Origin of the sequence: Chryseobacterium oncorhynchi (assembly GCF_002899895.1) — a bacterium.
Lineage (GTDB): Bacteria > Bacteroidota > Bacteroidia > Flavobacteriales > Weeksellaceae > Chryseobacterium > Chryseobacterium oncorhynchi.
The window spans coordinates 1-57671 of the sequence record NZ_PPEI02000007.1 but is presented as its reverse complement, the minus strand read 5'-3'; the positions used below and the strand labels follow the sequence as shown (position 1 = coordinate 57671).

Below are 57671 nucleotides of genomic sequence, written 5' to 3'. Positions count from 1 at the left end.
AATCTAATTTTTTGTACTTTATATCCTTACTCACATTTGTAGGCTATATATATTCATTAAATCACACGGTTTTAATTAGAGTACCCAATATTCTTTTTTTTGGTAACATAATTGCAATAGGAAATACGAAATATATGAAGAATAATTTTCGTTGGATTATTCTGTTAATTTTAAGTATTTATTGGATGAAAAATTTTATTATATATAAAGGCTAAATGATTAAACTTATAAAAACGTCAACTGTTCCAGAGTCTCTTAATATATTATTGAAGGGACAACTTAAATATTTAAGCGAATATTTTAATATTGTAGCTGTGTCTGGAAAAAATATTCATTTAGAAGAAGTTGAAGATAGGGAGGGAGTCGCTATTTTTCCAATTGAAATGCAGAGAAAGATCTCTCCTTTACAGGATCTTATTTCATTAATGAAATTATATAAATATTTAAAAAAAGAAAAACCTACTCTCATTCATTCTATAACTCCTAAAGCAGGATTATTATCTATGTTGGCCGGAAAAATGGCAGGAGTACCTATACGTATACATACCTTTACAGGACTTATTTTCCCTACAAGAACAGGTTTTATGCAAAAACTATTGATAAAAATGGATCAATTGTTGTGTTGGGCCGCCACTAATATTTATCCGGAAGGAAAGGGTGTTGCATCTGATTTGAAAAAATATAATATTACAGATAAACCTTTAAATGTAATAGCTAATGGCAATGTTAACGGTATAGATTTAGACCATTTCAATCCAGATCATATAGATAATAGTTCTTTAACAAAAATTAAAGAAGAATTAGGTATTAAACAAAGTGATTTTGTATTTATTTTTGTAGGAAGAATTGTAGGAGATAAAGGAATTAATGAACTTATTAAAGCTTTTGTAGCCTTAAATGGTGAAAATGTAAAACTTTTATTGGTCGGAACATTTGAAGAAGAGCTGGATCCTTTGCAGAAAGATACCTACGATGAAATACAAAAAAATCAAAATATTATTACTGTAGGTTTTAAGAAAGATGTTAGACCTTATTTTTTAATTTCTGATGCTTTGGTTTTTCCAAGTTATAGAGAAGGATTTCCAAATGTTGTAATGCAAGCGGGTGCTATGGAACTTCCAAGTGTTGTTTCAAATATTAATGGATGTAATGAAATTATCATCCAAAATGAAAATGGGCTCATTGTTCCATCCAAAAATGTTGAAAAACTTGAGGAAGCAATGAAGCTGATGATTAGTAATAAAGAAAATTATTTGAAAATGAAATCAAATGCAAGAAAGATGATTGAAAACCGATATGATCAAAATATCGTTTGGAAAGCTCTTTTAGATGAATATCAAAAGTTATTGACAGACAAAAAAATAAATATAAATGTATAAATTGTTTTTCAAAAGAGTTATTGACTTTACTCTATCGTTAATTTTCCTAATTGTTTTTAGTCCAGTCTTTCTTTTTGTAATGATAGGTCTGTTTTTTGTCAATAATGGAAAACCTTTTTTCTTTCAAAAGAGAGCAGGGAAAAATGACGAGATTTTTGAAATTATCAAGTTTAAGACAATGAATGAAAAGAAAGATAAGAATGGTGATCTTTTATCTGATACAGAAAGATTAACATCATTTGGAGCTTTTGTAAGAAAAACTTCATTGGATGAATTACCCCAGTTTTTTAATATTTTCAAAGGAGAGATGAGTCTTATAGGACCAAGACCTCTGTTGCCTGAATACTTAGAGTTTTATTCTGACTATCACAAAAGAAGACATCTAGTACGCCCAGGAATTACTGGATTAGCACAAGTTAAAGGACGAAATCAAATGAAATTTTCTGAAAGATTTAATAATGATGTATATTATGTTGAGAATATTTCTTTGGGACTTGATATCAAAATAATATTTTTGACTGTGAAATCAGTCTTGTTTAAATCATCTACAATCGTAAATGGACAAACTGTGGATGAAGTTGATGATTTAGGAATAAGTAGAAATTTAAGTAAAAATCATTTTAAAAAATAAAAATATGAACATTAGAGGGAAAAAAGTTGTTTTAAGAGCAATAGAAAAAGAAGATTTAGAACTGCTTCATAAATGGTCTAATGATCCTGAGATTAATTATATGCTAGGCGGATGGCACTTCCCATCAAGTAAGAAAGATCAAGAAAAATGGTTTGAGACATTATCGTTGAGTTCTAATAATCAAAGATTTGCAATTGATACTGACGATTTAGGATTAATTGGAATGGCTAATCTTGTAGATGTGAATTGGAAAGATAGAAATGGCTTTCATGGAATGCTTCTAGGAGATAAGGATATGAGAGGCAAAGGATATGGTGTAGATACAATAATGGCGGTGAATCGGTTTGCTTTTGAAGAGTTGGGGTTGATGAGAATGAATGGATCAATGATTTCTTACAATGAAGCTTCAATTGGTGTTTATACAAAAAAATGTGGATGGACAGTGGAAGGCATTAAGAAAAACCATTATTTTAGAAAAAATGAATGGTGGAATGAAGTTGTGGTGGGTATCACACGCGATGATTATTTTAATCTTATCAAAGAAAATAATTACTGGGAAAAATAGCAATGAATAAAGAATTTGGCTCAGACTTTCATTATATTTATTCAGAAAAAAAACAGAGTAAATTTCTTGCTCAAAGCAATTTAACTTTATTTTTTTCGGGAAGAGTAGCTATATATAATCTTTTAAAATTTGGAATATCAAAATATAACTGGGAAAAAGTTGGTTTTCCCAGTTATTACTGCCATGAAGTTATAGAGTTTTGTAAGGATTTAGATATTGAAGTTGCTCTATACGAATATAATCCATTAGAGAGTAATTCTATTATTTGGGAGGATAAAGCAGGAACTGTTATTGTTAATGTTAATTTTTTTGGAATTAAGAAAATTGATCTTAATTTTTTAAAGAAAACCGTAGTTATAGAAGATGTAACACATGATTTGCTTAGTGTAGGTCAATCATCTGCAGATTATTATTTTGCTTCATTACGAAAGCAGTTACCTATTGGGGCCGGAGGTTTCTGTATTTTAAAGAAAAATGAGTTTTTTTCCAATGATTTGCAGGTTACTCTAGCTGCAAAAGAGACATATCAAAAAAAAACAACAGCTATGTTCCTGAAAGCTGAATATCTTGCAGGAAAATTAGATAATAATACTTTGTATAGGAAATATTATCTAGATGCTGAAGAAATGTTTGAAAATCCTTTAACAAATTCTTTTTTACCAGAACAGGCAATAGCTCAATTACAGACCCTTCCTATAGAAGATCTAATTGTTATTACACAAAAGAATATATCTTATGGGATAGAAATGATCAAATCTTCTGATAGGTTTAAAATTGTAAATAATCACAATGGTTTTTGCCTTATTCTTTATTGTATAAACTCTGATATTAGAAATGGATTAAGGGAATGTCTAATTCAAAACAAAATTTTTCCTGCTATCTTATGGCCTGGTCAGATTTTTGAAAAAGATATAAATCTGGAAAATAGAATATTGTGCATCCATATGGACTTCAGATATTCTCCGGAAGAAATTAAGCATATATCTAATATAATAAATAGTTTTTTTGAAAATGTATAGATTTGAGATTATTGATAAATCACAATTTGAATGGAATGAGATCGTTAAATCTTCAACAGTTTACGATTTCCATCACACAGCATTTTATCATTCAATAGATAATGACTTTAATAGTAAGCTATTTGTTGCGTATAATAATGATGAGTTTATAGCCTTGCCATTAGTGATAAGACCTATAGAACAAACAGATTTTTTTGACTGTACATCTGTGTATGGCTATGCTGGGCCTATTACCAATCGAGAAAATTTCAATTTAGATCATGGATTTAAGGTTTTTTTTAAAGAATCCTTTAATAAATATTGTTTAGAAAATTCCATTATTTCTGTATTTTCTAGATTACATCCTTTAATTGATAATGCCAATTTTTTTGATAATTTTGGGAAAATAGTAAATGTTAATAAAACAGTAGCTATTGATTTAACTCTTTCACCAGAAGAACAAAGAGTCCAATACAGAAAATCAAATAAATCTGAAATTAATCAGCTAAAAAGAAAGGGCTTTTTAGTTACAGAGGCATTTAATCAAAGTGATATAGATTCTTTTGTTTCTATTTACTATGAAACAATGGAACGAGTAAATGCAGCTCCTAGTTATTTTTTTTCTAAAGAATATTTTAATTCTTTTTTAAATAATGATAATTTTGAAAGTAAGTTATTGTTAGCAAAATATGAAGATAAAGTTACTGCTGGTGCTATTTTTACTATGACAAAAAAAATAATGCAATATCATCTGGCTGGAACTTCGGAACAATATATAAGAGAGACACCTATGAAACTAATATTAGATCAGGCAAGACTCTTAGGAAATGAGTTTAACATGGAGTTTCTACATTTAGGTGGTGGAGTAGGTGGAAGTGATGATGACTCTCTTTTTAGATTTAAATCAGGTTTTTCAAATAAAAAATGTGAATTTAAGATTTGGCAGTATATAATTGATACAGCAAAATATAATAAATTATCAGAAAAGGTAACAGATAAAAATAGTGCCTTTTTCCCACTATATCGTAGTAAATAAAATAAAAAATATTGCATGAATAATAAAATTTGGCTTTCCTCACCACATATGGGCGGCAATGAATTAAAATATATCAACGAAGCATTCGCAGAAAACTGGGTAGCACCGCTAGGTCCGAATGTAAACGGGTTTGAAGAAGACCTTGAGAAATTTTTAGAGAGAAACGCAAAGGTAGCTGTTCTTTCTGCGGGTACAGCAGCGCTTCATCTTGCCCTTATAGAATGCGGTGTACAGCATGGGGATGAAGTAATCTGTCAATCAATGACATTTTCTGCATCTGCTAATCCTATTGCATATTGTGGGGCTGATCCTGTATTTATAGATAGCGAACCCGAAACATGGAATATGTGTCCAAAAGCTTTAAAAGAGGCTATTGAAGACAGAATACAAAAAGGGAAAAAGCCTAAGGCAATCATTGTTGTTCATTTATATGGTATGCCTGCAAAAATGGACGAAATTGTATCCATTGCAGAAGAATATCAAATTCCAATCATTGAAGATGCTGCTGAAGCTTTAGGTTCTACTTATAAAGGGCAGGCTTGTGGAACATTTGGCCGTTTTGGAGTATTGAGCTTCAATGGAAATAAAATTATTACAACATCAGGTGGTGGGGCCTTGGTTTGCCACACACAAGAAGATAAAGATAAAACAGTTTTCCTTTCAACACAAGCAAGAGATAATGCACCTCATTACCAGCACTCTCATATTGGATTTAACTATAGAATGAGTAATATTGTAGCTGGTATCGGAAGAGGACAAATGGAAGTTCTTAATAACAGAGTAGAAGCACGAAGAGCGATGCATGATTTTTATGTAGAAGCTTTCAAAAATATAAATGGTGTAACCATATTTTCTGAACCTGATGGTGATTTTTATTCAAACCACTGGCTTTCAGCAATCATTGTAGATCCTGAAATTACAGGGAAAGACAGAGAAGGATTACGCATGGCATTTTTAGAAGATAATATTGAGTCCAGACCACTTTGGAAACCAATGCACTTACAACCTGTTTTTGCGAATGCTCCATATTATGGTGAAAATATCTCTGAAAAGTTATTTGATAATGGATTATGCCTGCCTTCAGGTTCTAATTTGTCAAATGAAGACAGAGAAAGAATATTGAAAGTAATCAATTCCTATTTCGGATCTTAAAATACTTTTCAAATAAATGAATCAGTATAAATATTGGAAAATTCTTTTTGATTTTATCTTTGCGATAATTCTGACTGTTTTTCTGCTGCCACTACTGATTGTTTTATTTATCATTGCTAGCTTAGACACTTCTTCTAATGGTATTTTTTTTCAAAAAAGAATTGGAAAGTATGGAAAGACTTTTACCATTTTTAAGTTTAAAACAATTCATCAAAAAACAAAGAATTGTTCCAAAATTGGGCAAGTTCTCAGAAAATTCAAACTAGATGAACTTCCTCAGTTGTTCAATATTTTAAAAGGTGATATGAGCTTTGTTGGACCGAGACCTGATATTGAAGGATATTATGATAAACTTAAAGGTAATGATAGGAGAGTACTGGAATTAAAACCGGGATTAACCTGTGAAGCAAGTATAGTATACAGAGATGAGGAAAATCTTTTAAAAAAACAAGAAGATCCTTTGAAGTACAATGATGAAGTATTATTTCCGCATAAAGTAAAAATGAATCTGGAATATCTGGAACATTTATCTTTTAAAAATGATATTAAAATTCTTTTGAACACCCTATTAATTATAGTAAAATAAAATTTATACAGAATTCCCCTGCCATTATGAAAATAAAAGAAACCCCACTTAAAGATTGTTACATTATAGAACCTACCGTATTTGAAGATGATAGAGGTTACTTCTTTGAAAAATACAATGAAAAAAGGTTTGAGGAACTTACCGGTATGAATGGACATTTCGTTCAGGACAATATTTCAAAGTCTTCTTATGGTGTCTTAAGAGGATTACATCTTCAGAAAGGAGAACATGCACAGGCCAAATTGGTATCATGCCTTGAAGGGAGTGTATGGGATGTTGCAGTAGACCTTAGAGAAGATTCTCCAACTTTTGGTAAATGGTTTGGTATTGAGCTTACAGCTGAAAATAAGTTACAGCTTTATGTTCCTAGAGGTTTTGGACACGGATTTTCTGTATTAAGTACCAATGCTGTTTTTTCTTATAAATGCGATAATTTTTATAATAAAGAATCAGAAGGCAGTGTGAAGTTTAATGATCCTGATATAGGTATAGACTGGAAGATCGATGAAAAAGATGCCGTTTTATCTGAGAAAGATGAAAATGCACCAAGTTTTAAAGAAAAAAACTTTTAAAGTATAGTATTGAAAACCACTTTTTTAAAGTGGTTTTTATTTTTATAATCGTTACTATTCAATATTTTGTATCTTTGCAGACTCAAAATCAAAAAGATGCGTACAAAATCTGTAGGGAAGAAGAAAATCAATGTAGTTACTCTTGGATGTTCCAAGAATGTATATGATTCTGAAGTATTAATGAGCCAGCTGAAAGCCAATGGTAAGGAAGTGGTTCATGAAGACCGCGGAGATATTGTGGTTATCAATACTTGTGGATTCATAGATAATGCAAAGGAAGAATCCATTAATACTATCCTTGATTATGTTGAAGCCAAAAACAGAGGTGAAGTAGAAAAGGTATTCGTTACTGGTTGTCTTTCCGAAAGATATAAACCAGATTTGGTGAGAGAAATTCCTGATGTAGACCAGTATTTTGGAACAAGGGATCTTCCTATTTTATTAAAACATCTTGGTGCAGATTACAAGCATGAATTGGTTGGAGAAAGATTAACAACTACTCCAAAGCATTATGCATACCTGAAAATTTCTGAAGGTTGTGACAGACCGTGTTCTTTCTGTGCAATTCCATTGATGAGAGGAGGTCATATTTCTACACCTATCGAAAAGCTGATGTCTGAGGCTCAGAAATTAGCAAAAAAAGGAACAAAAGAATTAATTCTTATTGCCCAAGATCTTACTTATTACGGTTTGGATCTTTATAAAAAACGAGCTTTAGGAGATCTATTAAAAGAGTTGGTAAAAGTAGAGGGAGTGGAGTGGATCCGTCTTCATTATGCTTTTCCAAGCGGATTTCCGGAAGATGTTTTAGATATTATCCGTGAAGAACCTAAAGTTTGTAACTATATAGATATTCCACTTCAGCATATCAATTCTGACTTGTTGAAATCCATGAAGAGAGGTACAACCCACGAAAAGACAGATGCACTTTTGGCTAAATTCAGAGAGAAAGTTCCTGATATGGCTATTAGAACAACTCTTATTGTAGGATATCCGGGGGAAACGGAAGAAAGATTTCAGGAACTTAAGGATTGGGTTAAAGAACAAAAATTTGACAGATTAGGATGCTTCACGTATTCCCATGAGGAAAATACTACTGCACACGTATTAGAGGATGATATTCCGCAGGAAGTAAAGGAAGCAAGAGTAGAAGAAATCATGGAGTTGCAGTCTCAAATTTCTTGGGAAAAGAATCAGGAAAAAGTAGGTAAGACATTCAAATGTGTTTTTGATCGTAAGGAAGGAAACTATTTTATCGGAAGAACAGAGTACGATTCTCCGGATGTAGATAATACTGTTTTAGTGTCAGCAGAAGATACTTATATCTCTATTGGAGAGTTTGCAGATGTGAAGATTACTTCAGCAGAAGAATTTGACTTATATGGTGAATTAGCCTAAAATATAAATGGCTATTAATCAGGAATAAAGTCATGTTTTTTTAAGCTTAAAAATTTGAAATATTACTAGAATTTAACATAAATGATTTAAGTGATGAAATATTTATGTTATTGATTTTTAGTTAGTTATAATTATTGTATATTAAGATTTTTTAATTTCTCTTTATAAAGTATATAAATTAAAAAATTATGTCTTAAATTTGCACTAAGCAATGTTTTTAAATCATATACTTTCAACAAGTTATTTGTTTAAATGTAGCTGAAAAATTCAAAAAAATCTGATTTTTTTTATTTATATTGGCTTATAATAATAACAAGTTGAGATGTATCTTCCTCTTTGGAAATATTGATGAAAAATAATGTAATTAAAATCTTTAAAAACTTATGAAAAAATTTTTATTAACAGCAATTATGCTTGTTGGCCTTTCGGCCCTTTCTAAGGCTCAACAGGGGCGAGTGGGGATTAACACAACCACACCTGCCGCAACTTTAGATGTAGTAGCTAATATTACAGATAATACAAGACCTGATGCCTTATTAGTCCCTCGTATGACAAGAGCGCAATTGATAACTAAAGACAATGCTTATACAGCAGCTCAAAATGGAGCACTTGCTTTCGTTACAACAATAGACGGTACTGTTACGACCAAAACAACAAATGTTACAGCTGCTGGCTTTTATTACTATGATGGCCAAACTACTAACACTTGGATTGCAGTTGGTGGTGCTGTAGCTGTTCCATTTAGATTAAACTTAGCACAAGGTGCTACTACAGGTTATAACTGGACAAATTCTAATTTTGATTATTGGGAATTTACTACAGGAACTGATTTGACTTTACCTACCCCCGCTTCTTATAACGGAAGAAGAATTCACATTAGAAACCAAACCGGAGGTAACCTTACTTTTGCTGGTACTGATGGAGTAGGTACTCCTAAAGGAATGTCAACTCTTACCCCTATTTCAGCTATTGAAATTTATAGTAATGGTACAAATTGGTATATAATTTCTGGTAGAAACTAATAAAACATAATACAATGAAAAATAAATTTTTAAATATTTTTGGTGGACTTTTACTATTAGCTGGTGCTTCTGCCAATGCCCAGATTTTAACTAACTCAAATGTAGTTACTTCCTTGACGGGGACTAACTATTTTCTAGATGCAAGTAACTTTGAAGGTCTGGCTAATAAGAGTAATGGTAGAGGAATGGGGTTCCCTAGAACAAATCTAACAACGTTCCAGTTCAATACTTCACCAATGGACAATGATGTTACCTTGTCTAATTTCGATGGTATGGTTGTATATAATTCTGCAACAGGTAATACTCTTACTGGTCAAGGTATCGTTACAGCTGTTATTCCAGGATTTTACTATTTCTCAAATCCAGGTAATCCAGGTAACATTACTAATGGTAGATGGGTACCAGTAGGAGGAGCATCTCCTAAAGTAACTATCGGAACTTCTGAGACAACTACAAATACAATTATAAACGTTAGCCCTGGTGTTGATAAGCAAGTTTATGCTATCAAAGGATCTTTTACTACAAATGGAACATCTACCACAGTTAATATTCCTTCTCCTTCAGGTATGACTTCTTTATATGGTATTACAATCTATAAGACTACAGGTACGGGTAATAAAGTAGTTTATTCAAGAGACCTTTATTCTTATAACTTGGGAGCTACAGCTAATGCTGTTACAGGTTCTCCAAGCATATCTGTTGTTTATCCTGCTGATACATATGATTATGTATTAGAATACATTAGATAAGATTTATATTTTAATTATATAATGAAAACCAATGAGCATATCATTGGTTTTTTTGTTTTTAATATGTTGAAAAAGATTAAGAATATTGTTTAAAGCATTTAAGTACTCTTAAATCCATTATTTCTATAGAACTCTTAAGTTAATAATACACCTTATTTAAGTCTGTTTTTAAAGCTATATGATGGAACATATTAATTCTTTTTATTGTTTGTCATCTCTTGTTTCTGAAATATAGCTAGAGTAAATATGAATATATTTTCAATAAAAAACTTTTTAAGCTGATCTTAAAAACTTATTTTTGAGGAATATATTCAGAGAAGATGATCTTTTTTTAAGCCTGATGATATAAATTAACTTTAAAAATTGAGTTGAAATTTCAGGAAATCTAATTTTTGATGTTAACACTGCTGTTAAAAAAAAAAGAAAGATGATGCTTTATGCCTCCAAAGTATTACTATCAGAGACTTTCAGGATATTGAAGATCTTAAATGTTTTTTGTTTCAAAGCTGATTTTATTTCTATTCTTATAATTTTGTGAATTTTATAAAATCTTGATTATTAGTTATTTATAATATTTATTTTTTTAAATTATGCATGAATTAGTTAAATATATTAACATTTACCTCTTTTTTTTAACACTTTTTAACAGTGTGCTTTAAAATCCCTATTCATAGGTGGTTACAAGTTCAATTAACATATGTTTTGGTTTTCGTTAACAGTTTTTAACAATTGGAATAGGGAGTTAATGAGATTCCTGATACTTTTGCCCTGTCAAAACCAATAAAATTTCAAAATGATGAAAAGATTCATTCTCGTAATCATAATGATGATTTCAACCTTAGGTATTTATTCTTTTACGAATAACGCCTTAGATGCGAAAAAAACAAGTTATGCATCGTACTACCACGATAAATTTAACGGTAGAAAAACTGCTAGCGGAGAAATCTTTGATAACTCAAAGTTTACTGCAGCAAACAGAACGCTTCCTTTTGGAACAAACGTTAAGGTTACTAACCTTAAGAATGGTAAAGAAGTAATAGTGAGGATCAATGACAGAGGACCTTTCCATTCATCAAGATCTTTAGACATGTCTAAAGCTGCGTTCGATGAGATCGGAGATATCAACCATGGTACAATTCCGGTCGAATATGAAATTGTCGATTAATCTTATGATTTAAATTATGAAAAGCCAGCTGATTCAGCTGGCTTTTGCGTTTATAGGTGTTTATTATTATAGATCTAATTCTAATAGAGCAGGGCAATGGTCTGAATGTACTGCTTCCTTTAAAATAACAGCTCTGCTAAGCTTGTCTTTTAAACTATAAGAAGTGAAGTTATAATCTAATCGCCAGCCTTTGTTTCTAGCCCTTGAATTTTGTCTGTAACTCCACCATGTATAGTTGTCAGGATCATTATTAAAAAACCTGAAACTATCTATTAGTTCACATTCATTCATAAAATTGGTCATCCACTCTCTTTCCATAGGAAGAAAACCTGAAACATTCTTTAGGCCCTCAGGATTGTGAATATCGATAGCCTCATGGCAAATATTAAAGTCACCAGATATAATAAGGTTTGGAATTTCTTTTTTTAAATTTTTGATATACGCTAGAAAGTCATGGCAAAACTGCATTTTAAATTCAAGCCTTTCAATATTGGAAGCAGAGGGAACATACACTGAAATAACAGAGTATCCGTCAAAATCAGCACGGATGATTCTTCCTTCATTATCATAGCTTTCAATACCGCAACCATACTCTATATGATTAGGTTTTGTTTTTGAGGCGATTCCGACGCCGCTATAGCCTTTTCTTACTGCTGAATGCCAATAACTGTGGTATCCTGATTTTTCAAGGCTTTCGATGTCTATTTGGTCATTTCCGGCCTTGCTTTCCTGAATGCAGATAATATCCGGGTCTGCAATTTTTAGCCAGCCCAAAAAATCCTTGGTAAAGGCTGCCCTGATTCCATTGACATTATAGGTGATTAATTTCATAAAGAATAGTAAATTTTTTCAAATGTAAGGAAATAAAAAAGTCGATTTTGAATTTCAAAACCGACTTTTATCTTTTTTAGTAAGATATTTTATTTTTTAAAAACTGTTTTACCGTCTTTTGTCAGTTCAATTTCTTCACCTTTTCCTCTAAGTTCATAATGGTCATTCTTATACCAGATTCCAGATGCGGGCTTTTGTCCTTGTAATTCAATCGTTTCTTTGTTAAAGACTACTGTAGCAGTATTTTTAGTGTTGTTGAAAGTCATTTCCAATGTTTTTCCACTATTGTCCTTTGATGTACTTTTTACAATTTCATCCTTATTACCGGAAACAGCTGCGGAATCAGATGGTTTTGACGCAATGCTGTCTGTGGTTGCAGATGAAGAATCTGTTGCACTCTTTTCTTTATTACATGAAGTTAAAAATAATGCGGCTAGTGTTGCTGTAATAAAAATGGTTCTTTTCATAGGTTTATATTTATTTATGGATGTTTCTTACCATGCAAAATAAATGCCTTAAATAAAGAAGCGGAAAAAATCAATTGATTTTTTCCGCTTTAAACCTAAAATTAAATAAACTACTTGGGTTCTAAAACACAGATAGGAATAATACATTCTTCCAGTGAAATTCCACCATGTTGGTAGGTTTCTTTATAGTAATTTACAAAATGATTGTAATTCTTTGGATAAGCCAGGAATATATTGTTTTTAGCAAAGATATACTTCGAGCTTAGGTTTCCTTTTGGAAGGAAAAGTTTTTCAGGATTGGTAATAGCCCATACATCGCTATCATCGTATGTTAAACTTTTACCGGTTTTATATCGGATATTAGTAGAGGTTTCTCTATCTCCAACAACTTTACTTGGTTTTTTAACGTAAACTGTTCCGTGGTCTGTTGTAATGACTAATTTATAGCCATTTTCTGCCGCTGCTTTAACAATTTTCAGTAATGAAGAATTTTCAAACCAGTTGAATGTCAGTGATCGGAATGTTTTATCATCACGGATCAGCTGATCTACAATATGGTTATCGGTTTTAGCATGGGAAAGGATATCAATAAAGTTATATACGATCACCAAGAGATCATTGTTTTTATGTTGATTAAAATCATCATAGATTTTTCTTTCAAAATCAGCGTTCAGTACTTTAAGATACTTCATGGATTTGTTCCCAATACCAATTCTTTTCATTTGATCTTCCAAGAAATCACGTTCAAATTCATTCTTGTTTCCTTCTTCATTGTCATTAAACCATTTTTCAGGGAAACGTTTTTCAATCTCTGATGGCATTAATCCTGCAAAGAAAGAATTTCTTGCATATTGTGTTGCAGTAGGGAGAATACTATAGTAATAATCCTCCGAAATTTTATTATAATATTTCGTGAACAAAGGCTCAATAACTTTCCATTGATCGAAACGAAGATTGTCTACCATTAATAAGAGTACTTTATCTTTTTCAACTTCAGGCTTTACTTTTTCTTTGAAAAGGGTATGACTCATCATTGGCTTGTCAGAATCAGTTAGCCAGTGTTCATAATTTTTTTCAATAAACTTTGCAAACTGGATGTTGGCCTCCTCTTTTTGAGATTGTAGAAGATCGGCAAACTCATTATCTGCTACCTTGTCAAATTTAATTTCCCAGCTAAGGATCTTCTTGTAATATTCAGCCCACTCCTGGTACGTTCTCAAGTAAGAAAGTTCCATGGAAAGATTTCTGAATTCCTGTTGGTATTGTAAAATGGTTTTTTGTTCTACCAAGTTGTCCTCCTGAAGATTTTTCTTTAAGGAAAGTAATATCTGATTAGGATTGACAGGCTTTAATATATAATCGGCAATTTGAGAGCCAATGGCTTCTTCCATGATGTGTTCCTCCTCACTTTTGGTCACCATTACAATTTTTAAGGAATTATCTTTTTCCTTGATCATAGGGATGGCTTCCAACCCGGAAATGCCAGGCATATTTTCATCAATGAGCGTTAAAGCAAATTTTTCTGAATCCATAAGTTCCAAAGCCTCATTCACGTTGTTAACAGGGGTTACCAGGTAACCTTTTTTCTCTAAAAATACGATATGAGGTTTAAGTAAATCTATTTCATCATCGATCCATAATATCTTTTCTGACATAATTTATTTTTTACATGATTATTGTATCAAAATGTTGACCAATTCCTTTTAAAATCTCACAAAATCGAAAGTTTAAAAGTTAAATATTAGTTAAATGAAAATCTCTGAGGGCATTTTCTGTATATCCTCTGTTATTCATTGTTTTTTATATACATCAAAGCTCTTTCCAACACTTCATCCTTTCCATTTTTGATTCCGTCCACTGTAGGCTTTATGAGGATATCGGGAATGATCCCAATTCTTTGGGTTTCTCTACCATCCGGATAATAAGCACCAAGACCGGTGAAGCATGTGTCCAGATCCGCAAGCTTAAATCTGATGATATCTCCGTTGGCCCCCGAAGTATTACTTCCTATTATCTTTGCTTTTGGATGTTGTTTGAACATCATAGTGGTGGTTTCAGCCTGGCTTTGAGTATTCTCATCTACCAAAACTATTACATTTCCTTTATAGTGTTCAGGATTTTTTTTTCCGATGCTGTTTTTTCTGCTGTAAAATTTACCTGGATAATTGGTTTCAGGGAAATTGAATTGATAATAAATAGTTGCTTGTGGAAGCAAAATCTCACTTAAAGGCAGAATTGTCAGTTTAGGATAATTTCGAAGATCAAAAATAATGGACTTTGTAGATCGTAGATTTCTGTACATCTCATCCAGATCTTCCTTGGTGATCACTCCCATATTAACATACCCAATTTTCTTTTCCTGATCCAGAAATTTCCACTTTTGAAGAGTTGGATTTTTCTTACTGATAATATCTTTAAGGAAATATGTTTTGGCCACAACTTCCATATTCTGTCCATCTCTTTCCAACTTAACGGAAATAGAATCCATATTATTGAAAAGAAGTTTACTTTTCACCTTATTTACTTTCCCCCAGGAATTAGATGCAGAAATATATTTCCCATAGCTGTTGACCATTTCTGGAATAGTTTTGCCGTTAACGTCATAAATAATATCTCCTACATAGAAAGGGGTTTTCTCATGAAATCGATTGGTATTTATTTTTGTTATGATTAATTTTCCCTCTGCATAAGAATATTCCACAGGAAGTTTTCTGTTACCATATTGATTAAGGCTTACCAGTGTTGAAAAAAGAAAGGCGTGTGAATCATCTATTTTTGCTACCAATTCTGCTAAAGTCAAGTGATAATCTTTATCATTCTGAACAGTAAGAAATTTTGGAATCATTTCTCTCAGAACATCATTCCAGTTTTGATCAGTTTCATATTTATAAGGAAAGAAATATTCTACATAATTCCAGTATCTGAATAGTTCCAGCAAACTGATTGATCCGGAAGTAAATTTTGATCCATAGGAATCTTCATTTCTGAAGTATATTTTTCTTCCACCTTTTCCTATATAATGATTACTTCCAATATTGCGGTTAGTTTCAATATAATGAAGCTTTTGAGCAGTGCTTTCAGTAAATATATCGGTATTGTCTATCCAGCTTAGATCAAAGTTTTTCAAAAAATAAGTTTTGTTATCCTTTTGTAAGCATTCCTTACATTCTTCTACTTTTCCCAAACTGTCAATCCAGGCAGCGTATAAATTGTTTAACCCGGTTTTATCATGAATGCTTTCAATCTCATTGATTTTTTTGAGAAGTTGCTTATCCCAGTTTATATCACCTTTTGCTACATGTGGATGGTAATATTTCAAAAATCCCCAAACTTTGCAGAGGGATTCCAGTTTTTGATTTTCAGATAAAATCTGTGCAGAACAATGTAGACTTAAAAATAATAAAATGAAAAAAAGATATTTTCTCATCAAAAGGTATTGGGTTTTCTCAAAGATAAATTTAAAAAATAACAGATGCAATGGTTATTACAGAATATTTGATAAGATAAATATGTTGGGGTAGAAAGAGGTGATTTTTGTATTCAATAAACAGTTTCGATTTTGAGTAATTGCTATTTCATAGTAACATTAAGCCTGACTCTTTACTCTTCTAACTTTTTACTCCCTGCTATTAATACTAATTTAATCATCCCTAAAATTTAAAATCCCTAACTTTGTTTACTAATATTGACGATTCAATGCAGAATAAGCTAAAAATTATCAACGATCCTGTTCACGGGTTTATCAAAATTCCACACGAAATTTTATTCGATATTATTGAACATCCTTACTTCCAGAGACTGAGAAGAATAGGACAAACCGGACTTTTGAATCTTATTTTTCCCGGAGCGACGCATACGAGGTTTCATCATGCCTTAGGAGCTATGCATTTGATGTTTACAGCACTAGAAACATTAAGGCAGAAAGGTGTCAAAATCTCTGAGGAAGAAGAAAAAGGAGCAATGTTGGCAATTTTAATGCACGATATCGGACATGGTCCGTTTTCCCACGCACTGGAAAGTATGCTAATGGATGACTGGCATCACGAAAACCTTTCGCTGTTGCTCATGAATAAATTAAACGAAGAGTTTGATGGGCAACTTTCGATGGCTATTGAAATGTTTCAGGGAAAATACCACAGAAAATTCTTCAATCAGCTTATCTCATCTCAATTGGATGTAGACAGGCTGGATTATCTGAATAGAGATAGCTTTTTTACAGGAGTTTCGGAGGGAAATATTAATACCCAAAGAATTATTTCCATGATGAATGTCTGTGAAGAAGGAGAGCTGGTTATCGATGCAAAGGGAATATATTCTATTGAAAACTTTTTAACGGCCAGAATGTTCATGTACTGGCAGGTATATTATCATAAGACATCAGCTCTTGCAGAGTTTCTATTGGTTAAAATTCTTGAAAGAGCAAAATATCTGATCTCTCAGGGAGTAGAACTGCCTGCAACGGATAATCTGAAGTATTTCTTATACCGTAGTAAAAGCTCTGCAACCAATGAAGATGTAGAAAGATTTACCCAACTAGACGATAATGATATCATTCAGGCAATGAAAGAATGGCAGAACTCTGATGATTTTGTACTGTCTTATTGGTGTAAAAGTGTCATTCAGAGAAATCTTCCCAAAACAATTATTTCATCACATCCATTCAACGATGAAATTATTAATGAAAAAGTAAAAAATACCAATGAATTTTTTGGTATCAATAACGGAAAAGAATTGGTTCAGGAGATAAAAAGAAAGCTTTTACCTTATGATACAGAAAAGCAACCGATCTATTTATTGCAAAAAAATGGCAGAAGAATGAAACTTCATGAGTCTGAAGATCAGCTTTTATCAGGATTAATGGTAAACAAAACAACACGCTATATCCTTATGTTTCCGAGAGATATCTCTAACTAGATTCTTAAATAATATTAAAATTTACGATCTGAAACCAAAAAATGTTTGCAAATTATAGAATTTCTTATCTTTGCAGAATATGGAATTTACAGCTTCGCAAATTGCAAGTTTTATTGACGGAAAAATAATAGGTGACGAGACTGCACTTATTACAGGGGTTTCTCCAATTGAAAATGGAGAATCAGGACATCTTTCTTTTATAGCACAAGATAGATTTTCTCATTTTTTGGATACCTCAAAGTGCTCTGTTATCATCGTTTCGGAAAAACTTCTGAATGAAAATAGTTATGCCCCTACCTTAATCGTTGTAAAAGATGCCTACTTATCTTTTCAGGTCCTGATGAATTTGTATCAGGAAATGAGAGGAAGAAAAGAGGGTATTGAAGATGGCTCATCCATCCATGATACAGCCGTAATAGGTGATAGAGCTTATATAGGAGCATTTACATATGTTTCTGAAAAAGCCAAGATCGGGGAGGGTTCACAGATCTATCCACATGTATATATAGGAAAAGGAGTGAAAATTGGTAAAAACTGTAAAATTGACAGTGGAGCCAGAATTTACGACTACTGTATTATTGGAGATAATTGTGTGATTCACTCCAATACGGTAGTAGGAGGTGATGGTTTTGGGTTTCAACCGACAGCTGAAGGGTTTAAAAAAATTCCACAGCTTGGAAATGTCATTATTGAAGATGATGTAGAAATCGGTTCAAACTGTAGCATCGATAGAGCAACAATAGGCTCTACTATCATTGGGAAAGGAACAAAAATTGATAATCTGATTCAGATTGCTCACAACGTGAAAATTGGTCAGAATAATGTAATTGCAGCGCAAGCAGGAATAGCAGGTTCTACTACCATTGGGGATTGGAATCAAATTGGAGGTCAGGTAGGAGTTGTTGGACATATCAAAATCGGAAACCAAGTGAAAATTCAAGCTCAGAGTGGCGTGAACTCCAGTGTTAATGATAGAGAAACGTTGTATGGTTCACCAGCAATCAGCTATAATGACTATTTGAGAAGCTATGTTCACTTCAGGAATTTACCCGGAATAGTCAACAGAATAAATAATCTTGAGAATAACTCAAAAGATAATACTAATGAGTGATATGCAAAAAACGCTTCAGGAAGAGGTAACTCTTTCTGGAATAGGCCTTCATACTGGTAAAGAAGTAAAACTTACCATCAAACCCGCAAAGGAAAATACGGGATTTGTATTTGTAAGAACCGATTTGGAGGGACATCCTCAGGTTGAAGCTGATGTTAATTATGTAGTAGCAACAGAGAGAGGTACAACATTAGAAAAGCTTGGCGTAAAAATTACTACCTGTGAGCACCTTTTGGCAGCATTGGTTGGTTGTGATATAGACAACGCAGTGTTGGAAATGGATGCTTCAGAGCCACCTATCCTTGATGGATCTTCAAAATATTTTGTAGAGGCTATCGAAAGTGTAGGGGTTGTGGATCAAAATATTGCCAGAGAATATCTGGTCGTAAAAGAAGTTCTTACGTACAGCGATCCGGCTACAGGTTCAGAGATCACAATCATTCCTTCAGATACTTATGAAGTAACAACAATGGTAGATTTTGGAACTAAAGTTTTAGGAACTCAAAATGCTACTCTTAAAAATATCTCCGAGTTTAAAGACGAAATCTCTTCAGCAAGAACATTCAGTTTCTTACATGAATTGGAAATGCTTTTAGACCACGGATTGATCAAAGGGGGAGATATCTCCAATGCGATCGTGTATGTAGATAAGGATCTTACTCCGGAAACTACAGAAAAATTAAAGAAAGCCTTTGGTAAGGATAATGTTTCCATCAGACCAAACGGTATTCTAGATAATCTTAACCTAAACTATCCTAACGAAGCAGCAAGACACAAATTACTGGATGTAATTGGTGATTTAGCTTTGGCAGGTGTGAAAATAAAAGGTAAGGTTATTGCCAACAAACCAGGACACTTTGTGAATACTCAATTTGCGAAGAAATTAAACCGTCAGTGGAAATTGCAGAAAAAGAAAAACGTTCCGGACTTTGATTTAACTAAAGAGCCGGTATTTGATATCAACGGAATTATGAAGCTTATGCCTCACAGACCTCCGTTCTTATTAATCGATAAGATTCTTGAACTTTCAGACTCTCATGTAGTAGGACTGAAAAATGTAACAATGAATGAACCTTTCTTTGTGGGACATTTCCCTAAGGAACCTGTAATGCCTGGAGTTCTTCAGGTTGAAGCTTTGGCTCAAACAGGGGGTATCTTAGTCTTGGCAAGTGTTCCCGACCCAGAAAACTATTCTACTTACTTTATTAAAATTGATAAAGTGAAGTTCAAGAGAAAAGTAATTCCGGGAGATACGCTTATATTCAAAATTGAATTGATTGAGCCTATCAGAAGAGGTATCGTTCACATGCAGGGGTACGGATATGTAGGAGACACAGTGGCAGTAGAAGCAGAGCTTATGGCTCAAGTTGCAAAAAATAAAGTTGATTAAATGATTCATCAATTAGCAGCCGTAGATAAACGCGCAAAAATCAGCAAAAATGTAATTGTAGAACCTTTTACTACAATTGCTGGGGACGTAGAAATTGGAGAAGGAACATGGATTGGTCCAAATGTTACCATCATGGATGGGGCAAGAATAGGGAAGAATTGTAGAATTTTTCCCGGGACTGTAATCTCTGCAATCCCTCAGGATCTGAAATTTGATGGTGAAGACACCCAGGTAATTATCGGTGATGATACAACGATCAGAGAATGTGTTACGGTAAACAGAGGTACAAAAGCCTTAGGTCATACTAAAATAGGGGCTAACTGCCTTATTATGGCTACTTCACACATTGCACATGACTGCGTCATCGGAGATCACGTTATCATTGTAAACGGTTGTGGTATTGCAGGACATGTGGAGATTGGAGATTACACTGTAATGGGAGGTTTATCGGCTGTTCACCAATTTGGTAAAATTGGGAAACATGTAATGATTTCCGGAGGTACTCTGGTAAGAAAAGATATTCCACCTTACGTGAAAGTAGCTAGAGAACCAATGTCTTATGCAGGTATCAATTCCGTAGGTTTAAGAAGAAGAGGATTTACTAATGAGAAGATTTTCGAAATTCAAAAAATCTACAGAACAATTTTCCAAATGAAAATGAACGTTTCCCAAGCGTTAGCATACATTGAAAAAGAAATGCTACCTACTGCTGAAAGAGATGAAATCCTACAGTTTATCCAAAACTCTCCAAGAGGTATTGTGAAAGGCTATGGAACCACCAAAGAAAGCAACTAATAAGTAGTTGAAATGGCAAAAAGGTAAAGAATGCTGAGAAAGCACATTTGCTTATAAGAGCCAATAAAAACTAAACAAAAGAATAATTATATATTAATGGCAACAAGTAACGATATCAGAAAAGGTCTTTGCATCGAATATAGCAATGATATTTTTAAAGTAATTGAGTTTCTTCACGTAAAACCAGGAAAAGGTCCTGCATTCGTAAGAACAAAACTAAAATCTGTGACAAATGGAAAGGTATTAGATAATACATTCTCTGCTGGTCACAAAATTGATGAAGTAAAAGTAATCACAAGAAAGTTCCAGTATCTTTACGATGATGAGAACGGTTTCCACTTCATGAATAACGATGATTTTTCTCAGTTATATTTAAATAAAGAAATGATTGAAAACTCAAACTTGATGAAAGCAGGTGAAGAAGTGACAATCATTTTGAAAGAGGCTGATGAAACTCCACTTTCTGCTGAACTTCCTCAATCTGTATACTTAGATGTTATTGAGGCTGATCCGGGAGTAAAAGGAAACACTGCTACAAACGCGCTGAAAAACGCAATCGTTGAAACAGGTGCAAGAGTAATGGTTCCTTTGTTCATTGAACCAGGAGACAGAATTAAAGTAAGCACTGAAGACGGTAGCTACTTAGAAAGAGTAAAATAATAAATAAAATTTACATAAATTCGGTTTGCACTAGCACTCCGAATTTTGTTTTATAAGAAAATCTATTGTTATGAGATTTCATTCTCCACAAAAGCTTAAAACAATTGCAGATTTAATAGGCTCCAAATTTGTTGGTCCAGAAGATTTTGAGGTACTAGGTTCCAACGAAATCCATATGGTGAAGCCGGGAGAGATTGTATTTGTCAATCATCCCAAATATTATGACAAGGCATTAAATTCTGCTGCCACCATTATCTTAATTGATAAAGAAGTAGAGTGCCCGGAAGGAAAAGCACTTTTAGTTTCTGATGATCCGTTCAGGGATTTTAATAAGATCAATACTCATTTTACAAGAATTTATAACTTCACAGAAGAACTTCATGATGTAGAAATTGGTGAGGGTACAAAAATTCACTCATCTGCTGTTATCGGAAACAATGTGAAAATTGGAAAAAATACTTTAATTTTTCCAAATGTTGTCATCGGCGACAGATCAGTTATTGGGGATAATGTCATTATTCAATCTAATACAGTTTTGGGTGGTGATGCTTTTTATTACAGAAAATTAAATGGGAATTTTGACCGTTTAATCTCAGTAGGAAATGTGGTTATTGAGAACAATGTAGAAATCGGTAATGGATGTACCATTGATAGAGGAGTTACAGACTCTACTATTATTGGGGAGGGTTCTGTTTTGGATAATCAAATTCAAATCGGACACGATACAATTATTGGAAAAAAATGTCTAATAGCTTCTCAGGTTGGAATTGCAGGATGTTGTGTGATTGGAGATGAGGTAACATTATGGGGACAAGTGGGTATGGCTTCAGGCAATAAAATTGAGAGCGGATCTGTAATTTTAGGGAAAACCGGAGTGAACAGAGATCTTGAAAAAGGAACCTATATTGGGATGTTTGCAGAAGATTTCAAAACATATCTGAAAAAAGAAGTAAAACTGAGAAATCTCAAATAAACAATTCCAAAGGTTTTATCCAAATTCAAAGAAATTTGAGTAAATTTGTGAGCATTAATAAAATAATAAATAAATTAAAACAACAATAAAATGTCAATTTTAGTAAACAAAGATTCTAAAGTAATTGTACAAGGATTTACAGGGAATGAAGGTACTTTCCATGCTAGTCAGATGATTGAATACGGAACTAATGTAGTAGGTGGTGTTACTCCAGGAAAAGGAGGTAGCGAGCACTTAGGAAAGCCGGTATTTAATACAGTAGCTGACGCTGTTGAAAAAGCAGGAGCAAACGTAAGTATTATTTTCGTACCACCAGCATTTGCAGCAGACGCTATCATGGAAGCTGCTGAAGCAGGGATCAAAGTAATTGTATGTATTACTGAAGGTATTCCTGTAGCTGATATGGTAAAAGTAAAATCTTACATTGCTGACAGAGAGTGCAGATTAATTGGACCAAACTGCCCTGGAATCATTACTTCTGAAGAAGCTAAAATTGGTATTATGCCAGGTTTCGTTTTCAAAAAAGGAAAAGTAGGTATCGTTTCAAAATCAGGTACACTTACTTACGAAGCTGCTGATCAGGTAGTAAGAGCAGGTTACGGTATTTCTACTGCAATCGGTATCGGTGGTGACCCAATCATTGGAACTACTACAAAAGAAGCTTTAGAATTATTTATCAACGATCCTGAAACTGAAGCTGTTGTAATGATTGGAGAAATTGGTGGTGGACTAGAAGCTGAAGCTGCTAGATGGTACAAGGCTAGCGGATCTACTAAGCCAGTTGTTGGATTTATCGCTGGACAAACAGCTCCAAAAGGAAGAACAATGGGACACGCTGGTGCTATCGTAGGTGGTGCAGAAGATACAGCTCAGGCAAAAATGGAAATCATGAGAGAGAATGGTATCAACGTTGTTGATTCTCCTGCTGATATCGGTGCTACTGTAGCTAAGATCCTAGGATAATATAAAAAAACCAAATCATATGAAGAAAATTTTATTAACCTCAGCTTTGGCTATTTCCGCTTTTTCTTTTGCCCAGGTGCAATGGAAGAATACAAGATTTGGTCTTACAGGAGGTTTAAACTATTCCAGAGTATCTAATGCCCATAATCCCTCAGGCCCTAGATACACTTTCCAAGGTGGAGCTTTGGCTTTAATTCCTGTAGGAAAGGCAAATCAATTCTTTATACAACCGGAAGTTCTGTACTATGGTGCAGGAGAAACCGGGAAAGATAAGGATGCAAAAGGAAGGGATGGCTATGATGCAGTTTATGCAAACAACTATCTGAGTGTACCGCTTTATTTTAAAGGATACTTTTCAGAATCTGAATCTGAGTTTTTTGGTCTATTAGGGCCAAGATTTAACTTTTTGGTAAGCCAGGATGTTAAGAATGTTCCTGCGAACAGACCTTACTATGATCCGGATGTTACTGATCCTGCACAACCAGCAGGAGTAAACGGAAAAGCGAAAAGCTTTAACTGGGGAATAGGGCTGGGAATAGGATATAGCTATAAGAGACAACTCGAAGTAGCTGTAAAATATGACTTAGGTCTTTCTGATACTTACCCTGGTCTTGTAAAAGAAATTAAGGGAACTAATAAGAAAAAATCAGAGCAGGTTGTTGCACTTACCTTAAGCTACATATTCAAATAAATCATTTATTCAGAATATAAAAACTCCCGGAAATTAAAATTTCCGGGAGTTTTATTTTTATATAAGTCTGGATATTTAAACTTAGTTTTTTACTCTTATTCTTATCCTTTAATCCACTTCCAAAGTTCTTTCAAAGTAGCTTTATTACCATACATTAATATACCTACACGATAGATTTTTCCTGCTAGGAATATCATAAAAACTGTAGTAACCAATAGCAATACAATAGATAATGCAATTTGCCATGCAGGAACTCCAAATGGTATTCTGGCAATCATGGCAACTGGTGATGTAAATGGTATGATGGATAACCAAAAGCCTAATGGACCGTCAGGATTGTTCATCAATGAAAAACTTCCGTACATTCCCAAAGTTAACGGTAAAATTGCAAATAAAGTAAACTGTTGGGTCTCTGTTTCATTATCCACTGCAGAACCAATGGCTGCATAAATAGAACTGTAGAAAATATATCCTAAAAGAAAGAAAACAATGAATACAAAAATAATCAAAGGGAAATTCATTTCCAGTAAACTATGGGAAATCTGAGTAGCGAGTTGTGGCATATCAAGCTTACTCGTTACCTGCTCGCTCCCACCAGGGATGCTTTGCTGAAGCGGAGAAAAGCCCGTATTCAAGACCAATGCACCAATTACAGACATGGTAATCCAGATCAAGAATTGTGTCAATGCAACCAATGTTACCCCTAAGATTTTCCCCATCATCAGTTCAAAAGGTTTTACTGAAGAGATGATGATCTCTACAACACGATTGTTTTTTTCCTCCAGAACACTTCGCATAACTCTTACTCCATAAATAATAATGAACATAAAAGTTACATACATCAAAACCATGCTAAGTCCGGATTTTACTCCAAAAGTAAGATCAGAATCCTCCTTGTTATTATCAGCCACATTAATGGTTTTCAAGCTAAAACCTTTATCGAGGTCATTCAGCTGTACTTCCTGAATCCCAAGTTGCTTAATTTTTTCTTTCTTCACAACATTGGTAATGTCAGAAACAATTTTCTGCTTCGTATCAAATCCCATTTTGCTGTTGACAACCAGTCTTGTGCCTGTCTCAAGCTCATCAAAATTCTGGCTTTTTAATTCTGGTAAAATTAAAATCCCATCCAGAGACTCATTGCCTTTTAAATTATTGATCTTGGATTTTTCATCAGCCGCAGAAACAAACACGTAGTTAAGTTTATCATTGGATTTTAACTGATTGGTAAACAATCCGCTTTTATCCACAACTTCAATAACACTGTGAGACTCATTGGCTTTAAACATTAATCCGATTACTGCTCCAAAGGCAATAATCATAACAGGAGCCAATAAAGTCAATATGATAAAGGATTTTTTCTTAACCTGCGTAAGAAACTCCCTCTTTGTAATTAAAAAAATATTATTCATAAAATTAAGAATGGTTACTTACGGCATTAATAAACACCTCATTCATACTAGGAATTCTTTCATCGAATGATCTCACCTTCCCAACGTGTACAAGGTCAAGAAGAATATGATTCTGATCAGCTTCGTTTTTCAGATCAAAGGACACCAGATTATTTTCGTTGGAGAAATTGAAAATCTCGTATTTATTTTTAAAACTATCCAGCTGTTCGTTATTAACCTCGGAAAGAGTAATTCCGAAAATGTTTTTCTTGAATTTTTCTCTAACATCAAAGACTCTTCCGTCAATGATTTTTTGAGAATTGTTGATTAATGCCACATAATCACACATTTCTTCCACACTTTCCATTCTGTGGGTAGAAAGAATGATTGTAGTTCCATTGTTTTTAAGATCAATGATCTGATCCTTAATTAGGTTGGCATTTACAGGATCAAACCCTGAGAAAGGCTCATCAAGGATTAAAAGATGAGGTCTGTGCAATACGGTTACCACAAACTGAATTTTTTGTGCCATCCCTTTAGATAGTTCAGAAAGTTTTTTCTTCCACCATTGATCAATGTTTAGCTTATCAAACCATTTTTTTGCTTCATTTAGGGCATCATTCTTACTCATTCCTTTCAATTCTCCAAAATAAAGAATCTGATCACCCACGCTCATATTCTTATATAACCCTCTTTCTTCAGGCATATAACCGATATTTTTGATATGAGTAGGATTCAGTTTTTCTCCATTGATAAAGATGTCTCCTGAGTCGGCTTGAGTAATTTGGTTGATGATACGGATGAAAGATGTTTTCCCCGCTCCGTTAGGTCCTAAAAGGCCATAAATACTGCCTTTTGGTACATGGATGCTAAAATCATCCAGTGCGACCTTTTTTCCGGCATTATAGGTCTTTTTAATATGTTCAGCTTTTAGCATTAAATTGTCTTTTTACAATTAGTATAAAAAAGTTCCTAAAGTTACGGAAATATTAAAAGAGATTAATGTAAAAGAAAAAATCCTGATGATTATCAGGATTTTAATTTATTGTTTTACGATTTGAGTAACTTTCTGTGTGTTGTCACTTAAAATATAACGAATCATATATTTTCCGGGTTTTAATTTTTCAATATTAATTTCACCGGAATTCATGTTTACAGTATAATTAGCGACCTGCATACCCAAAATAGAATAAAAAGTCACACTTTTGATTCTTAAAGAAGAATCTTTTGCCTTAATGATAAGGAAATCCTTTGCAGGATTTGGATAGGCAAGCAATACACCGTCATCCGCCTTTTGAGTAGTGGAATTGGGCTCTCTAAGCTGAGCTTGTAAATTGTTGGAAAATCCAACAAAAGTGCCTGCGAATAGAATTAAAAGTAAAAGTTTTTTCATCAAATTTATAATTTCTCGAATATATATAACAAATATAACAAATTCTATAATCTCGTACAATAGTTTTTTATAGAACTTATAGTAAATTTGTAGAAACTTATTCAAAAAGTATTCCAAAATGATACATTCAAGAAATAGAAGACTTAGAGTTAATGAATCTATCAGAAGTTTGGTAAGAGAAAATGTGCTTACAACTGATGATTTTGTAATGCCGATCTTCGTAATGGAGGGCGAAAACAAGCAGGAGGCAATCCCGTCGATGCCGGGAATTTTTAGGCGAAGTATAGATTTAACAGTGAAGGAATGTAAGGAATTATTTTCTTTAGGCGTAAAAGCTGTCAATTTGTACATGAAAGTGTCAGAACACTTAAAAGACAATACAGGAAAAGAGGCGTGGAACAAAGATGGATTAATGCAGAACACGATCAAGGCGATTAAAGATGCTGTACCAGGAATGATTGTGATGCCGGATGTAGCCCTGGATCCTTATTCAATATACGGACATGACGGAATTATTGAAAACGGAAAGATTGTAAATGATGCTACCAATGATGCACTGGCAAGAATGTCGGTCTCTCATGCAGAAGCAGGAGCAGACCTTGTAGCGCCAAGTGATATGATGGATGGTAGAGTATTGGTGATCCGTGAGGCATTAGAGGAAAGTGGATTTGCAGACGTGGGTATCGTAAGCTATGCTGCCAAATATGCAAGTTCATTCTACGGACCTTTCAGAAGTGCTTTAGATAGTGCTCCAACGGATGATATGGAAATTCCAAAGGATAAGAAAACGTACCAAATGGATTTTCACAATTCCCGAGAAGCATTGAACGAAGTGTATAAAGATATTGAAGAAGGTGCTGATGTCATCATGATCAAACCAGGACTTCCTTATCTGGATATCGTTTCCAAAGTGCGTGAAGCTATTGATCTTCCTATTGCTGTTTATAACGTAAGTGGTGAATATGCAATGGTGAAAGCAGCTGCTCAGAATGGTTGGCTGGATAATGATAAGACCATCATTGAAAGTCTTACTTGTTTCAAAAGAGCAGGGGCAGATATGATCTTTACTTATTTTGCTAAGGAAGCTGCAATGATTTTAAATAAATAATTGAATGATAAATTATAGATTGTGAATTAATTTTCTGATTTGTAATTTTATATAAACTGAAAGAGATTGTCATTATGGCAATCTCTTCTTTTTCAAAAAGAGTTTTTATATATCAAGATTGAATTTTTAAAAATCTACAACTACCTGTTTCATATATTCACAACTATAAAAAAAAAGATTAAATTGTGCTCGAATAATCAAATAAAATATGTAAAAGTTAATGAATATCACTTTTAAAAAAAGCCTAAGAAGACCTTTTCAATATGTATTGGGTATTTTTTCGGCAATCTATCTTTTCTTTATATGTATTTATAGTGTCGATCAGTTTGATCTGGGCTTTATCCCCTCAATGGTAGGACGATTGCAGCAAGGGCAGGAGATGTATAAAGATTTTGATTATATCCGTCCCTTTTTTACTTTAATTTTCTGGGATTTTCTGCTTAAATGGATTCCTGCTACCTCTCCATATTTTATTTTGATATGTAGAGTTACGTTTATTATACAATGCTTCGTTACATGCTTGATTTTTCAGAAGTTACTTTTTGATAAAATAAGATACGAGATCAGTTTCCTTTTTGTGATTTGTTTTGTAAACGTCTTTCCAATTATGCCATGGCATACTGTTGACGGAATATTTTTCGGAGCTGTTTCTCTTTATTTTTACAAGAAAAAATGGTTGCTAAGTACGTTGGTATTTCTAGCAATCACAGCACTTACCAAACAGTCCTTTTTCGTTTTTACAGGTATCATGTCTCTTTTTGTACTGAAAGATATATTGAAAAAAAATAGCCTTGTCAGAAATGATATCATCGCTTCAGGGATCTTATTTCTTGTGTTGATATTCGCTGTTTTTCAATATCATATTATTGACAACTTTACCTTATTTTGGAATCTGGTTTTTAACCCTTCCATTGCTTCTAGTTTTTATGATAGCAGTATTGCTCCTTATTTATTTAAAAGCAAATGGCAATCTGCACTATTGATTAGCTGTCTGATTATCATTTATCTGGTAAAGATTAAAAAGGAAGTCATTGAAAATATTTTACTGATTATTTTTCCAGTCATAATCATTTATCCTTTATTGAATAATGGGGCTTTCATGGGGATTAATACCTTGTTTTTACTTTTGATTGTTCTATTTTTAAAATATAATCCATCTGAAAAAAATGTATTCTTTTTACTGTTTTTAGGTTGGACTTCCACTATTTCCTGGGGAGCTAATAGCCCTACATTTTTGGTGTTTATTTTATTGATTAAATTTTTGGAAGATAAATCCCACTTCTTTGGGGCTTTATGGATGTTATCTTTAAGTTCATTTTTATTGATCAGATTAAAGTACCCCTATTTTTCCGACAGCATATTTTCTACTCATTACGTATTCACAAAGGATATTCCTGCTGTTTCCGGATTATTGATTCCTGAAAAAGAATATGAGTACATTATGGAAGCCGAAAGCCTCAGTTCACAATATCCAAACATCATTTTCTTACCTGGATCACCACTTTTAGATGTGATTCATGGGAAATATCCGGATAGGGCATCTTGGGAAATGGATGTAGAATATCCACAATGGAAAACTGATTTATCAAGACTTAATGCTAACGTATTTGCCGTAGATGAAAAGAAATTTGCACTTTTCAAAGACGGCTTTTATAAAAGTACATTTACGGTAGAGGTAATGAAAAAGAAAAAAATTGTAAAGAAAACAGAATATTTTACAATTTATGGAGATGAGTAAATAGCAGCAAAACAGATTCTGTTTTACAAGTTTTAATCATCTTCTGTTCTTAAAAAGTATAAAAAATTTTATTGATTATCATAAACTAGACATAAAGAACGTACGCTGCATACAAACTTGTTTGCATTTTTGATATATTTGCCCTATGATTTTACGAGGAGAAAACTTAATCAAAGAATACGGTCCTAAAAAAGTTGTAAAAGGCGTTTCTGTACAGGTTCAACAGGGAGAAATTGTTGGTTTACTAGGTCCGAATGGAGCAGGTAAAACCACATCGTTTTATATGATCGTAGGGTTGGTTAAGCCTACTTCAGGGAAAATTTTTCTGGATAAACAGGAAATTACGACTGATGCCATGTATCGAAGAGCCCAAAAAGGAATCGGTTATCTGGCACAGGAAGCTTCCGTATTCAGAAAATTATCCGTTGAAGAAAATATTATGGGAGTTTTACAGTTGACGAAGCTTTCAAAACGTGAACAGCAAATCAAGTGTGATGAGCTTATTGAAGAATTTTCTTTACAACATGTTCGTAAAAACAGAGGAGATCTACTTTCTGGGGGAGAAAGACGTAGAACGGAGATTGCCCGTTGTCTTGCTACAAGCCCAAACTTTATCCTGCTAGATGAACCTTTTGCAGGGGTGGACCCGATTGCAGTAGAAGATATTCAGAAAATTGTAAGAAGTTTAGTAGACAAAAATATCGGAATTCTAATTACTGACCACAATGTACAGCAGACTTTAGCTATTACCAACAAAACCTACATCATGTTTGAAGGGAAGATCCTGAAAGAAGGGCTTCCTGAAGATCTTGCCAATGACCCGCAGGTAAGAGAGGCTTATCTTGGTGAAAACTTCGTGTATCAAAGCATCCTTGATAAACCGAAAAAGAAAAAATATGCCTACAATATCTGGGCAGGTAATTTCGATTCAAAATCTCAATTGCAAGGATTTGTGGATGAAAATTTCAAGCAGTACGATGACTTGAGATTGATGTATGGCTTTGAAGATATCAGTTTTGCCTCATTAGCTAATTCTGAGATTGAACATATTTTTAATGATGTAGTAGATAAGAATGTCAACAATTCATTTGTGTTTCAGAAAAAAGAAATCAATAGTAATTATTCACTGGAGCAGGCAGAAGCGGAATCTAAAGAGGTAAGCAGACCTGAACTGCATTTCCTTACTACTTATATGTACGAAGGATAAGAGAAATTTTGTAGCAAAAATTCTTTAATGTACTTATTCTGTTTTTTCTAATGAATTTGCAATTAGGAAAAATAAGAATATTGAATGTTAAAGTTATCGTCAGTGCAATACACCATGATTCTAGCCAGTTATACATAAAATGTGCATCATAAATCCTTGCACTATTGTGTAATGAGCTTAACGTAAAAGTAATGATTGCCGTAATAAACAGACTTTTAAGTATTGTTTGTTGCATTTTTCTGATTGGCAAATATAATTTCCCAATGATTAAAAGCGAGGTCAGATAAATAATGCTGGTTCATACTGTCGATAAAAGCTTGATAAGCAGTGTCTAAAAATGATTTTAATTTACAATCATAGGAGACAAACACACAAGATTTTGCAAAGCAATTGATAATAGGGCTGTCATCTTGTTCCAATAAATGAATGAGACTGCCTAATCCTGTCTTATTAGCTTTTTCAGAAATGGTAATTCCACCATTTTTTCCTCTTTTTGTTATGACTAAGTCTTTTTGAGCTAGAAACTGAACCACTTTAATAAGGTGATTACGGAGTATATCCAGTTTTCCGGACAATTCATCCAAAGAACATGAGGAAGTCTTATCATTTTGATTTAGATAGATTAATACTCGTAAACTATAGTCGGTAAAGTGGTTCAGTTTCATTGAATGTTAATTTAGATGAAGCAATTGAGGCCCAAATTCTTCATAGAGGATATCTTCTTTGGGAATGCCTAGCTGAAGTAAAGAATTATATTGAGCTTTTATAAATGCTTCGGGTCCACAAATATAATACTTTGCCTTATCAATAAGAATTTCCTCTTTAATTTCATGTAGGTCTATTCTTCCTTTTTTGGCAAAATGGGAATCATTTTCAATAGTTTCATAAAAAACATGAGTAGTAAGCCATTGATTATTAGTGTTTAAACGATCTACATGATCTTTAAATGCATGTACATTTTCATCTCTACAGCTGTGAAGCCAGACTACCGTGTTATTCTGCAACGTATTCTTTTTAGTTTCCAGCATACTCAGCAAGGGAGTTACACCTACGCCACCGCTTATTAATACTAACGGATCTTCAGAGACTGGATTGGCATAGAAAACACCGGCCGGAGCGCTGACCCATATTTCATCACCTATCTTTTTTTGATGCAATACATTAGAAACAACCCCATCTGGCAAATGTTGAATATTTTTTTCTCTCTTCACAGATATTCTGTAATATTCAGAATTGAAAGCTGACGATAAGCTGTATTGTCTTGGTTGCTCATGCCCTAATGCGGGAATAAATGTTTTCACTGAAATATATTGCCCCGGAAGATAGTCTGCAATGGCTTTATTATCCTTAGGACTTAGATAGAATGATTTAATTTCACTGCTCTCTTCTACAATATCTGTAATTACAAATGCTCTCCATCCTTTCCATCCTCCATCTTTTTGCAAAGTAGATTGATAAATTTCGTCTTCAATAGAAATCATAATTTGAGCCAATTCATTATAGGCTTGTGTCCATGCTTCTATAAGTTCATCGTTTGCTGCTTCTCCCAGAACCTCTTTTATTGAAGAAATCAAATGAAGCCCAACGATATCATATTGTTGCGGACTGATATTTAGACTTACATGCTTATTTCCGATAGATCTTAAAACATTAATTAAAACTTCAGGATTTTCAATTTGTTCAGCATAGGCTAATACGGCTCCGGCTAATGCATTCTGTTGCTTTCCACTTGCCTGATTACTCATATTGAAAATATTTTTCAGTTCAGGGTTGTGTGTAAACATTCTTGTGTAAAAATGTTTTGTTAAATCTGTTCCATTTGTTTTTAAAACGGGTACTGTTGCTTTTACAAGTGCTTTTTGTTCGTTATTCATCAGGTCTTTTTTTTATGTGATGGTACAAATGTACAAAAAAATATTAATTGTTGTATTTTAAATACAACAATTAAAAAAACGTTTATTCCCAAATAAATAAAGCAGAGTAGAGTAACCTTTCGGAATTAAGAAAACCATTTTGAATACAGCGAGATTAAAAAAACAGACTCATATAGAAAAGATAAGCTGGCATTAAGCTGGGTTTTTCTATGAATTGTTTTAAAAAAGGCTTAATTTTACTAGGACCTATACTATGATTCATGGCAAAACCTTTTAACAGAACAATTACTTTATTCGGGATTTATAAACAACTTGTTCCATTCATCAGGCCTTACAGATTAATGATCTATGGAACCTTGTTTCTAACTTTTCTTGGAGCTTTGGCGGCACAGGTAAACCCGATTGTTCTGAAGTATACTGTGGATGAGGTTACCAAGCTTACGCACCTTCCACATCCTATGACAGAGGGAATTCATATTCTGATCATCATCTCCATTATCTTACTGGGAAAAGAACTGTTAAATATTTTTATCAACTTCGGGCAGAAATTTTATGGAGAGAAAATAAGGATCAACGTCAGTTCGGTATTGGCTCAATCAGCAATTGATAAGATTTTAACGTATAAAGTTGCTTATTTTAATGATGAAAATCATGAATCCGGAAAACTGCAGATCAGAATTGATCGTGGTATTGAAAGCTTAACAAAGTTGGTTCAAAATTTTTTCATTGATATTCTTCCACTTTTCTCCAATGCCATTATTGCACTGATTATCATGTATATGCAAAATGTATATGTAGGAGCCGTTTCCACGATTATTGTGCCCATCTATTTTTATATAAGTTCTTTACAGGCTAAAAAATTAGGTGGAGTACGTCGCCAGTTAAGAAATCAAAGAGAGAAGAAGACTTCAGGCCTTTTAAACCTCATCAACTCTATCATGGTGATTAAAAGTTTTGTCCGTGAAAAATTTGAGGGTAAAAAACAATATGATCTGCAGATGCAGTTGATGGAAAGCCAGATGTTCACCAGGAAAATCAATTTTATTTATGATGGATTAAAGACATTCATTGAACAGTTTGGAGTAGTTTTAATCATTCTTTTGACCGTTTATCTGGTGCTTGATCAGCAGATGACAATTGGAGCAATTATGCTTCATATTATGCTTTTTAATAATGTTTCAGCACCAATCCGCCAGTTGCACAGGATTTATGATGACATGAATGATGCTATGATCTATGCTGAAGGGTATTTTGATATTCTCAATGCAGATAATGAAACGGAGCAGAACGGAAACTTTGTAGAAAAAGAAATTAAAGGAACTTTTAAACTTAAAGATGTAGACTTCACGTATCCCAACGGAACAAAAGCACTCCATAATGTTTCCATGAAAATTGAAAATGGGAAAACAACAGCATTGGTAGGATTGAGCGGAGCAGGGAAATCAACAGTCATTAATCTTTTATGTAAATTTTATCTGCCCGATTCCGGAGAAATTGTATTGGATGATGTCAACCTTAATGAATATGATAATACTTTTCTTAGAAGTGACCTTGGGCTAGTACTTCAGAAGAATCATATCTTTCAGGGAAGTATTGAAGATAATATCCGGTACGGAGATATGAATGCGGACTTTGAGCAAATTCAGGATGCTGCAAAAAAAGCATATCTGCATGACCAGATTCTGGATCTCCCCGATGGATATAAGCATGATGCAACCCAGCTTTCTGGAGGACAGCAACAGAGAATAGCCATTGCAAGACTGTTTCTAAAGAATCCTCCCATCATCTTTTTGGATGAGCCTACAGCAAGTTTGGATGCCATTGCCACAGAACAGATAAAGAATTCTCTGGATGCCATAAAAGAGGGAAGAACAGTTGTTATCATTTCACACTCTTTATCCCAAATTTTAGACTCAGATACCATCTATGTTATGAAAAAAGGAAGAGTGGTAGAGAGCGGAACCCATGATGAACTTTATATTAAGGATGGTACGTATCGTGAAATTTTTGACGCCTCTGCACGCAGTTTAAATCTTGATAAACTGGTGAATACTCTGAAAGATAATTAATAATTTTGCGAACTATAAACTTTTAGTCAGCGGTATATACATGAACGATCATTATCTAAAAAAACTCGACCGGGTAACGGCTATTCTTACCCAGCTTCAATCTAAGCCTGTTGTAAGGGCACAGGATCTGGCTGAGAAGTTCGATGTCAGCATCAGAACCATTTATCGGGATGTAAAAACGCTGGAAAATGCTGGAATTCCAATTGTAGGAGAAGCAGGAAATGGTTATTCATTGATGGATGGCTACAAACTTCCCCCTGTGATGTTCACGAAAGAAGAAGTTTTGAGTTTCATTACTGCTGAAAAACTTATGCAGAAATTTTCCCATCAAAGTTTGGGAAACCATTATCAGACAGCGATGGAAAAGGTACGTTCTGTATTAAGATATTCGGATAAAAATCTTATTCAGAATATTGAAAAGCAGATTGATGTTTTTAATGTTCATACCCAGAAAGAAGATTCCCTGAAAAATGTAATTCCTATTATTTTAGAAAGCATTGCAGAGAAAACCCAGTTGAGTATCGAATATCAAACGGTAGATTCAAAGGTGACTACCAGAACCATTGAAGCAGTTGGAATTTTTTTTGAATTTAATTTTTGGTATATCATGGCCTATTGTACCCTGAGAAAAGATTTCAGACAGTTTCGGGTAGACAGAATTTTACAGATTTCTAAGACGCAGGTTCCTTTTCTACAGGAATATGGACAGATTAATGATTACAGAAAATCACATGGAAATAAGGTAAGGGCAAAGCTTTTAGTAGATAAAAAAATAATGTCTCATCTGGTGAATTCCAAAAAATATTATGGATTAATTGAAGAAGTGGAGACGGATCAAGGTGTGGAACTGACTTTTGAAACAGAATGGATTGAGGGTGGATTTCCAAGATGGGTTATCACTTTTGCAGATTATGCTACTGTCTTAGAACCGGAAAGTCTTCGTGTAAAATTGAATGAACTTCTCATGAAGATGATGGATAGACATCAATAAAACCTCAACAGTTTGAATGTTGAGGTGAATTGAGGCAAAAAGATGAAATGGTTAAAAAGTTAAAGAAAGCTGATAAAGCTAACCCGCTGAGACCAGATTGAAAATTCAAGTTTGTTTCTCAGCCTACCTGCTTTCTTTAATTATTATAGTTTAATTAGAATCTCTCCCAGAAGAAAGGAGGTTCAATTCCTAAAGCTCTCAGATAAACATATCCTTGTCCGCGGTGGTGGATTTCATTGTCTACAAAATAAAGAATGTTCTCATATACTGGGAATTCATACTGTCCAAATAGGTTGAACGTTTCCTGAAGACGCTCCTCAGAAATCTGGTTGAAATAGTGATTGATAACCCCTGTTTCTTCGTCCCATTTTTTAAGGATATCTTCCTTTGTTTTTGGATTAAAACCTTCTTCAGTATAAGCTTCCATATTGTTGTCAACAATTCCCTTTAAAGCGATACCCCCAATGCTGATAAGCTCTACCGCTAGTTTAGCAAACGGTCTCATACCCCCTATTGAAAACTCAAATAATTCTTTTTCCGGAAATGCTTCGATTACCCTTCTTGTCAAGTTTCTGTGTCCTTGCCAATGCTTTAATAATTGCTCGGTTGACATGAATTGTTGTGTGGCTGTAGCTGTAGTTGTCATAATGTATTGTTTTTTGTTTGTTATTGTTATACAAAGGTAAGAGCGGGTGATGACAACAGTTTGTCAGTAGGATTTTTGATGTTGAAAAATATTTTATTTCTTTGCTAAAATATTGAGACCTACTTTTCCGTTAGAAGAAAAGTATATTAATAAAAAGAAATTGACCATTAGAATTATGAAGAAGTATATTTTGCCAGTGATGACTGCATTTTTATTAGTATCATGTAATAAAATTGAAGAAAAGATTGACCAGACCGTTCAGAAAACAACAGAAACAGTACAGCAAAAAGCGCAGGAAGCAGTAGAAGAAACTGTAAAAAAAACAGTCAATGAATCCATTAACTCTTTTACTAACTCTCAGGATGTAAAATTTAATGAAGTTTTTCCTAATTCAGGATCCATGGTTTCGGAAGATAAAGGAAAAAAGTTTAAACTTCCTACCGGAACTGAAGGATACATCTTTAAATACAAAGCTGATATTGCAGCCTTAATGCCTTTTTTAGAAAAGCAGACTACTTCTGATGAAAGTAAATCAGATAAATCGGCAAGGAAGATTGATGGACAGAGTATTATTAGTAAAATAAGTCTCATTTCAAAATTTCTTCCGGAAAATACCTTTGACACAAGCTTTTTAGAAGATATTAAAACGGATACAAGCATTGAATATTACAAGCTAAAAAGATTTCCCAACAGTAGTACAATTATCTACAACCCAAAAAACAAGACCATCATACAATACGTAGAGGTAAATAAATAATTTGGATATGGCCGGTTTCTCCCGGCCATTTTTTTTACAAGTTATTGCGAGTCATAGCTGATACAATTTCACCTCTATTGAAATTGCTTATCAAAAAGAATAAAATAATTTTTATTTGTTATTTTGATTAATTTTTTTTCAAATAAAATAGAAAGCTATTGTTATATTTCATCAATAAGCCATTTTATATTCTGTAAATTAATTATTATGTTTTTATGAATTGATAACATTTTTCTAATTATTGAATGTAATTCATATTATTTAATTGATTTTCGTATTTAGTATTTAATTTTTTTATAAATTTATTTAATTATTAATACTTGACATGAAAAATAAACTCTTTAAAAAAAAAATCTATGCATTAGTATTAAGCGGAGCTGGTACTATAGCATATGCTCAGGAAACTGTAAAAGAAAATAATATAGATGAAGTTGTGGTTACTACGGGTAGAACTAAGCCTAGAACTATAATTACCTCTGCCATTCCTATTGATAATATTTCGGCAGTACAACTAAAATCTACAGGGCAGGTTACTTTTGATAAAGCTTTGACGTATGCTGTACCATCTTTTAATTCATCACAGCAAACCGTTTCTGATGCAACGGCTCACTTTGATCCGGCAGACTTAAGAGGATTAGGCCCTTCCAGAACATTAGTTTTGGTTAATGGTAAAAGAAAAAATCAAAGCGCTTTAATTTATGTAAATGATACACCAGGAAAAGGCGAAGTAGGTACAGATCTTAAAAGCATTCCGTCAGCAGCTTTACAAAACGTAGAGGTATTGAGAGATGGTGCCTCAGCACAATATGGTTCTGATGCTATTGCAGGAGTAATTAATATTATTCTTAAAAACAGTGTTGGAAAAAGCACTGTTAATCTTTTTTCAGGGATTACTTCAAAAGGAGATGGCTTTAATATAGGGGCAGATTTTAATACGGGAATCAGAGTCGCAAAAAATGGAAGTTTGAATCTTACATTGGGATATTCTTCCCAAAATAAAACTAACCGTGCGGGTTCTATTACAAAAGATGAACTTTTTGGTGTAGATAATGCTTGGACGCAGGCTAATCCTGGTTTGGGGATGATTATAGGGCAGCCGGAGACAAGAGTTGCTAATATGTTTGTAAATTTTGAATTGCCAACAAGTGAAACAGGTAAATTTTATGCTTTTGGTGGTACAACTTATAGGAATGGAACTAGTTTTGGTTTGTATAGAACACCCTATTGGGTAACTTCAGATTTTGGTTTATTAACTCCAAAAGGACAACCTTACAATGGATTTCAGCCGCAATTTAAAACAGATGTCTATGATTATAATTTAACCTCCGGGTGGAAAGGCATGTTTGGAAAATGGAGTTTTGATGGTAGTGCAACCTTTGGCTCTAATGCAGTAAATTATGTTGTAGGAAACACCATTAATACATCTTTGGGTGGAAATTCACCAACAAGTTTTAAAGCAGGTGGCCATCAGTTTAGTAATATTATTGGAAACATAGATATCAACCGAAATTTTGGTGCGATAGTTTTAGGAGCTGGCGTTGAAGTACGAAATGAAAACTATCAAGCGAGAGCAGGAGAGGAAGCGTCTTATATAGGAAGTGGTGCAGAATCATTTCCAGGACTGCAGTCTCAAAATGAAGTCAATAAAAATCGTCAAAATATTGGAGCTTATATGAATGCTGAATGGGATGTTACGAAAAACTTGTTAGTTGGAGGAACTGTGAGATATGAAAACTTTAGTGATTTTGGAAATAATGTCTCTTGGAAAGGAAATGCAAGATATAAGTTGTTAGATGATAAATTAGTTTTCCGTGGGTCTGTTTCTACAGGATTTCGAGCGCCTTCATTACACCAAATTTATTATTCCAACGTTCAAACCAAAATTACAGGGAATACTGTAGCTAATCAGGGTACTTTTAATAATGATTCTCAAATTGTAAGATCTGATCTTGGTGTAGCAAAATTAAATGCCGAAAAAGCCTTTAATATTACTGCGGGATTTGCAGTGAAACCTTTTAAAAACCTTACTATTACAGCCGATTATTATAGAATAAAAATTAAAGACCGAGTACTTTTCTCAGGAGATATTGGTTACAAAACCGGTGCTCCGGGTAATCCGGATACAACAAACCCTGTGGAAGTAATATTAGACAATAATAAAATAACCTCCTTGAAGTTTTTCACCAATGCTGTAAATACTGTTACTGAGGGGGTAGATTTCGTGGCTAATTATTATACATCCGCTATTGGCAAAGGAAGATTGGGAATTATTGCGGCTTTCAATTATAACGAAACTAAAATAGTAGATAATATTGCCGTTCCACCTATTTTGGCTGAAAATGGTTACTCAGAAAATTTTTTTGATAGAAAAGAACAATCTAGAATTACATCTGCAAGGCCAAAAACAAAAACTATTCTTAGTCTTTCGTATGATATTTCAAAGTTTAACTTTAATCTTAATAATACTTACTTTGGTTCTGTTACATGGCAGCACGCAACTGATCCTGCCAAAGATCAGACATTTTCTGGTAAGATAGTTACAGACATCGTTTTAACATATAAAATCACGAAAGACCTTAAGATTTCCGGAGTTGTGAATAATTTGTTTAATATTTATCCGGATGTAATAGATAGCAAAGGAGATATAGTAACAGATCTTGGAGGAAGGTTCAGATACCCTTGGGAGGTGAATCAGTTTGGATTTAACGGAACAATTTTTCAGCTAAATGTTAATTATACTTTTTAATTTATAAATAAAAGAATTGGCATTTGCTTTATCATGCTTAACAAAGGGAAAGTAATCTAAAAAGATATAGAACCCATCTATACAAATATTAGCTGACATTAATTCCTAATGTCAGCTAATTATTTTTTCAGGCAGAATAGGCAGTTATTGCTACTTTTTGCATTGTACTTTATACAAAAAAAAGTATTTTAGTAGTATGAAAATTTATACAAAGACAGGCGATAAAGGTCAGACTGCATTATATGGTGGGACAAGAGTTTCCAAGGCCAGTGCAAGAGTTGACAGCTATGGAAATATAGACGAGCTGAATTCATTCATAGGAATTGCTAAAAGTCATATTGAAGATGAAGAAGTTTTGAAACAGCTGAAAAAAATCCAGTTTGATTTATTCACGGTAGGTTCTGAAGCAGCAACACCGGCGGATAAATTGATGCTAGCTAACGGAAAATCACGTCTTCCTATCATTATCTCAGAAACAGAGATTGAAGAATTGGAGCAGTGGATGGATGCCTTTGAAGGAAAATTGGAACCTCTTCAATATTTTATTCTTCCGGGTGGTGGAAAACCTGCAACATTTTTACATGCTGCAAGAACCATTTGCAGAAGAGCAGAACGTTCATTGGTATTCCTTAACGAAGCAGAAGAAGTACGTCCGGAATTAATTAAATATTTAAACAGACTATCAGATTATCTTTTTGTACTAGCAAGATATATTTCAAAAGTAAATAACGAACCGGAAGAATACTGGAACCCGAATGAGAGATAAAACATTACTTTTCATTAACGGGGACGCTCCAAAATCTTTTCCGGATTTAGATAACTATAGCCTCATTGCCTGTACGGACGGTGCTTTTCACTATCTGAAAAAAATGGGATTTCCTCTGGATAAACTGGATTTTATATCCGGTGACTTTGATTCTCATTGTGGATCGGATGAAAACGTGTATCAGGAAAAGTTTATTCTTACCTTGGATCAGGACAAAACAGATTTTCATAAAGCGTTGGAAATTATTTTAGATAGAGGAAGTTCAGAGGTAGATGTTTTTGGAGGAAGTGGAGGAGAACAAGACCATTTTCTTGGAAATCTTACCGTTGCTTTTGCATTTAAAGACCGTATGAACCTCAGATTTTATGATGAATTTTCTGAATACTATTTTATTCCCAACAATTTTACATTGAAAGGAGTAAAGAATAAAATGATTTCTCTTTATCCCTTTCCGTCGGCTGATCATATAACAACTACAGGACTTAACTGGCCTTTGACAAACGGAAATCTAAGCATCACCTCAAGAATAGGAACCCGAAATTTTGCTGTTGAAGATGAGGTTACTGTTCAGTATGAATCTGGAGATTTATTATTTTTTGTAGGAATCAACGAAATAGAATATCCGAAAATCTATTAAAAGGATCTAATTATATATCAATAGAAATGGGCTTTAGCCCATTTGATAAAAAATATACAAATCCACTGGCTTTAGCCAAAACTTATTAAAAACAATTGAATACATTAATCAAAATATCAGTTTTCACCATTTCATTATGCTGTATTTTCTCATGCAAAACACAACATTTTGAAACCCCTGAATATGGGAAAAATGAAACTGAAAAAGTAATTCAGATTAAGAAAGTGAATAATTTCCGGACGGTAGGAAATATTAAAAATACAGAAGGAAGAACTTTAAAATCAGGTAAGCTTTATAGAAGTGCCCATCTTCATAAGCTGAAAAAGAAATCTTTTGATGATATTGAAAAACTGGGCATAAAAGAAGTCATTGATCTTAGAAATTCAAAAGAAATATCTCAGAGCCCGGATCAGCTTCCGGCAGAAACTGTTTATAAAAAATATTCAGCATTTGAAGATGAAGGTGATCAGCTTGCTCAGGCAAAAAAACTTGTTCTGAAAGGAAAGGTAAATGCTTCCGACGCAGATAAGAGGATGATAGACTTCTACCGTGAGTATGTTACAGAAAATCCCGCAACAATTAAGGTCATTATTACAGAGATTCTGGATTCCAAAGACCCCATTCTCTATCACTGTACGGCAGGTAAAGACAGAACCGGAATTGTTACCGCCTTGATCCTGACAATACTGAAGTTTGATAAAAAAACAATTTATAACGAATATCTTTTGTCCAACAACTTTAGAAAAGGGTTGGTAGAGAAAAGGCTTCGACTGGCCAATAGCCTGCATTTTATATATCCAAAGATGGATCTACAGGTCCTGGAAAAGCTAAGTTGGGTGGAAAAAAGGTATCTTGATGCAGCTTTTGGGGAGATTGATAAGAAATATGGCTCCACAGATGCTTATATTCAGCAGGTTTTGGGAATCTCTGATACAAAAAGAGAGGAATATATTCAAAAGTTTACCTATTGATTATCAGCTATAAATTTCTCTAAGAAGGAATATTGAGGTTTTATTTAAAATTATAATAATTTTAACATTCAAAAATCAAACTTTTTTAGCAATTTTGCATTTCTTAATTCACTTGTTTAGAAATGAAAATAAAGTACTCGGAACTTATTGATCAGACATTATATTTTCCTACAGAGGAGTTTAATGTTTCTGAGAACAATTTGTTGTTTCACGATGTTCCATTGATGGACGTTGTTGAGCAATTTGGCACTCCGCTAAAGATTAGCTACTTGCCGAGAATTTCTCAAAATATTCAGAAAGCCAAAAGCTGGTTTAAAGAAGCTTTTGAGAAAATTGAATATAAAAAGAATTATACCTACTGCTATTGTACAAAATCCAGTCATTTCAATTTTGTATTGGAAGAGGCTTTGAAGAATGATATTTCGATAGAAACTTCTTCTGCCTATGACATGGATATTGTGAAGTCTCTTTATGAGAAGGAAAAGGTAGATAAGAATATTGAAGTAATCTGTAATGGATTCAAAACGGATGATTATCTGATGAAGATTTCAGATATGATCAATAACGGTTTTGAAAACATTACTCCAATTTTGGATAATTACCGTGAACTTGATAAGCTTACGGAAAGTATAGATTCTACATTCAATATAGGAATTAGAATTGCTTCTGAGGAAGAACCGAAATTCGAATTCTATACCTCAAGACTAGGAATCGGATACAAGGATATCATCCCTTATTATAGCCAGAAGATTGCCGAGCACCCGAATGCAAGACTGAAGATGCTTCACTTCTTCATCAATACGGGGATTAAAGATACTTCATACTACTGGAATGAATTGTACAAATGTCTTCGTGTATATGCACGTTTGAAGAAAATTGCTCCGGAAGTAGATTCTTTGAATATTGGAGGAGGTTTCCCAATCAAAACTTCATTAAACTTTGATTACGATTACCAATATATGGTAGAGGAAATTGTTTCTCAAATCAAAAAATTCTGTGAAGAAGAGGGGGTAGAAGAACCAAACATTTATACTGAATTCGGAAGTTTTACAGTTGGAGAAAGTGGGGCTAACCTTTATAAGATTATTTCTCAAAAACGTCAGAATGACAGAGAAAAGTGGAATATGATTGATTCTTCTTTCATGACTACGCTTCCTGATACTTGGGCTATTTCAAGACACTTTATCATGCTTCCGCTAAACCGTTGGGAAGATACTTATGAAAGAGTATTCCTGGGAGGATTAACGTGTGATTCAGATGATTATTATAACTCTGAGCAGCATACCAATGCTATTTATTTACCTGTTTTCAGTGATACGAAGCCGTTGTATATTGGTTTCTTCCATACCGGAGCATATCAGGAAACAATTGGAGGATACGGTGGAGTACATCACTGCCTGATGCCTCAACCGAGACACGTCCTGATCCAGAAAGATGAAAATGGTGAATTACACTATGAAGTTTTCCGCGAGAAACAGGAACCAGAAGATATCTTGAAACTATTAGGTTACAAATAAGATCTTAACCAGTCATTTTGAAAAAGAAAAGCAGTAGAATTATTTTGCTCTTGCTTAATCAAAAGACTAATGAATATACAAAAGAAGCTCTCAAAATTTGAGAGCTTCTTTTATTTTAAAAGTATTTAGAAATCTTATCGAGTTCAAGTTCTTCATAATCTGAAATAACAGTATCCGCTAAAGTATAATCCTGATTTTTTGAATGGAGACTTCTGTAAGCTGCACAGAAAATTTTTGCTCTGTGTGCTGCGAGAATTCCATTGGTAGAATCCTCAATAACCATACAGTTTTCTACAGGTTCTTCTGCCATTTCAGCTGCCAGTAAAAATACTTCAGGATGAGGTTTGGACTCCTTTAAATCTGCTCCGCTGATCTTTCCGCTGAAATATTTTTCAAGTCCGAATTTTTCAAAAACCATATTGATTGTTGTCATGGTTGCGGAAGAAGCTAAAATAAGCTTGACTCCATTTTCATGGTAATGCTCAATTAGTTTTCTAACCCCGGGAATTAAATCAAACTCATCATCATTAAAAAAATAATCCTTGAAGTGAGATCTTTTGATACCGGCAATGGCTTCATGGGTATGGCTCAGGTCATACTTATTGATTAGTGCTTCACAAACCCTTTTGGTAGAAGCACCGGTAAAGGAGGTGTATAAATCTTCGGAAACTGCAATTTCCAATTCATCAAACGTTTTGAAGTAAGCTTTTCTATGCAAGGGTTCTGTGTCTACAATTACCCCATCCATATCGAAAAGAACAGCTTTTAAAGACATATATAAAGTTTTTTGTAAAAATAGTTATTTGATTTTAAAGTTGAAAGAGACAAGACGTAAGATATAGGACTTCATCTATCAGATTTATAGCCTTGGATTTTAATTTGATATTAGTAAATTGTAAATTAGACATTCTCAAAACTCATAACTTTCTTCGTATCTTTGCGACTAATATTTCAATCTTTACAACATTAAAATTTTTAAATAAAGCATGAGAACATACGCAGGAATTCCCGAAGAAAACGCAACGTTAGAGAATTCGAAAGTAATGTTGGTAACAGTTCCTTATGATGGAACTTCAACATGGGGAAAAGGAGCAGATAAAGGTCCTGAATTATTCTTAGACGCTTCTGAAAACATGGAGCTTTATGACATTGAAACAGGTACTGAACCATTTTTGCAAGGAGTATATTTAGCAGGTGAAGTAACTGAAAACTCTAGCCCTGAGGCAATGACTGAAGCTGTTTATCAAAAAACAAAAGAGCTTTTGAACAATGAAGGAAAAGTATTCACTCTTTTCGGTGGTGAGCACTCTGTTTCTATTGGTTCTATCCGTGCGGTAGGTGAGAAATTCGAGAATTTAACGGTTCTTCAATTAGATGCTCATACAGATCTACGTCCTGAGTTCCACGGTTCAACTTCTAACCATGCTTGTGCAGTATTTGAAGCAAATCAAAAGCATAACTTGGTTCAGGTGGGAATCCGTTCTATGGATGCTGAAGAAGCTCAATATCTACCGGAAGGAAGAGTATTCTTTGCTCACGAAATTGCTAACAATGAAAACTGGGTCAATGATGTATTAGAAAAAGTTTCAGGAAACGTATATATTACGATTGACCTTGATGCTTTCGATCCTTCTATTGCCCCTTCTACAGGAACTCCTGAGCCAGGTGGATTACAATGGTACCCAACGTTAGAATTATTAAGAGGAGTATTTGAAAAATGTAATGTAGTGGCATTTGATATTGTAGAATTAATGGATTCTCCAATGGCTAAGCCAACCGCTTTCTTATCAGCGAAGTTATATTACAAAATGCTTGCTTATAACGATATTTATAACAACAACTAATATTCCGCAAGAATCGGATTTTTTCTGCCGTATATTCTTTGGAAATTTGTGAGGTAAAAACAAAGTAAAATGTCCACGCAAAGTCAGATAGATTATAATAGAATTGCCAAAGCGATAGAGTATATCCAGAGCAATTTCAGACTTCAGCCAAGTTTGGAGGAAGTGGCAGAGAATATTCACTTGAGTCCGGCCCATTTTCAGAAGATATTTACAGATTGGGCAGGTACAAGTCCGAAGAAATTTTTGCAGTTCATCAGTCTTGAACATGCTAAGAATTTATTAAAGGAAGAAAAAGCAAGTATTTTTGATACCGCTTATGAAACGGGACTTTCCAGTACAAGCAGACTTCATGATCTGTTTGTAAAAATAGAAGGAATGTCTCCCGCAGAATATAAGAATGGAGGAAAAAACCTTGTCATCAACTATAGTTTTTCCGAAAGTCCTTTTGGAAACATACTGGTAGCATCTACAGAAAAAGGGATCTGCCATATGGCTTTTGAAAACGATAAAGAATCAGCATTAGGAAATTTGAAACATAAATTTCCTAATGCTTCTTTTTTTGAAAAACAGGACACTCTTCAAAAAAATGCATTGTTTATATTCGATAAAGACTGGACAAGGCTCAAAACGATCAAGCTTCACTTAAAAGGTACCGATTTTCAGCTTAAAGTCTGGGAAAGTCTATTAACCATTCCCATGGGGAAATTATCTACTTACGGTAACCTAGCGGAAAAAATAGGAAATCCGAAAGCATCCAGAGCTGTAGGAACAGCTATAGGAAGCAATCCGGTAGCATTTCTTATTCCATGTCATCGTGTGATTCAATCTACCGGTCATCTTGGTGGTTACCGATGGGGTAGTGATAGAAAACAGATGATTGTAGGCTGGGAAAGCTCACAAATGTATTCTTAAACGAAAAACAAAAATTTTAAATAACAGCTATTGTATTATTTGTGAAAATATTATTGAAATTTGTGTTTAGAAATTATTATACCTCACAAAACAAAATGTTATGCTCAGTCTGTTCGACGAAATACCAGATTATCCTTTAAGCCTTCTTCCGCATGACGGAACTGTTCATTATTATGGAAAGGTCTTTTCAAGAGAAGAATCTGATGTGTATTATGATTATCTGTTCAATCAAATTCCCTGGGAAAATGATGAGGCAGTGATCTTCGGAAAACTAATTCTAACCAAGCGTAAAGTAGCGTGGTTTGGGGAAAAAGCATTTGAATATACGTATTCAAACAGAACAAAATATGCTAAATTCTGGACGCCTGAACTTTTGAGACTGAAGCACAAATGTGAGGAAGTTTCCGGAGAAACATACAACTCCTGTTTGCTTAATTTATACCATGACGGAAGTGAGGGAATGGCCTATCACAGTGATGGTGAAACGGATCTGAAAAAACATGGTGCCATTGCTTCTTTAACTTTTGGAGCAGAGAGAAAGTTTTTATTTAAACATAAAAGAACAAAGGAAAAAGTAGAAATATTCCTTGAAACCGGAAGTTTATTAATCATGAAAGGAGCGACTCAGGATAATTGGCTTCACAGGCTTCCGCCCACAACAAAAGTAAAAACTCCAAGAGTAAACCTTACTTTCAGAACAATTGAAGAATAATAGGATTAGAAATTAGATTTTCATTAAATATCTAATCAATTTGCCTATCCATAGAAATGGGCTTTAGCCCGCTTAAACAAATCATTCAAATTCATTTGGCTTTAGCCAAAACCTAAAAATATAAAAAGCTGTTCAAACGAACAGCTTTTTCAGTTTATTTTAAAATTTCAGCCTCAATGGAACTGTCATCATATATTTTGATAAATGCCTTAGTGTAATCCTCTTTGGATGCAAAATTCGGATTATCTAAGAATTTCTGTGGGTTTATAGCAAAAAGCGGGAACCACGTACTGCTGATCTGGATTTGGATTTTATGCCCTTTTTTAAATGTGTGAACCACATCCTGAAGCCTGAAATTCACTGCTGTTTTTTGATTAGGAACTAAAGCTTCTCCTTTTTCTTTAGAATTTCTGAACCTTGCAGGCATAATTTCACTTCTTACCATCTGGTGATAATTTCCATAGATCACCCCGTCTTTCTTCTCCGCAGGTTTGAAATCTTCAGGATAAACATCAATCAATTTTACTGCAAAGTCAGCATCTGTAGAAGAAGAGGAAATATTAAGTTTAGCCAAAATCTCTCCGGCAAAAGCAATATCATCTGTCAGTACATCAGTTGTGAACGTCAGTACATCCGGTCTTCCCACAGCAAATCTTTGGTCCTCCGACATATAATTTTTTGGTGTAAAACCATTGAAATCTTTTAAATGATCGGAGCTTAACACAGGATTGTTAGGATCGCTATAATACTCAGAATACCCTTGTCCTGAAGTCTTTTTTAGAGTTTTATCTGATAAATAAAAATTCACTTTCTGTGCATTTTTAGGTGGATAAGACGTAAATTCTTTCCATTCCTTAGCTCCTGTATCATACATTAAAGCTTCAGGAAGCCCTGCATCTTCCTTAGTATTTCCTTTCAAATAATGATTAAAGAATTTTGTTTCAATATTTTTCTGGTAATAGGTTGCAATGCTGTCTCCGAAATAAGTTTCACTATGGAAATGCTTACCTTGCTCCTGAGACCATCCACCGTGTGAGAAAGGTCCCATTACAATGGTGTTTTTAGCTTTAGGGCTTGTTTTTTCTATTGTTTTGTAAATATTTAAAGGTCCGGATAGATCTTCTGCATCAAACCATCCTCCAACAGTCATTACTGCGTGGTTAATATTTTTAAGATGAGGAAGAAGACCTCTTTTCTGCCAGAACTCATCATAGTTGGTATGATTCATAATTTCTGTCATGAAGAAATTATTTTTATAATATTTCTCATAGGCATCTTTCAGGGTGCCCATTTCTCTGTAGAATTTCAGACCGTCCTCAGAAGTTTGTTTAATGAATGAATCCATATACCATGCTTTTTGTTCAGGCTTTGTTTTCTGAACTCCAAAAACAGGAAATGTTCTGAAATATCCCAACATAAATCTTCCGTTGTGAAGAAAATCATCATTCCAGAAATCTGAAATCGGAGCCTGAGGCGAAGAGGCTACCAAAGCCGGATGTTGTGCCAATGTTCCTACAGCAGTATAAAACCCGGGATAAGAAGTTCCAAATTGTCCTGCTTTACCATTGTTATCTTTAACGTTTTTCAAAAGCCATTCTATAGTATCGTAAGTATCCGTACTTTCATCCACATCCTTTTTTGTTTTATGTTCCACTTGTGGAGTCATATTGGTAAAAGTTCCCTCACTCATATATCTTCCACGCACATCCTGATATACAAAAATGTACTTGTCTTTCATCAGAAAAGAATTAGGTCCAACTTTCGTCTTATATTCGTTTTCACCATAAGGAGCAATGCTGTAGCAGGTTCTCTGCATCAGGAACGGATATTTGTTTTTATTGGAAATATCCTTTGGAATATACACTGCAGTGAAAAGCTTAATTCCGTCACGCATGGGAATATAAAATTCTTTCTTGGTGAAATTGTCTTTAACAAAACTATCTTTTTGTTCAGTGTTCTGAGCCTTTCCAAGAATGAAAAAGAGAATAAGTAAAATTGAAAGATGAATCTTCATAAGTAAAATTTGAGGCTAATTTAAAAATAAAAAACACTGTTATTGTATTTTATAATGAGAATCTTCCTTTAAAATGAATTTGTTTTAGTTTTTTATTATTGATAATGAAGAGTTATAGATAAATGGTTAAAAAACACTATGTCAGGTCACAGGATTTATTAATGGAAGTCTTTGCCCTTTCCAAATGAGAGATTAGTAAAAATCTTAAGTGTACTTTTTAAAAATTTATTGGTCACTTAAAAATAGCTTAAGTGTTTAAAATATTTTTGTGACTTTACAATATAAGTGTAATGTTTATTTTTTCTTCGATTTTTTGCCCGCAAACTTATTAAGCTTCATACTAAGAGAAAACATAATATATCGCTTTAGAATTAAGTCTTCACGGTCTTCAAAATAAGAATCTGTAATGGTTCTTCTTACACTCTGATTTTGATTTAATACATCATAAACCTTTACTTTAGCGGTAAACTGTTTATTGTAGAATGAATATCCTAAGCTGGTATTCCAGAAGTAAAAATCCTTTTTGAAACCGGGGGCAATGTTAGAATTGGTGTTGTATTCAAAATCATTACCAAAGACAAATTTGCTTTGAAACAGATAGTTGGTAAGTTCCAGTTTTAGAGATTGATTGGCTGTATTCACATTGTCTACCCTGTAATTGGAGTAGTTTGAAAAGCTGTATCCCAATTTATAGGATGGTTTTATCGTAAGTTTATCCTTGATCTCATAGCTAAGATTCAGTCCCGGATTGAAGTTGTATGAATTACTTTTAAATAGCTGTCCATTGATAAAACCGTTGTTGTAAGTATAACTCATGCTGAATCTTGGATTAATACTGAATTTATTGTCTTTCCATTTAAAAGTCTTGGTTAAGCCTGAACTGAGATTGAAATTTTTATTTCCACTTATATTGCTGTAGGTTACAATCTGTTTTCCGGAGCTGTCATATTGAGAATATTGTGTAATATCATTATTTCTATAGGTAAACCCTGTATTAATATAATAGCTGAAATTATTTACAATATTAAAGCTGCTAAAGGAAATATTGCTACTGTTTGTCCATGTGTTTTTTAGATCAGGATTTCCGGTATAGGTAATTAACGGGTCAGATTCATCCCTATAAGGAATTAATTTTTCTGCATCAGGAATATTAAAGTTGGAAGAATTCATTAAGGTTAACCTTTTGCGGTCCGAAAAAACGTACTGAAAATTAACTGTATATCTGGGTAGGAAAAAACTTTTCTGAAGATCATATAGCTGCCCATTGAACACAGAATTTACTTTCATATCTGAAATATCAAAATTAACAGTACTCCAGGCGTTGAATTTCTTTTTGTAAAGGAAAAAAGACAGTTCTGGCGAAAGCTGATTGATCTTTTGGTCCATACTGTTAGAAAGACGTGTATTATATTGAGAATATTGTCCGGTAGCAGGATCAAAATCACTGAAATTCCTTATATCACTGGATAATTTTGAGTTATATTGCAATCCAAAGTTTACCATTGCAGAATCCGAAATAGGTTCTGTATATAAGGCGCTGAAAGTATAATTGCTGGTTTGTCCGCGTGTTTTTTGTAATTGATTTCTATTGTCTGTGGTAATATCAGATTCCTTGTAAAATGTATTTTGGGACTGATTGATATTATCATTTTTTGTTTCAGAGATTGAACTGTTGATGTTAGCAGATATTGATCGTCCTTTTTTCTTTAGATTTTTGGTAAAATAAATATTAGGGGCGAATGTATTGCTTTCTCCGTTGGTTTGGCTGGAAGATGTACTTTCGTTCAAGAGCTTATCATCTCTTAAAGTGGAAGATGCTGATCTGTTGAAACTGAAGTTCTCAGACTTTGAAAAAGAGGGCATTATATAAATGTTGGTCATTGAGTCCAATTTTATTCTTGCTGAAGTTTCAAAGCTATATTGTTTCGACTCATTATTACCATTACTTTCAGAGTTCGTCTTTAGCGTATAATCCGGAAGAAGTGTAGTTCTTGAAACCTTGGAACGGGTTTCTGTCTCAGATTTTGAATATTTTAGGCTGAGGTTATCGAGATCTGCATCATTTCCGAGTTTATCATTATAATTAAGCCCAATAGTAGTCGATCTCTGAATTCCACTACTGCTGTTTTGTGTTCCTGAACCTCTGCCACGTCCCATATTATCAAAGACATCATCCGCAGAAATACTTTTCGAATTAATATTATTGGAAGAGGCCAATAGACTTACTTTGGCATCTCCTTTAAAATAACTTAGCAATCCACTTCCCTCATACCGTTTATCTGATCCGTAGCCAACCGTGAGCCTTGAAAGAAGACCTTTGTTTTTCTTCTCATCAATATTAAAATTAATAGTTGTATTTTGAGATTTTGGAGGCTTTCCGCTCAGTTCTTCCTCCTTTGTTTTGGTTGTAGTAAACTGGATGTTTTTAATAATGTCAGCAGGGAGGTTTTGCAGGGCGATTTTACCATCTTTATCAAAGAATGGTTTTCCATTAACCATGATTTGATCTACTTCTTTCCCGTTGGCTGTGATTTTTCCATCATTGCCAATCTCTACACCGGGAATTTGTTTCAAAAGTTCCTCAATTTTACTATCAGGGCGTACCTTAATGGCTGCTGCATTGAATTCTATGGTGTCATTCTTTACCTTTACAGGAGAAACAGTGATTTTTACCTCATCGATAGTAATCACTTCTTTTTTGCTAAGCTCTATATCTCCAAGGGATAATGATTGTTCTATTTTTTCGAATGCTTTTGAATACGATAATTTTTCAGCATCAATTTTTAATATAGATGGCTCTTTCACTTCATCAATTTTCAAAGAAAATTTACCTTCTTTATTGGTGGCAGTGTAATTGACAATGGTGGAGTCTTTTTGTTTTAAAAGATATACTGTGACATTTTCCAGAGGTTTCTTTTCAAAATCAGATACTTTTCCATCTATATGCAATTTCTGAGCATTGATAATCAGGATATTGAATATCAAGGTCAGCAGCAGAATAATTTTCTTCATTAAGTTCTTTTCAAAGCGGTAAAAATAAAAAAACATCTCCATGTGGAGATGTTTCTTCAAAAATATTTCAAAAATTATTTTTTTTATGAAATTATGCTTTCAAATATCTTGAATAAGCATATCCTTCCTGTCCGTCAGCATTTTTTACTTTCCACCAGTCATCAGAAGTTTGTTCAATTAAAGTTACTGAAGAACCTTTTGCAGCTTTACCTACAACAGCAGCTTCCGTAGACGGTTCCTGTCTGATGTTTAGGTTAGAATCTTCTGTAGCTACAGTTAAAGAAGCTCCTGAAGCAAGTCCTTCTACCTGTACATCAATATTGATATCTGAAGCAGAATAAGTAGAATCAATAGCACCTAAAGCATTCCAAACAGCATCTTTTGCTGCAGAATTGGAAGCACCACCAGAAACATATAAAATTCCGTCTTGTTCCTGAACTTGAAGATTTGAAATTCCAGCAGACTGAGCCGCTGAAACTACGCTTGAATATTTATCTTGTAATGTACTCATCTTAATTTAATTATTTTACAGTGTAGTTATATTTTACTTTACCTACTTTTAAAGCGTCTACAGACTGCTTAATTTTTTTAGCTTGTTCCTGAGAAACATTTCCTGTAAGAGTAAGCTCGTTATTTACTACTTCTACTTTTACAGTAGGGAAATCTTTAACAGCATCCTGAACTTTTTTCTGAATAGCAGGATCTACTGCAGATTTAGTTTCTACAGGAGCAACAACAGGAGCTGCCTCAACTTTAGACATATCCATTACATCCTTTACTCCGGTGATTGCTTTTAATTGTGCAATCATTGCATCTTTAGATTGTTGATCAACGAAAGTTCCGCTTAAGTGAGCCACACCTTCTTTTACTTCAACAGAAGCATTGGGATTAGAAGTTACTACAGTTGTAGCTTGGGTCTGAAGATCAGCATCAGAAATTTTCTTTTTACAAGAAACTGCCCCGAAAGATACAGCTACAGCTAATGCAGCCATTGCGATAGTTTTTTTCATATTGTATATTTATTTTAATGTTGTTATACAATCAAATGTAATAATAAAATTTGTACCAAAAGAATAAAAAATCAATAAATGTTTCTTAAATTTTTTACAATATTTTCTGAATCAGTGATTTAATTTTTATGTTTCAAAAAATTAATATGGCCTTAACGTGTTTAGAATAAAATATACTGCCAATTCAAAAACCATTATATTTGCGCAAATTGAACTATATATATGAAAGGACAGAATAAACTTTTTATAGCAATTATCATTGCGCTTATCCTGGGAGTAGGGATTGGAGGAATTGTACACGTGCAATATCCTGAAAGTGCAGAACCCTTTTCCAAGAATATAAAACTACTTGGAACTGTTTTTATCAGATTGGTACAGATGATTATTGCGCCTTTGGTTTTTACTACCCTGGTAGTGGGGATTGCTAAAATGAGCGACATTAAAATGATTGGAAGGGTAGGAACAAAGGCAATGCTTTGGTTCATTTCAGCTTCTTTGATTTCCCTTTTTATAGGATTGATACTTGTGAACTGGCTAGAGCCGGGACATGTTACCAAATTACCTATTCAGGATGTTGCTTCTGCTGATGAACTTCTTAAAAGCAGTAAGAGTTTTTCTCTGGAAGACTTTGTAAAGCATATGATCCCTAAAAGTTTATTTGAAGCTTTTGCTACAAATGAAGTATTACAGATTGTAGTATTTGCTATCATGTTTGGAGTGGCTTTGGCTAATTTAGGTGAAGAATATTCTAAGCCTGTTGTTAAACTTTTCGATATTATGGCTCATGGGATCCTTAAAATGGTAGGATATATCATGTGGTTTGCTCCGCTTGGGGTATTGGGAGCTATTGCAGCTGTAGTGGCTACCAATGGTTTTGAAATATTTAAAGTATATGCTATCTATCTAAGAGACTTCTTCTTCGCACTTGGTGTACTTTGGCTAGTGCTTTTATTGGTCGGATACTTCATCTTAGGAAACCGTTTATTTGATTTATTAAAAAGAATTAAAGAACCATTATTAATTGCTTTCTCTACAACCAGTTCAGAAGCTGTATTCCCGAAATTGGTGGAAGAGCTTGAAAAATTCGGGTGTAACAGTAGAGTAGTATCTTTTATTTTACCTTTAGGATACTCTTTCAACCTGGATGGAAGTATGATGTATATGACGTTTGCTTCTATCTTCATTGCACAGATCTACGGTATTGAAATGACTATCGGACAGCAAATCACTATGCTTTTGGTATTAATGCTTACCTCTAAGGGAATTGCGGGAGTTCCAAGAGCTTCACTGGTAATTATTGTAGCAACTTGTTCCATGTTCGGAATTCCACCGGAAGGAATCGCTTTAATTCTGCCAATTGACCATTTCTGTGATATGGGAAGAAGTATGACTAACGTGTTAGGAAATACACTGGCTACTTCTGCAGTATCGAAGTGGGAGGGACAATTAACCGAACCTCTAGACAAAATTTAAATTATAATGAGTTTAAAAAACTTAGAAACTTATAAAAGCCATATTCTTGAATATGGCTTTTCCATTATAAATGATGTTTTTTCTGCCGATGAAGTAGAAAAAATAATCAGTGTTTTGAATGGTATAGATACTTCACGGGAAAATTTCAGGAAATCTGAAGATCTGTTTGCGATAAGACAGTTCTTAAAGGAAATACCTGAAATAAAGGACTTCATCTTTAATAATAACATTCAACGAATCATTAAAGAAATCTTTGGAGAAAAATATTTTGTTGTAAAAAGCATCTATTTTGATAAACCTGAAACATCCAATTGGTATGTAGCCTATCATCAGGATCTGACCATTTCTGTAGATAAAAAACAGGAACTCTCCAATTTCGGACCCTGGACAACAAAACAAAATCAGTTTGCCGTTCAGCCTCCATTGAATATTTTAGAAAATATTTATACCATAAGAATTCATCTAGATGACACAGATGAAAATAATGGAGCCTTAAAAGTAGTTCCAAAATCCCATTTTAAGGGAGTTTATAGGCCGGAAACCATAGATTGGACAATAGAAACAGAAGAGATCTGTAATGTAGAAAAAGGTGGAATTATGCTCATGAAACCTCTTACTCTGCATGGTTCAAACAGAACTACCAACGGAAAGAAAAGAAGAGTAATCCATATTGAATTTTCAGATATGGAACTTCCGGAAGTTCTTCAATGGGCTGAACGAATGAATTAAAATATTGAATAAATTATAACATAGCCTCTTCAAATATGAAGAGGCTATTTTTTATGACCAGGAATCAGATATTACTTCTCTGTTTTCTTTGTTAATGTTTTGTTTATTGTAAAAAAGCAAAATTAAATATTCTTTTTTTACTGAATTATCTTTCATACATGCATAGATGGGTGTTTCCATTACGCAGCTACATGCGGATAATTTTTTCATGGATTATAATTGTGTTATTGTACAGAAATTTCATCAATAAAGATATAGGTTTCACCGCCATTTCCCTGATGCGATTTCGGAAGTTTCCCAAAGTAATAGGCTTTTACTTTAAGATATAGTGCTTCTGTAGGAAGAATTTCTGTGGTGAAATCCTTGATTTGTACTTTCTCATCTTTAGGATCAATATCATTATCAATTGTTTTTAGAAGGATAAAATCTTTTCCATTCATCGAGGCATAATATTCCACTTTTTTAGGTATCAGGATGCCTGCTTTGCTGTCCTGAAGATAAGTAGAGGATAATATTGTAAGCTGTTGGGGAGATTTAAAATCGATAATTGTTTCAAAATTTTGCCCCTGATATCCTTGCCATTCACCTTTTTGCCAGTTTATATCACCTCTTATTCCGTCGATTAATGCAAGCTTCCCGCTGGCTGTATATGGAGGAACAGCTTTTGAAATTGTATTGATATTCCAGTAATTAGGTCTTCTATTGAAGTTGGCTGTAGTTACTGAGCTTTTTTCACCTTTTCTTTCAGCGTAGGCTTTAACCTGAGTGGTCTTACTGATCATAAATGGTCTTTTGTAAGCAGTGAATGTCTTTTTTTTATTGGCATCACTCGCATTTATGGTCATATAGTAGATTTTATCGCGAGGATTCATTGACTTAATTTCAACCTTAGTAGAAAAATCAAAAAGTCTGTCTGCTGAGATTATCGGAGAAGCCATTTGCTGTGTATATTTGAAATCTTCAGTGGGTTGTCTAGTTTCGAATTCTGTTTTTTTTAGTTCAGGCTTGCTTATATTTTGGGTGATTTCGTGTTCTTCTGTATCTGTAAAAGAACTTATATCTTGAGAGAAGTTTTGTGCATCAATGATTTGAGTAATGAATAAAGAGAATATAACAAGTTTTCTTTTCATATTTTATGATTTATAATAGCGAATATATTGAAAATACCGGGCCAAAAACTAAGAAGATAAATCATCTAAGATTATACTGAAAAGGAGCTGTTTGTGTTCTAATAATAGAGTCTGTTTTTTTTATTATAGTGATAAAATAATTACATAATCAATTATTTTTATAGTGAAAATAATACGTCATGTTTTGTCGCTTCATGAAAATATCTTTGTGTTTAGATAATATGGAATGATAAAATATATTCATAGGTTATTTTTATATCAAATCCCTTTAATAAAGGTTTAAAGTCATAAAAAAAGTTAAATTTGTGACAAAATAATAAAACTAATCACTAACTTAAAAATACAAGAATGAAAAAGATTTATCTCGGTGCATTTACCTTGTGCACTGTGCTGGGTATATCTGCTCAGGAAGTGATCTGGCAAAAGGACATCAAGTCCTCTACCCAGGACTTTCTAAGCCAGGTGACCACCACCATCGATCAGCAATACCTTATTACGGGAAGCTCCATTCAGGGCGACAAACTCCAACAAAACAACAGACAAAACAACGGCTACGACTTCCATCTGGTAAAACTGAACCAACAAGGAGAACCGGTTTTTGAAAAATACTTCTCAGGACAAAACCACGATTATCTTTCAACGACCGTAACCACGCAGGATGGAGGATTCCTCTTGGCAGGAACCTCGTATTCAGGCAAAGGATTGGATAAAAAGGACGACTCCAAAGGCGGTTCAGATGTATGGCTCATCCGCATCAATGAATTTGGGGATGAGCTGTGGCAAAAAACAATGGGAAGTTCTTCGGATGAGGAAGCCAGGGCAGTGATCCAAACTACGGACCAGGGATTTATTGTAGCAGCAAATATCCAGAACTCACCCAAGGGACATGGCTCCAAGGATGTATGGGTTGTCAAACTCGACAAAAATGGCAAGGAAATCTCTCAACTCATTTTGGGTGGAAGAGGTCTTGACGAGG

General features: G+C 33.8%; 53 protein-coding genes and 2 pseudogenes (1 of these 55 running past the window's edge). 38 read left to right on the top strand and 17 right to left on the bottom strand.

The window, feature by feature from the left end; all coding sequences use genetic code 11:
- From C1638_RS19250 to C1638_RS19190, 13 genes are all read left to right on the top strand, one after another.
- On the top strand, window positions 1-215 hold the 3' portion of the coding sequence (locus tag C1638_RS19250; RefSeq protein ID WP_109623575.1) for an EpsG family protein. 811 nt of this gene lie to the left of the window's left edge; only the last 215 of its 1026 coding nucleotides appear in the window; its start codon lies beyond the left edge, outside the window; it ends in the stop codon at window positions 213-215.
- Window positions 216-1379, top strand: coding sequence for a glycosyltransferase family 4 protein (locus C1638_RS19245; RefSeq protein ID WP_109623574.1), 1164 nt, complete (start codon window positions 216-218; stop codon window positions 1377-1379).
- Window positions 1372-2010, top strand: coding sequence for a sugar transferase (locus C1638_RS19240; RefSeq protein ID WP_109623573.1), 639 nt, complete (start codon window positions 1372-1374; stop codon window positions 2008-2010). Before C1638_RS19245 ends, C1638_RS19240 begins: the two co-directional genes overlap by 8 nt.
- A 4-nt stretch (window positions 2011-2014) precedes the next feature.
- Window positions 2015-2575 (top strand): GNAT family N-acetyltransferase, encoded by a 561-nt coding sequence (locus C1638_RS19235; protein ID WP_109623572.1) that lies wholly within the window; start codon window positions 2015-2017, stop codon window positions 2573-2575.
- A gap of 2 nt (window positions 2576-2577) precedes the next feature.
- Window positions 2578-3594 (top strand): hypothetical protein, encoded by a 1017-nt coding sequence (locus C1638_RS19230; RefSeq protein ID WP_109623571.1) that lies wholly within the window; start codon window positions 2578-2580, stop codon window positions 3592-3594.
- A complete protein-coding gene (locus tag C1638_RS19225) occupies window positions 3581-4609 on the top strand; it encodes a GNAT family N-acetyltransferase (RefSeq protein ID WP_123838403.1) in 1029 nt (342 codons plus the stop codon). Before C1638_RS19230 ends, C1638_RS19225 begins: the two co-directional genes overlap by 14 nt.
- A gap of 15 nt (window positions 4610-4624) precedes the next feature.
- Entirely contained in the window at window positions 4625-5761 is a 1137-nt protein-coding gene (locus tag C1638_RS19220; RefSeq protein WP_109623569.1) for an aminotransferase class I/II-fold pyridoxal phosphate-dependent enzyme, read from the top strand.
- 16 nt (window positions 5762-5777) lie between these two features.
- Window positions 5778-6347, top strand: coding sequence for a sugar transferase (locus C1638_RS19215; protein WP_109623568.1), 570 nt, complete (start codon window positions 5778-5780; stop codon window positions 6345-6347).
- A gap of 26 nt (window positions 6348-6373) precedes the next feature.
- A complete protein-coding gene (rfbC, locus tag C1638_RS19210; RefSeq protein ID WP_109623567.1) occupies window positions 6374-6919 on the top strand; it encodes a dTDP-4-dehydrorhamnose 3,5-epimerase in 546 nt (181 codons plus the stop codon).
- Between the two features lie 96 nt (window positions 6920-7015).
- Window positions 7016-8317 (top strand): 30S ribosomal protein S12 methylthiotransferase RimO, encoded by a 1302-nt coding sequence (rimO, locus tag C1638_RS19205; RefSeq protein ID WP_109623566.1) that lies wholly within the window; start codon window positions 7016-7018, stop codon window positions 8315-8317.
- 383 nt (window positions 8318-8700) lie between these two features.
- Entirely contained in the window at window positions 8701-9339 is a 639-nt protein-coding gene (locus C1638_RS19200; RefSeq protein WP_109623565.1) for a hypothetical protein, read from the top strand.
- Between the two features lie 113 nt (window positions 9340-9452).
- Window positions 9453-10088, top strand: a complete 636-nt coding sequence (locus tag C1638_RS19195) for a hypothetical protein (protein ID WP_228428222.1) — start codon at window positions 9453-9455, stop codon at window positions 10086-10088.
- Window positions 10089-10881: 793 nt separating this feature from the next.
- Entirely contained in the window at window positions 10882-11253 is a 372-nt protein-coding gene (locus tag C1638_RS19190; protein ID WP_106914920.1) for a septal ring lytic transglycosylase RlpA family protein, read from the top strand.
- A gap of 66 nt (window positions 11254-11319) precedes the next feature.
- Here C1638_RS19190 and C1638_RS19185 read toward each other — a convergent pair whose 3' ends face one another.
- From C1638_RS19185 to C1638_RS19170, 4 genes are all read right to left on the bottom strand, one after another.
- The gene (locus C1638_RS19185) at window positions 11320-12084 is read right to left on the bottom strand and encodes an exodeoxyribonuclease III (RefSeq protein ID WP_109623563.1); all 765 of its coding nucleotides are present in this window, start codon (window positions 12082-12084) and stop codon (window positions 11320-11322) included.
- Between the two features lie 89 nt (window positions 12085-12173).
- The gene (locus C1638_RS19180; RefSeq protein ID WP_109623562.1) at window positions 12174-12551 is read right to left on the bottom strand and encodes an MliC family protein; all 378 of its coding nucleotides are present in this window, start codon (window positions 12549-12551) and stop codon (window positions 12174-12176) included.
- A gap of 110 nt (window positions 12552-12661) precedes the next feature.
- Window positions 12662-14206, bottom strand: coding sequence for a T9SS response regulator signal transducer PorX (porX, locus tag C1638_RS19175; protein ID WP_109623561.1), 1545 nt, complete (start codon window positions 14204-14206; stop codon window positions 12662-12664).
- 131 nt (window positions 14207-14337) lie between these two features.
- Window positions 14338-15978, bottom strand: a complete 1641-nt coding sequence (locus tag C1638_RS19170; protein WP_109623560.1) for a S41 family peptidase — start codon at window positions 15976-15978, stop codon at window positions 14338-14340.
- Between the two features lie 269 nt (window positions 15979-16247).
- On the opposite strand from C1638_RS19170, the gene C1638_RS19165 reads away from it, so the two are divergent.
- The 8 genes from C1638_RS19165 (at window position 16248) to C1638_RS19130 (ending at window position 24048) form a co-directional block, all read left to right on the top strand.
- Complete coding sequence (locus C1638_RS19165) at window positions 16248-17465, top strand: HD domain-containing protein (RefSeq protein WP_076352565.1); 1218 nt, start codon at window positions 16248-16250, stop codon at window positions 17463-17465.
- Between the two features lie 79 nt (window positions 17466-17544).
- Window positions 17545-18576: a UDP-3-O-(3-hydroxymyristoyl)glucosamine N-acyltransferase gene (gene lpxD / locus C1638_RS19160; RefSeq protein ID WP_109623559.1), complete on the top strand. Its 1032-nt coding sequence runs from the start codon at window positions 17545-17547 to the stop codon at window positions 18574-18576.
- Entirely contained in the window at window positions 18569-19966 is a 1398-nt protein-coding gene (locus C1638_RS19155; RefSeq protein ID WP_076352563.1) for a bifunctional UDP-3-O-[3-hydroxymyristoyl] N-acetylglucosamine deacetylase/3-hydroxyacyl-ACP dehydratase, read from the top strand. The genes lpxD and C1638_RS19155 overlap by 8 nt, the downstream gene beginning before the upstream one ends.
- Window positions 19967-20761, top strand: a complete 795-nt coding sequence (gene lpxA / locus C1638_RS19150) for an acyl-ACP--UDP-N-acetylglucosamine O-acyltransferase (RefSeq protein WP_076352562.1) — start codon at window positions 19967-19969, stop codon at window positions 20759-20761.
- A gap of 96 nt (window positions 20762-20857) precedes the next feature.
- On the top strand, window positions 20858-21421 hold the full coding sequence (gene efp, locus C1638_RS19145) for an elongation factor P (protein WP_109623558.1): 564 nt from the start codon (window positions 20858-20860) through the stop codon (window positions 21419-21421).
- A 70-nt stretch (window positions 21422-21491) separates the two neighbouring features.
- Window positions 21492-22394, top strand: coding sequence for a UDP-3-O-(3-hydroxymyristoyl)glucosamine N-acyltransferase (locus C1638_RS19140; protein ID WP_109623557.1), 903 nt, complete (start codon window positions 21492-21494; stop codon window positions 22392-22394).
- Window positions 22395-22484: 90 nt separating this feature from the next.
- Window positions 22485-23357, top strand: a complete 873-nt coding sequence (gene sucD, locus C1638_RS19135) for a succinate--CoA ligase subunit alpha (RefSeq protein ID WP_109623556.1) — start codon at window positions 22485-22487, stop codon at window positions 23355-23357.
- Window positions 23358-23376: 19 nt separating this feature from the next.
- Window positions 23377-24048 (top strand): porin family protein, encoded by a 672-nt coding sequence (locus C1638_RS19130; RefSeq protein ID WP_109623555.1) that lies wholly within the window; start codon window positions 23377-23379, stop codon window positions 24046-24048.
- A gap of 101 nt (window positions 24049-24149) precedes the next feature.
- Here the strand turns inward: C1638_RS19130 and C1638_RS19125 are convergent, their stop codons facing one another.
- The 3 genes from C1638_RS19125 to C1638_RS19115 form a co-directional block, all read right to left on the bottom strand.
- Window positions 24150-25460 carry an ABC transporter permease gene (locus tag C1638_RS19125; protein ID WP_109623554.1) on the bottom strand — a complete coding sequence of 437 codons (1311 nt, stop codon included), beginning with the start codon at window positions 25458-25460 and terminating at the stop codon, window positions 24150-24152.
- 4 nt (window positions 25461-25464) lie between these two features.
- Window positions 25465-26376 (bottom strand): ABC transporter ATP-binding protein, encoded by a 912-nt coding sequence (locus tag C1638_RS19120; protein ID WP_109623553.1) that lies wholly within the window; start codon window positions 26374-26376, stop codon window positions 25465-25467.
- Window positions 26377-26481: 105 nt separating this feature from the next.
- A complete protein-coding gene (locus C1638_RS19115; RefSeq protein WP_076352555.1) occupies window positions 26482-26832 on the bottom strand; it encodes a T9SS type A sorting domain-containing protein in 351 nt (116 codons plus the stop codon).
- A gap of 118 nt (window positions 26833-26950) precedes the next feature.
- On the opposite strand from C1638_RS19115, the gene hemB reads away from it, so the two are divergent.
- The 3 genes and pseudogenes from hemB to lptB form a co-directional block, all read left to right on the top strand.
- The gene (hemB, locus tag C1638_RS19110; RefSeq protein ID WP_076352554.1) at window positions 26951-27940 is read left to right on the top strand and encodes a porphobilinogen synthase; all 990 of its coding nucleotides are present in this window, start codon (window positions 26951-26953) and stop codon (window positions 27938-27940) included.
- Between the two features lie 220 nt (window positions 27941-28160).
- Window positions 28161-29678 carry a hypothetical protein gene (locus tag C1638_RS19105; RefSeq protein ID WP_109623552.1) on the top strand — a complete coding sequence of 506 codons (1518 nt, stop codon included), beginning with the start codon at window positions 28161-28163 and terminating at the stop codon, window positions 29676-29678.
- A 145-nt stretch (window positions 29679-29823) separates the two neighbouring features.
- Window positions 29824-30549, top strand: a pseudogene (gene lptB, locus C1638_RS19100) (LPS export ABC transporter ATP-binding protein); the annotation flags it as partial.
- Window positions 30550-30862: 313 nt separating this feature from the next.
- Here the strand turns inward: lptB and C1638_RS22770 are convergent.
- From C1638_RS22770 to hmpA, 3 genes are read right to left on the bottom strand one after another with little or no spacing between them, the layout of a single operon-like run.
- Complete coding sequence (locus C1638_RS22770) at window positions 30863-31120, bottom strand: DUF2798 domain-containing protein (protein ID WP_109623550.1); 258 nt, start codon at window positions 31118-31120, stop codon at window positions 30863-30865.
- Window positions 31101-31550, bottom strand: coding sequence for an RrF2 family transcriptional regulator (locus tag C1638_RS19090; protein WP_109623549.1), 450 nt, complete (start codon window positions 31548-31550; stop codon window positions 31101-31103). Before C1638_RS19090 ends, C1638_RS22770 begins: the two co-directional genes overlap by 20 nt.
- Window positions 31551-31556: 6 nt before the next feature.
- The gene (hmpA, locus tag C1638_RS19085) at window positions 31557-32759 is read right to left on the bottom strand and encodes an NO-inducible flavohemoprotein (RefSeq protein ID WP_109623548.1); all 1203 of its coding nucleotides are present in this window, start codon (window positions 32757-32759) and stop codon (window positions 31557-31559) included.
- Window positions 32760-33100: 341 nt separating this feature from the next.
- On the opposite strand from hmpA, the gene C1638_RS19080 reads away from it, so the two are divergent.
- Both C1638_RS19080 and C1638_RS19075 read left to right on the top strand, forming a co-directional pair.
- The gene (locus C1638_RS19080) at window positions 33101-34828 is read left to right on the top strand and encodes an ABC transporter ATP-binding protein (RefSeq protein WP_109623690.1); all 1728 of its coding nucleotides are present in this window, start codon (window positions 33101-33103) and stop codon (window positions 34826-34828) included.
- Window positions 34829-34868: 40 nt separating this feature from the next.
- On the top strand, window positions 34869-35819 hold the full coding sequence (locus tag C1638_RS19075) for a helix-turn-helix transcriptional regulator (protein WP_109623547.1): 951 nt from the start codon (window positions 34869-34871) through the stop codon (window positions 35817-35819).
- Between the two features lie 154 nt (window positions 35820-35973).
- Here C1638_RS19075 and C1638_RS19070 read toward each other — a convergent pair whose 3' ends face one another.
- Window positions 35974-36465 carry a DinB family protein gene (locus C1638_RS19070; RefSeq protein ID WP_109623546.1) on the bottom strand — a complete coding sequence of 164 codons (492 nt, stop codon included), beginning with the start codon at window positions 36463-36465 and terminating at the stop codon, window positions 35974-35976.
- A 175-nt stretch (window positions 36466-36640) separates the two neighbouring features.
- Here C1638_RS19070 and C1638_RS19065 point away from each other — a divergent pair, with 175 nt between their 5' ends.
- The 6 genes from C1638_RS19065 (at window position 36641) to C1638_RS19040 (ending at window position 43859) form a co-directional block, all read left to right on the top strand.
- Complete coding sequence (locus tag C1638_RS19065; protein WP_123838402.1) at window positions 36641-37222, top strand: hypothetical protein; 582 nt, start codon at window positions 36641-36643, stop codon at window positions 37220-37222.
- Between the two features lie 325 nt (window positions 37223-37547).
- Entirely contained in the window at window positions 37548-39968 is a 2421-nt protein-coding gene (locus C1638_RS19060) for a TonB-dependent receptor plug domain-containing protein (RefSeq protein ID WP_109623544.1), read from the top strand.
- A 196-nt stretch (window positions 39969-40164) separates the two neighbouring features.
- Window positions 40165-40734 carry a cob(I)yrinic acid a,c-diamide adenosyltransferase gene (locus C1638_RS19055; RefSeq protein ID WP_106914943.1) on the top strand — a complete coding sequence of 190 codons (570 nt, stop codon included), beginning with the start codon at window positions 40165-40167 and terminating at the stop codon, window positions 40732-40734.
- Entirely contained in the window at window positions 40724-41371 is a 648-nt protein-coding gene (locus tag C1638_RS19050; protein WP_109623543.1) for a thiamine diphosphokinase, read from the top strand. The genes C1638_RS19055 and C1638_RS19050 overlap by 11 nt, the downstream gene beginning before the upstream one ends.
- Window positions 41372-41466: 95 nt before the next feature.
- A complete protein-coding gene (locus C1638_RS19045; protein ID WP_109623542.1) occupies window positions 41467-42342 on the top strand; it encodes a tyrosine-protein phosphatase in 876 nt (291 codons plus the stop codon).
- 122 nt (window positions 42343-42464) lie between these two features.
- Window positions 42465-43859, top strand: coding sequence for a type III PLP-dependent enzyme domain-containing protein (locus tag C1638_RS19040; RefSeq protein ID WP_109623541.1), 1395 nt, complete (start codon window positions 42465-42467; stop codon window positions 43857-43859).
- 115 nt (window positions 43860-43974) lie between these two features.
- Here the strand turns inward: C1638_RS19040 and C1638_RS19035 are convergent, their stop codons facing one another.
- Entirely contained in the window at window positions 43975-44634 is a 660-nt protein-coding gene (locus C1638_RS19035; protein ID WP_109623540.1) for an HAD family hydrolase, read from the bottom strand.
- A 211-nt stretch (window positions 44635-44845) separates the two neighbouring features.
- Between C1638_RS19035 and speB the strand changes: the two genes are divergently transcribed.
- From speB to C1638_RS19020, 3 genes are all read left to right on the top strand, one after another.
- Window positions 44846-45703: an agmatinase gene (gene speB, locus C1638_RS19030; protein ID WP_109623539.1), complete on the top strand. Its 858-nt coding sequence runs from the start codon at window positions 44846-44848 to the stop codon at window positions 45701-45703.
- A gap of 69 nt (window positions 45704-45772) precedes the next feature.
- The gene (locus C1638_RS19025; RefSeq protein WP_109623538.1) at window positions 45773-46615 is read left to right on the top strand and encodes a bifunctional helix-turn-helix domain-containing protein/methylated-DNA--[protein]-cysteine S-methyltransferase; all 843 of its coding nucleotides are present in this window, start codon (window positions 45773-45775) and stop codon (window positions 46613-46615) included.
- 100 nt (window positions 46616-46715) lie between these two features.
- Window positions 46716-47327, top strand: a complete 612-nt coding sequence (locus tag C1638_RS19020) for an alpha-ketoglutarate-dependent dioxygenase AlkB family protein (protein ID WP_109623537.1) — start codon at window positions 46716-46718, stop codon at window positions 47325-47327.
- A 154-nt stretch (window positions 47328-47481) separates the two neighbouring features.
- Here C1638_RS19020 and C1638_RS19015 read toward each other — a convergent pair whose 3' ends face one another.
- From C1638_RS19015 to C1638_RS19000, 4 genes are all read right to left on the bottom strand, one after another.
- Window positions 47482-49341, bottom strand: a complete 1860-nt coding sequence (locus tag C1638_RS19015) for a CocE/NonD family hydrolase (protein ID WP_109623536.1) — start codon at window positions 49339-49341, stop codon at window positions 47482-47484.
- A gap of 294 nt (window positions 49342-49635) precedes the next feature.
- The gene (locus tag C1638_RS19010) at window positions 49636-52353 is read right to left on the bottom strand and encodes an outer membrane beta-barrel protein (RefSeq protein ID WP_109623689.1); all 2718 of its coding nucleotides are present in this window, start codon (window positions 52351-52353) and stop codon (window positions 49636-49638) included.
- Between the two features lie 91 nt (window positions 52354-52444).
- A complete protein-coding gene (locus tag C1638_RS19005; RefSeq protein ID WP_109623535.1) occupies window positions 52445-52864 on the bottom strand; it encodes an SH3 domain-containing protein in 420 nt (139 codons plus the stop codon).
- A 10-nt stretch (window positions 52865-52874) separates the two neighbouring features.
- Window positions 52875-53363 carry a BON domain-containing protein gene (locus C1638_RS19000; RefSeq protein ID WP_109623534.1) on the bottom strand — a complete coding sequence of 163 codons (489 nt, stop codon included), beginning with the start codon at window positions 53361-53363 and terminating at the stop codon, window positions 52875-52877.
- Between the two features lie 222 nt (window positions 53364-53585).
- Between C1638_RS19000 and C1638_RS18995 the strand changes: the two genes are divergently transcribed.
- Entirely contained in the window at window positions 53586-54836 is a 1251-nt protein-coding gene (locus C1638_RS18995) for a dicarboxylate/amino acid:cation symporter (RefSeq protein ID WP_076352533.1), read from the top strand.
- A gap of 6 nt (window positions 54837-54842) precedes the next feature.
- A complete protein-coding gene (locus C1638_RS18990; RefSeq protein ID WP_109623533.1) occupies window positions 54843-55565 on the top strand; it encodes a phytanoyl-CoA dioxygenase family protein in 723 nt (240 codons plus the stop codon).
- 224 nt (window positions 55566-55789) lie between these two features.
- On the opposite strand, the gene C1638_RS18985 is transcribed toward C1638_RS18990, so the two are convergent.
- A complete protein-coding gene (locus C1638_RS18985; protein WP_109623532.1) occupies window positions 55790-56695 on the bottom strand; it encodes an FN3 associated domain-containing protein in 906 nt (301 codons plus the stop codon).
- Window positions 56696-57082: 387 nt separating this feature from the next.
- Here C1638_RS18985 and C1638_RS18980 point away from each other — a divergent pair.
- A pseudogene (locus C1638_RS18980) lies at window positions 57083-57671 on the top strand (T9SS type A sorting domain-containing protein); the annotation flags it as partial.

Bases quoted from the DNA above. Each gene is read 5' to 3' on its own strand.
- C1638_RS19090 (WP_109623549.1), bottom strand. From the start codon at position 31,550: ATGAAACTGAACCACTTTACCGACTATAGTTTACGAGTATTAATCTAT.
- C1638_RS19115 (WP_076352555.1), bottom strand. From the start codon at position 26,832: ATGAAAAAACTTTTACTTTTAATTCTATTCGCAGGCACTTTTGTTGGA.
- C1638_RS19155 (WP_076352563.1), top strand. From the start codon at position 18,569: ATGAGTGATATGCAAAAAACGCTTCAGGAAGAGGTAACTCTTTCTGGA.
- C1638_RS19080 (WP_109623690.1), top strand. From the start codon at position 33,101: ATGATCTATGGAACCTTGTTTCTAACTTTTCTTGGAGCTTTGGCGGCA.
- C1638_RS19235 (WP_109623572.1), top strand. From the start codon at position 2,015: ATGAACATTAGAGGGAAAAAAGTTGTTTTAAGAGCAATAGAAAAAGAA.
- C1638_RS19015 (WP_109623536.1), bottom strand. From the start codon at position 49,341: ATGAAGATTCATCTTTCAATTTTACTTATTCTCTTTTTCATTCTTGGA.
- C1638_RS19070 (WP_109623546.1), bottom strand. From the start codon at position 36,465: ATGACAACTACAGCTACAGCCACACAACAATTCATGTCAACCGAGCAA.
- rimO (WP_109623566.1), top strand. From the start codon at position 7,016: ATGCGTACAAAATCTGTAGGGAAGAAGAAAATCAATGTAGTTACTCTT.
- C1638_RS19010 (WP_109623689.1), bottom strand. From the start codon at position 52,353: ATGAAGAAAATTATTCTGCTGCTGACCTTGATATTCAATATCCTGATT.
- C1638_RS19130 (WP_109623555.1), top strand. From the start codon at position 23,377: ATGAAGAAAATTTTATTAACCTCAGCTTTGGCTATTTCCGCTTTTTCT.
- C1638_RS19185 (WP_109623563.1), bottom strand. From the start codon at position 12,084: ATGAAATTAATCACCTATAATGTCAATGGAATCAGGGCAGCCTTTACC.
- C1638_RS19200 (WP_109623565.1), top strand. From the start codon at position 8,701: ATGAAAAAATTTTTATTAACAGCAATTATGCTTGTTGGCCTTTCGGCC.
- speB (WP_109623539.1), top strand. From the start codon at position 44,846: ATGAGAACATACGCAGGAATTCCCGAAGAAAACGCAACGTTAGAGAAT.
- C1638_RS19065 (WP_123838402.1), top strand. From the start codon at position 36,641: ATGAAGAAGTATATTTTGCCAGTGATGACTGCATTTTTATTAGTATCA.
- C1638_RS22770 (WP_109623550.1), bottom strand. From the start codon at position 31,120: ATGCAACAAACAATACTTAAAAGTCTGTTTATTACGGCAATCATTACT.
- C1638_RS19220 (WP_109623569.1), top strand. From the start codon at position 4,625: ATGAATAATAAAATTTGGCTTTCCTCACCACATATGGGCGGCAATGAA.
- C1638_RS19075 (WP_109623547.1), top strand. From the start codon at position 34,869: ATGAACGATCATTATCTAAAAAAACTCGACCGGGTAACGGCTATTCTT.
- C1638_RS19240 (WP_109623573.1), top strand. From the start codon at position 1,372: ATGTATAAATTGTTTTTCAAAAGAGTTATTGACTTTACTCTATCGTTA.
- hemB (WP_076352554.1), top strand. From the start codon at position 26,951: ATGATACATTCAAGAAATAGAAGACTTAGAGTTAATGAATCTATCAGA.
- C1638_RS19035 (WP_109623540.1), bottom strand. From the start codon at position 44,634: ATGTCTTTAAAAGCTGTTCTTTTCGATATGGATGGGGTAATTGTAGAC.
- lpxD (WP_109623559.1), top strand. From the start codon at position 17,545: ATGGAATTTACAGCTTCGCAAATTGCAAGTTTTATTGACGGAAAAATA.
- C1638_RS19025 (WP_109623538.1), top strand. From the start codon at position 45,773: ATGTCCACGCAAAGTCAGATAGATTATAATAGAATTGCCAAAGCGATA.
- lpxA (WP_076352562.1), top strand. From the start codon at position 19,967: ATGATTCATCAATTAGCAGCCGTAGATAAACGCGCAAAAATCAGCAAA.
- C1638_RS19040 (WP_109623541.1), top strand. From the start codon at position 42,465: ATGAAAATAAAGTACTCGGAACTTATTGATCAGACATTATATTTTCCT.
- efp (WP_109623558.1), top strand. From the start codon at position 20,858: ATGGCAACAAGTAACGATATCAGAAAAGGTCTTTGCATCGAATATAGC.
- hmpA (WP_109623548.1), bottom strand. From the start codon at position 32,759: ATGAATAACGAACAAAAAGCACTTGTAAAAGCAACAGTACCCGTTTTA.
- C1638_RS19245 (WP_109623574.1), top strand. From the start codon at position 216: ATGATTAAACTTATAAAAACGTCAACTGTTCCAGAGTCTCTTAATATA.
- C1638_RS19055 (WP_106914943.1), top strand. From the start codon at position 40,165: ATGAAAATTTATACAAAGACAGGCGATAAAGGTCAGACTGCATTATAT.
- rfbC (WP_109623567.1), top strand. From the start codon at position 6,374: ATGAAAATAAAAGAAACCCCACTTAAAGATTGTTACATTATAGAACCT.
- C1638_RS18995 (WP_076352533.1), top strand. From the start codon at position 53,586: ATGAAAGGACAGAATAAACTTTTTATAGCAATTATCATTGCGCTTATC.
- C1638_RS19170 (WP_109623560.1), bottom strand. From the start codon at position 15,978: ATGAGAAAATATCTTTTTTTCATTTTATTATTTTTAAGTCTACATTGT.
- C1638_RS19105 (WP_109623552.1), top strand. From the start codon at position 28,161: ATGAATATCACTTTTAAAAAAAGCCTAAGAAGACCTTTTCAATATGTA.
- porX (WP_109623561.1), bottom strand. From the start codon at position 14,206: ATGTCAGAAAAGATATTATGGATCGATGATGAAATAGATTTACTTAAA.
- C1638_RS19005 (WP_109623535.1), bottom strand. From the start codon at position 52,864: ATGAGTACATTACAAGATAAATATTCAAGCGTAGTTTCAGCGGCTCAG.
- C1638_RS19230 (WP_109623571.1), top strand. From the start codon at position 2,578: ATGAATAAAGAATTTGGCTCAGACTTTCATTATATTTATTCAGAAAAA.
- C1638_RS18985 (WP_109623532.1), bottom strand. From the start codon at position 56,695: ATGAAAAGAAAACTTGTTATATTCTCTTTATTCATTACTCAAATCATT.
- C1638_RS19050 (WP_109623543.1), top strand. From the start codon at position 40,724: ATGAGAGATAAAACATTACTTTTCATTAACGGGGACGCTCCAAAATCT.
- C1638_RS19125 (WP_109623554.1), bottom strand. From the start codon at position 25,460: ATGAATAATATTTTTTTAATTACAAAGAGGGAGTTTCTTACGCAGGTT.
- C1638_RS19165 (WP_076352565.1), top strand. From the start codon at position 16,248: ATGCAGAATAAGCTAAAAATTATCAACGATCCTGTTCACGGGTTTATC.
- sucD (WP_109623556.1), top strand. From the start codon at position 22,485: ATGTCAATTTTAGTAAACAAAGATTCTAAAGTAATTGTACAAGGATTT.
- C1638_RS19215 (WP_109623568.1), top strand. From the start codon at position 5,778: ATGAATCAGTATAAATATTGGAAAATTCTTTTTGATTTTATCTTTGCG.
- C1638_RS18990 (WP_109623533.1), top strand. From the start codon at position 54,843: ATGAGTTTAAAAAACTTAGAAACTTATAAAAGCCATATTCTTGAATAT.
- C1638_RS19180 (WP_109623562.1), bottom strand. From the start codon at position 12,551: ATGAAAAGAACCATTTTTATTACAGCAACACTAGCCGCATTATTTTTA.
- C1638_RS19060 (WP_109623544.1), top strand. From the start codon at position 37,548: ATGAAAAATAAACTCTTTAAAAAAAAAATCTATGCATTAGTATTAAGC.
- C1638_RS19120 (WP_109623553.1), bottom strand. From the start codon at position 26,376: ATGCTAAAAGCTGAACATATTAAAAAGACCTATAATGCCGGAAAAAAG.
- C1638_RS19190 (WP_106914920.1), top strand. From the start codon at position 10,882: ATGATGAAAAGATTCATTCTCGTAATCATAATGATGATTTCAACCTTA.
- C1638_RS19020 (WP_109623537.1), top strand. From the start codon at position 46,716: ATGCTCAGTCTGTTCGACGAAATACCAGATTATCCTTTAAGCCTTCTT.
- C1638_RS19000 (WP_109623534.1), bottom strand. From the start codon at position 53,363: ATGAAAAAAACTATCGCAATGGCTGCATTAGCTGTAGCTGTATCTTTC.
- C1638_RS19140 (WP_109623557.1), top strand. From the start codon at position 21,492: ATGAGATTTCATTCTCCACAAAAGCTTAAAACAATTGCAGATTTAATA.